The organism is Flavobacterium niveum, from assembly GCF_055231775.1.
Map to the genome: position 1 here is coordinate 340783 of NZ_JBUYSX010000007.1, position 44782 is coordinate 385564.

General features: G+C 45.8%; 45 protein-coding genes and 1 tRNA gene (1 of these 46 cut by a window edge). 34 read left to right on the forward strand and 12 right to left on the reverse strand.

The window, feature by feature from the left end:
• From ACZIX4_RS18135 to ACZIX4_RS18165, 7 genes are all read left to right on the forward strand, one after another.
• Window positions 1-1014: the 3' portion of an MBL fold metallo-hydrolase gene (locus ACZIX4_RS18135; RefSeq protein ID WP_463337060.1), read on the forward strand. Its footprint begins 396 nt before the window's first position; only the last 1014 of its 1410 coding nucleotides appear in the window; its start codon lies off the left edge, out of view; its stop codon occupies window positions 1012-1014.
• 44 nt (window positions 1015-1058) lie between these two features.
• Window positions 1059-2231 carry a redoxin domain-containing protein gene (locus ACZIX4_RS18140; RefSeq protein ID WP_463337061.1) on the forward strand — a complete coding sequence of 391 codons (1173 nt, stop codon included), beginning with the start codon at window positions 1059-1061 and terminating at the stop codon, window positions 2229-2231.
• Window positions 2232-2445: 214 nt separating this feature from the next.
• A tRNA-Tyr gene (locus ACZIX4_RS18145) sits at window positions 2446-2526 on the forward strand.
• Between the two features lie 58 nt (window positions 2527-2584).
• Window positions 2585-3586, forward strand: coding sequence for a phosphotransferase enzyme family protein (locus ACZIX4_RS18150; protein WP_463337062.1), 1002 nt, complete (start codon window positions 2585-2587; stop codon window positions 3584-3586).
• 62 nt (window positions 3587-3648) lie between these two features.
• Window positions 3649-4227, forward strand: coding sequence for a Crp/Fnr family transcriptional regulator (locus ACZIX4_RS18155; RefSeq protein ID WP_463337063.1), 579 nt, complete (start codon window positions 3649-3651; stop codon window positions 4225-4227).
• A 201-nt stretch (window positions 4228-4428) separates the two neighbouring features.
• Entirely contained in the window at window positions 4429-5286 is an 858-nt protein-coding gene (locus tag ACZIX4_RS18160) for an SDR family NAD(P)-dependent oxidoreductase (protein ID WP_463337064.1), read from the forward strand.
• Window positions 5287-5327: 41 nt separating this feature from the next.
• A complete protein-coding gene (locus tag ACZIX4_RS18165; RefSeq protein WP_463337065.1) occupies window positions 5328-6374 on the forward strand; it encodes a VOC family protein in 1047 nt (348 codons plus the stop codon).
• Window positions 6375-6678: 304 nt separating this feature from the next.
• On the opposite strand, the gene ACZIX4_RS18170 is transcribed toward ACZIX4_RS18165, so the two are convergent.
• Window positions 6679-7482: a polysaccharide deacetylase family protein gene (locus ACZIX4_RS18170; protein WP_463337066.1), complete on the reverse strand. Its 804-nt coding sequence runs from the start codon at window positions 7480-7482 to the stop codon at window positions 6679-6681.
• 16 nt (window positions 7483-7498) lie between these two features.
• Window positions 7499-9466 carry a sialate O-acetylesterase gene (locus tag ACZIX4_RS18175; protein ID WP_463337067.1) on the reverse strand — a complete coding sequence of 656 codons (1968 nt, stop codon included), beginning with the start codon at window positions 9464-9466 and terminating at the stop codon, window positions 7499-7501.
• Window positions 9467-9648: 182 nt separating this feature from the next.
• Between ACZIX4_RS18175 and trhA the strand changes: the two genes are divergently transcribed.
• Together trhA and ACZIX4_RS18185 are read left to right on the forward strand one after the other, a co-directional pair.
• The gene (gene trhA / locus ACZIX4_RS18180) at window positions 9649-10293 is read left to right on the forward strand and encodes a PAQR family membrane homeostasis protein TrhA (protein ID WP_463337068.1); all 645 of its coding nucleotides are present in this window, start codon (window positions 9649-9651) and stop codon (window positions 10291-10293) included.
• A gap of 189 nt (window positions 10294-10482) precedes the next feature.
• Window positions 10483-11217 (forward strand): alpha/beta hydrolase, encoded by a 735-nt coding sequence (locus ACZIX4_RS18185; protein ID WP_463337069.1) that lies wholly within the window; start codon window positions 10483-10485, stop codon window positions 11215-11217.
• Here the strand turns inward: ACZIX4_RS18185 and ACZIX4_RS18190 are convergent.
• The 4 genes from ACZIX4_RS18190 to ACZIX4_RS18205 all read right to left on the reverse strand — a co-directional run bounded on the left by ACZIX4_RS18190 (window position 11214) and on the right by ACZIX4_RS18205 (window position 14587).
• The gene (locus ACZIX4_RS18190) at window positions 11214-11627 is read right to left on the reverse strand and encodes a DUF6691 family protein (RefSeq protein ID WP_463337070.1); all 414 of its coding nucleotides are present in this window, start codon (window positions 11625-11627) and stop codon (window positions 11214-11216) included. The two genes, ACZIX4_RS18185 and ACZIX4_RS18190, sit on opposite strands and share 4 nt — an antisense overlap.
• Before the next feature lies 1 nt (window position 11628).
• A complete protein-coding gene (locus tag ACZIX4_RS18195; RefSeq protein ID WP_463337071.1) occupies window positions 11629-12192 on the reverse strand; it encodes a YeeE/YedE family protein in 564 nt (187 codons plus the stop codon).
• Window positions 12193-12546: 354 nt separating this feature from the next.
• Window positions 12547-13248: a response regulator transcription factor gene (locus ACZIX4_RS18200; protein WP_463337072.1), complete on the reverse strand. Its 702-nt coding sequence runs from the start codon at window positions 13246-13248 to the stop codon at window positions 12547-12549.
• Window positions 13241-14587: a sensor histidine kinase gene (locus tag ACZIX4_RS18205; RefSeq protein WP_463337073.1), complete on the reverse strand. Its 1347-nt coding sequence runs from the start codon at window positions 14585-14587 to the stop codon at window positions 13241-13243. The genes ACZIX4_RS18200 and ACZIX4_RS18205 overlap by 8 nt, the downstream gene beginning before the upstream one ends.
• A 131-nt stretch (window positions 14588-14718) precedes the next feature.
• On the opposite strand from ACZIX4_RS18205, the gene ACZIX4_RS18210 reads away from it, so the two are divergent.
• Both ACZIX4_RS18210 and ACZIX4_RS18215 read left to right on the forward strand, forming a co-directional pair.
• Window positions 14719-15144: a hypothetical protein gene (locus tag ACZIX4_RS18210; protein WP_463337074.1), complete on the forward strand. Its 426-nt coding sequence runs from the start codon at window positions 14719-14721 to the stop codon at window positions 15142-15144.
• 43 nt (window positions 15145-15187) lie between these two features.
• Window positions 15188-15601 (forward strand): hypothetical protein, encoded by a 414-nt coding sequence (locus ACZIX4_RS18215; protein ID WP_463337075.1) that lies wholly within the window; start codon window positions 15188-15190, stop codon window positions 15599-15601.
• An 83-nt stretch (window positions 15602-15684) separates the two neighbouring features.
• Here ACZIX4_RS18215 and ACZIX4_RS18220 read toward each other — a convergent pair whose 3' ends face one another.
• A complete protein-coding gene (locus ACZIX4_RS18220; RefSeq protein WP_463337076.1) occupies window positions 15685-18261 on the reverse strand; it encodes a TonB-dependent receptor in 2577 nt (858 codons plus the stop codon).
• 59 nt (window positions 18262-18320) lie between these two features.
• Window positions 18321-18698, reverse strand: a complete 378-nt coding sequence (gene arsC / locus ACZIX4_RS18225) for an arsenate reductase (glutaredoxin) (protein ID WP_463337108.1) — start codon at window positions 18696-18698, stop codon at window positions 18321-18323.
• 90 nt (window positions 18699-18788) lie between these two features.
• Here arsC and ACZIX4_RS18230 point away from each other — a divergent pair, with 90 nt between their 5' ends.
• The 3 genes from ACZIX4_RS18230 to ACZIX4_RS18240 all read left to right on the forward strand — a co-directional run bounded on the left by ACZIX4_RS18230 (window position 18789) and on the right by ACZIX4_RS18240 (window position 22731).
• Window positions 18789-19697: a lysostaphin resistance A-like protein gene (locus ACZIX4_RS18230; RefSeq protein ID WP_463337077.1), complete on the forward strand. Its 909-nt coding sequence runs from the start codon at window positions 18789-18791 to the stop codon at window positions 19695-19697.
• An 18-nt stretch (window positions 19698-19715) separates the two neighbouring features.
• On the forward strand, window positions 19716-20768 hold the full coding sequence (locus tag ACZIX4_RS18235) for an AMP-binding protein (protein WP_463337078.1): 1053 nt from the start codon (window positions 19716-19718) through the stop codon (window positions 20766-20768).
• Between the two features lie 115 nt (window positions 20769-20883).
• Complete coding sequence (locus tag ACZIX4_RS18240) at window positions 20884-22731, forward strand: glycoside hydrolase family 2 protein (RefSeq protein ID WP_463337079.1); 1848 nt, start codon at window positions 20884-20886, stop codon at window positions 22729-22731.
• Between the two features lie 301 nt (window positions 22732-23032).
• Here the strand turns inward: ACZIX4_RS18240 and ACZIX4_RS18245 are convergent, their stop codons facing one another.
• Complete coding sequence (locus ACZIX4_RS18245; protein WP_463337080.1) at window positions 23033-24649, reverse strand: M1 family metallopeptidase; 1617 nt, start codon at window positions 24647-24649, stop codon at window positions 23033-23035.
• Between the two features lie 97 nt (window positions 24650-24746).
• Between ACZIX4_RS18245 and ACZIX4_RS18250 the strand changes: the two genes are divergently transcribed.
• The 15 genes from ACZIX4_RS18250 to ACZIX4_RS18320 all read left to right on the forward strand — a co-directional run bounded on the left by ACZIX4_RS18250 (window position 24747) and on the right by ACZIX4_RS18320 (window position 38516).
• The gene (locus ACZIX4_RS18250) at window positions 24747-25892 is read left to right on the forward strand and encodes a glycosyltransferase family 2 protein (protein WP_463337081.1); all 1146 of its coding nucleotides are present in this window, start codon (window positions 24747-24749) and stop codon (window positions 25890-25892) included.
• Between the two features lie 86 nt (window positions 25893-25978).
• The gene (locus ACZIX4_RS18255) at window positions 25979-27319 is read left to right on the forward strand and encodes a dihydrolipoamide acetyltransferase family protein (RefSeq protein ID WP_463337082.1); all 1341 of its coding nucleotides are present in this window, start codon (window positions 25979-25981) and stop codon (window positions 27317-27319) included.
• A 77-nt stretch (window positions 27320-27396) separates the two neighbouring features.
• Window positions 27397-29871: a hypothetical protein gene (locus ACZIX4_RS18260; protein ID WP_463337083.1), complete on the forward strand. Its 2475-nt coding sequence runs from the start codon at window positions 27397-27399 to the stop codon at window positions 29869-29871.
• Window positions 29872-29955: 84 nt separating this feature from the next.
• Window positions 29956-30576: a M15 family metallopeptidase gene (locus ACZIX4_RS18265; RefSeq protein ID WP_463337084.1), complete on the forward strand. Its 621-nt coding sequence runs from the start codon at window positions 29956-29958 to the stop codon at window positions 30574-30576.
• Window positions 30577-30664: 88 nt separating this feature from the next.
• The gene (locus ACZIX4_RS18270) at window positions 30665-31441 is read left to right on the forward strand and encodes an exonuclease domain-containing protein (protein ID WP_463337085.1); all 777 of its coding nucleotides are present in this window, start codon (window positions 30665-30667) and stop codon (window positions 31439-31441) included.
• A gap of 22 nt (window positions 31442-31463) precedes the next feature.
• Window positions 31464-32075, forward strand: coding sequence for a fumarylacetoacetate hydrolase family protein (locus ACZIX4_RS18275; protein ID WP_463337086.1), 612 nt, complete (start codon window positions 31464-31466; stop codon window positions 32073-32075).
• A 14-nt stretch (window positions 32076-32089) separates the two neighbouring features.
• Window positions 32090-32434: an Hpt domain-containing protein gene (locus tag ACZIX4_RS18280; protein WP_463337087.1), complete on the forward strand. Its 345-nt coding sequence runs from the start codon at window positions 32090-32092 to the stop codon at window positions 32432-32434.
• Window positions 32435-32437: 3 nt separating this feature from the next.
• Window positions 32438-33685 (forward strand): CinA family nicotinamide mononucleotide deamidase-related protein, encoded by a 1248-nt coding sequence (locus tag ACZIX4_RS18285; RefSeq protein ID WP_463337088.1) that lies wholly within the window; start codon window positions 32438-32440, stop codon window positions 33683-33685.
• A gap of 79 nt (window positions 33686-33764) precedes the next feature.
• Window positions 33765-34001 carry a 50S ribosomal protein L28 gene (gene rpmB / locus ACZIX4_RS18290; protein ID WP_054409746.1) on the forward strand — a complete coding sequence of 79 codons (237 nt, stop codon included), beginning with the start codon at window positions 33765-33767 and terminating at the stop codon, window positions 33999-34001.
• A gap of 36 nt (window positions 34002-34037) precedes the next feature.
• Entirely contained in the window at window positions 34038-34220 is a 183-nt protein-coding gene (rpmG, locus tag ACZIX4_RS18295) for a 50S ribosomal protein L33 (RefSeq protein ID WP_463337089.1), read from the forward strand.
• A 13-nt stretch (window positions 34221-34233) separates the two neighbouring features.
• Entirely contained in the window at window positions 34234-34386 is a 153-nt protein-coding gene (locus tag ACZIX4_RS18300) for a DUF4295 domain-containing protein (RefSeq protein WP_074961599.1), read from the forward strand.
• Window positions 34387-34486: 100 nt separating this feature from the next.
• Window positions 34487-35440: a signal recognition particle-docking protein FtsY gene (gene ftsY / locus ACZIX4_RS18305; RefSeq protein ID WP_463337090.1), complete on the forward strand. Its 954-nt coding sequence runs from the start codon at window positions 34487-34489 to the stop codon at window positions 35438-35440.
• A gap of 142 nt (window positions 35441-35582) precedes the next feature.
• Window positions 35583-35927, forward strand: a complete 345-nt coding sequence (locus tag ACZIX4_RS18310) for a hypothetical protein (RefSeq protein ID WP_463337091.1) — start codon at window positions 35583-35585, stop codon at window positions 35925-35927.
• Window positions 35928-35929: 2 nt separating this feature from the next.
• Window positions 35930-37159: a porin family protein gene (locus ACZIX4_RS18315; RefSeq protein WP_463337092.1), complete on the forward strand. Its 1230-nt coding sequence runs from the start codon at window positions 35930-35932 to the stop codon at window positions 37157-37159.
• A 118-nt stretch (window positions 37160-37277) separates the two neighbouring features.
• On the forward strand, window positions 37278-38516 hold the full coding sequence (locus ACZIX4_RS18320) for a hypothetical protein (protein ID WP_463337093.1): 1239 nt from the start codon (window positions 37278-37280) through the stop codon (window positions 38514-38516).
• 129 nt (window positions 38517-38645) lie between these two features.
• Here ACZIX4_RS18320 and ACZIX4_RS18325 read toward each other — a convergent pair whose 3' ends face one another.
• A complete protein-coding gene (locus tag ACZIX4_RS18325) occupies window positions 38646-38798 on the reverse strand; it encodes a hypothetical protein (protein WP_463337094.1) in 153 nt (50 codons plus the stop codon).
• Between the two features lie 77 nt (window positions 38799-38875).
• Entirely contained in the window at window positions 38876-39937 is a 1062-nt protein-coding gene (locus ACZIX4_RS18330) for a serine hydrolase domain-containing protein (protein ID WP_463337095.1), read from the reverse strand.
• 331 nt (window positions 39938-40268) lie between these two features.
• Here ACZIX4_RS18330 and ACZIX4_RS18335 point away from each other — a divergent pair, with 331 nt between their 5' ends.
• A complete protein-coding gene (locus ACZIX4_RS18335; RefSeq protein ID WP_463337096.1) occupies window positions 40269-40688 on the forward strand; it encodes a lipocalin family protein in 420 nt (139 codons plus the stop codon).
• Window positions 40688-40984 carry a DciA family protein gene (locus ACZIX4_RS18340; protein WP_463337097.1) on the forward strand — a complete coding sequence of 99 codons (297 nt, stop codon included), beginning with the start codon at window positions 40688-40690 and terminating at the stop codon, window positions 40982-40984. The genes ACZIX4_RS18335 and ACZIX4_RS18340 overlap by 1 nt, the downstream gene beginning before the upstream one ends.
• A gap of 207 nt (window positions 40985-41191) precedes the next feature.
• Here the strand turns inward: ACZIX4_RS18340 and ACZIX4_RS18345 are convergent, their stop codons facing one another.
• Window positions 41192-41818, reverse strand: coding sequence for a porin family protein (locus ACZIX4_RS18345; protein ID WP_463337098.1), 627 nt, complete (start codon window positions 41816-41818; stop codon window positions 41192-41194).
• Window positions 41819-41911: 93 nt separating this feature from the next.
• Between ACZIX4_RS18345 and ACZIX4_RS18350 the strand changes: the two genes are divergently transcribed.
• The 3 genes from ACZIX4_RS18350 to ACZIX4_RS18360 are packed head-to-tail and all read left to right on the forward strand — an operon-like array spanning window position 41912 to window position 44772.
• Window positions 41912-42808 (forward strand): site-specific tyrosine recombinase, encoded by an 897-nt coding sequence (locus ACZIX4_RS18350; RefSeq protein ID WP_463337099.1) that lies wholly within the window; start codon window positions 41912-41914, stop codon window positions 42806-42808.
• A gap of 52 nt (window positions 42809-42860) precedes the next feature.
• Entirely contained in the window at window positions 42861-44381 is a 1521-nt protein-coding gene (locus tag ACZIX4_RS18355; RefSeq protein WP_463337100.1) for a sensor histidine kinase, read from the forward strand.
• Complete coding sequence (locus ACZIX4_RS18360) at window positions 44368-44772, forward strand: response regulator (protein WP_463337101.1); 405 nt, start codon at window positions 44368-44370, stop codon at window positions 44770-44772. The genes ACZIX4_RS18355 and ACZIX4_RS18360 overlap by 14 nt, the downstream gene beginning before the upstream one ends.
• The last annotated feature ends 10 nt before the right edge of the window (window positions 44773-44782 follow it).

Sequence of the window (44782 nt, forward strand, 5' to 3'; positions counted from 1 at the left end):
GATACGCTGTTTATAGGCGATGTGGGCAGGCCCGACCTGGCGCAGGCACTTACCAGCGAGCTTACGCAGGAAATACTGGCATCGCACCTGTACGATTCGCTGCGCGATAAGGTAATGGTATTGCCAAACGAAACCATAGTATACCCAAGCCACGGTGCGGGCAGTGCCTGCGGCAAAAACATGAGCAAGGAAACTACCGATACATTGGGTAACCAAAAGCAGGTGAACTACGCCCTTAGGGCAGATATGACCCGAGAGGAGTTCATCAGCGAACTGCTGGACGGGCTGGGAAGGCCACCGGCGTATTTCCCGCAAAATGTAATGATGAACATTAAGGGTTACGACAGCCTTGACAATATTATACAACAGGGTGCAAAGGCTCTTACACCTGCTGAATTTGAAGCCATAGCTACCGAAACCGGAGCCATAGTGCTGGACGTAAGGAGCGAGGCCGAATTTATAGAGGAGCACATACCGGGTTCTATATTTATAGGCCTGCACGGTGGCTTTGCCCCGTGGGTAGGTGCACTGATTATGGATGTAAACCAGCCATTAGTGCTTATAACCCCTGAAGGTAAGGAAGAAGAAGCCGTAACCCGCCTGGCCCGTGTAGGGTTCGACCATTCTTTGGGGTACCTGCAGGGTGGGGTAGTGGCATGGAAAGCAGCAGGCTACGAAACTGACAGCGTACGCTCGGTAAGCCCTGAGGCATTTGCCGATGCCTTTGAAACCGAAGCCTGTACAGTAGTAGATTCGCGCAGGCCGGGTGAATTTGAAGCAGGCCACGTACTGGATGCGCTGAACATTCCGCTTGATTTTGTAAACGAGCAACTTGCTGAAGTACCTAAGGATAAGGATTTTTACCTGCACTGTGCCGGTGGCTACCGTTCTATCATCATGGCCAGCATCCTAAAGGCACGAGGCTACCATAACATGATAAACGTGGAGAAAGGTTTTGGCGGTATCAAGAATACTTCGGTGAAAACCACCCTTAACCAGGAGGCATCACTTTAAATACATTTAAACAAACATATCTTAAACAGAAGACTTTTAATCAGATGAAAAAAATAGCTTTGCTACTGTCCCTTTCCCTGCTGGCCATATCGTGCAAGCAGCTTGGCGAAAAAGAATATGAAGTAACCGGTACAGTAGACCCGTCTTGGGAAGGTAAAATGGTAATACTTGAAAAGGCCCTGCCAAACGGTACCACACCTATAGATACCGTAATGGTGCACAATGCCGAATTTACATTTAAAGATACCATATCTGCTGCCGATGTATACTACCTGCGTTTCCAGCAGAAGCCTATGGAAACCCTTGATTTTGTACTGGAACCGGGCAGTATAGATATAGCTGTAGATAAAGATACTATACTTAACTCTAAGCTTTCGGGCACGTACAACAACGAGAAGTTTGAAGACCTGAAAAGGGTATTTAAAACGCACCGTATGAAGCTGCAAAGCTTTGAGAAAAAAAACCTTAGGCCGTACAAAATGGCTGAAGAAAGGAAAGATACAGTTACCACAAACAAGCTTATGAAACAGCGTAAAGAACTTCTTGAGAAGTTTGAAGCCGACATTACCAAGTTTGTAACCGAAAACCCTAAAGCATTAGCCAGCCTTAATGGTGTTACCATAGTACACCGTTTCCATTTTAAAGAAGACAAGGAAGTAAAAGCCATGTTTGACAAGCTGGACGCTTCTGTAAGGAACACCATGCAGGGCAAGCAGATTGAAGATTATTTTAAAAGGCTGGAAGAAGTGAGCCAGGCTGTACCGCAGCCTAAGCCAGAACCCGCCAAGTCTACTGTAAAGGTAGGCGACACTGCACCTCAGTTCTCTGCCAAAACACCCGAGGGAGGGCAGTTAGCACTAAAGCAGGCTATGGGTAAAAAGGCTACGATTATCGATTTTTGGGCATCTTGGTGTGGCCCTTGCCGTAAAGAAAGCCCTGCACTTGTAGCGCTGTATAAAAAATATCATGATGCGGGCCTTAACATTATAAGCGTATCGCTTGATGATAATGAAAGTGCCTGGAAAGAGGCTATAAAAAAAGACGGCCTTACATGGTCTCACATATCTAACCTTAAGCGTTGGCAAGACCCTATTGCGGCTATGTACGGCGTAGAGCAAATACCGGCCCCGTTCCTGCTGGATGCAAATGGTAAGGTAGTAGCCCGCGATCTTGTAGGCAATAACCTGGCTACAGAAGTAGGTAAACTGATGAAATAAACGCATTGCATATACTACACAACAGCCCCTTTTAGGGGCTGTTTGCATTTATAGCGGTACCGGCATTAAAAATTTTCAGTTATTACCCACTATACATCAGTCGATTAAAAATTAGTTAAGCTTTTACCGCATTTTTTGTTTGCTTACTAAAAAAACAACACTATATTTGCAACCGCAATGGCGAAAAAGTGAAACTGTTTCAGTAACACTTTATGGGGAGATACTCAAGCGGCCAACGAGGACGGACTGTAAATCCGTTGGGAAACCTTCGCAGGTTCGAATCCTGCTCTCCCCACAAACCGGAAGTTTTAAAACTTCCGGTTTTTTGTTTTTAATATATCCCAGACCTTATAATGACCCTTTTCCCGACCCAGTATTCCGTGCTTAAGGCCGAGGCAGTAGGCAGCTACATAGGCCATATGTACGGCCTGCCCGTAACCGCATGCAGGCTGCTTATACATAACGTAAGCGATACTTATATTGTAGAGACGACCGAAACCAGATACATCTTTAAAATATACCGCGACAGCCACCGCCCTGAAGCCGAAATACGCGGCGAGGCCGAGCTTCTTACCGCTTTTAAGGATAACGGTGTCAGTATATCGTACACCCTGCCGAATATTTACGGGGACATGCTTACGCCTTTTAACGCCGCCGAGGGCCAGCGCTTCGGGATGCTGTTTACCTATGCCGAGGGAAAACCGGTTTACGTGCTAAGCGATGCCCAACTAAAGTTATTGGGTGCCGAAATGGCAAAGCTCCATACCATTGCTGCCACTACCGAGCTTAAGTTTCCGCGCAGGGAGTATACTATAGATACGATGCTGCGCAAGCCTTTAGAAGTTATAGCGCCGGATTTTGAACAGCTGCCTGAAGAATACACTTACCTTAAAGAAACAACCGCGTATGTAATAGCTGAGTTGGAGAAACTGCCGCTGCACGATTTTCCCACAGGATATTGCCAATATGATTTCCTGCCGAAGAACTTCCATTTTTTGGGAGAAGATAAAATAACCTTCTTTGACTTCGATTTTGCAGGAAAAGGGCATCTTATAAACGATATTACCACTTTTTACGTCCATTACTTTTTTGATGTAATGACGGGAAAATGCACACGCGAGCATGCCGACCGCTGCTTTACCGTATTCCTGGAAGCCTACCGCACTGTAAGGCCTGTAAGCGATACCGAACTGGGCAGTATGAAGCTGTTTGGTTTTGGCTTCTTTATGTTTTATTTCCAGTTCCACCACGAGAATTTCGATGACTGGTCGAACTTCTTCTATACCGAACGCTTTATAAAGGAACGCATTTCCATCTTTAAAAAATGGATGGACTACGCACCGCTGCCTTTGTAAGGAAAACGCTTTGTTTTCATTTTTAAATGCAGTATTTTCGGCTTGTTTAGCATCAATCCCATATGTACGAAGTATTCCGCAAATACCTTGACGATAAAGCAACCCTTACCGAAGCCGAATCGGAGCGCATACGGTCATTTGCCATTATAAAAAAGCTGCGTAAAAAACAGTACCTGCTCCAGGAAGGCGACATCTGGAAATACGATGCCTTTGTTACAAAGGGCTGCCTGCGTACCTATAAGGTTGATGAAAAGGGCGGGGAACACGTACTGAGCTTCAGCATAGAAAACTGGTGGACAGGCGACCGCGAAAGCCTGCTGGCACAACAACCGTCTAAGTTTAACATCGATGCTGTGGAAGACTGCGAGCTGGTATTGTTCACACACGACAATTTTGAGCTGCTGTGCCGCGAAATACCTGCTTTCAATATGATGATACAAAACATATTGCAAAGGAGTTTTATTGCCGCGCAAAACCGCATAGCCGCAACGCTGACACTTACCGCTGAAGAAAAATACCTCAACTTTATCAGCAAATACCCCGGCTTTGCCGTACGCATCCCGCAGGGTATGATAGCCTCTTACCTGGGCATGACCCCAGAAACCCTGAGCCGTATCAGGAAACAAACAGCCAAGAAATAGTTTTTTTTCCATTTCGACCGCAGCGTAGCGGAGTGGAGAAATCCCTTTTTATTAGAGATTTCTTCTATCGTCGAAATGGAAAAGGATTCCAATTGATCTATATCAAGTTTTTACTTATTTCTAATCAATGTACAGGTTTGGCGCTTGCCGCAACTTTGTAATGTTCAAAAGCAACATTATAAACATTAAAAATTAGAAGTCATGTCAAAAACAATTTTCATTACAGGAACCAGCACAGGATTTGGTAAACTAACAGCCATCACATTAGCAGGCGCAGGCCATTCGGTTATTGCCGGTATGCGAAATACAACCGATAAAAACGCCGCCGCAGCACAGGAGCTTTCAGCCATAGACAACATAGAGGTAGTGGATATCGATATTACCGGCGATGCTTCGGTAGCCGCAGCCTTTGATAAGGTACTGACCAAATACGGAAAAATAGATGTACTGGTAAACAATGCAGCAGTAAGCGGTTTCGGTTTGCTGGAAGGGTATTCGATAGAACAAATGCAACGAATGTTTGAGGTAAACGTATACGGCGTACTGCGCACCTACCAGGCGGTGCTGCCTTCTATGAGGAAAGAAAAGAACGGCCTTATCATCAACATTACCACAGGTGCCAGCGGGCATACGCTTCCGTTCATGATTCCGTACATCTCGTCTAAGCTGGTGGTAGAAAGCATTACCGAAGGCCTACAGGATGAGCTTGCCGAATACGGTATAGAAAACGTAAGCATTCAGCCGGGTGTATATCCTACCGAAATGAACAACGGTTCTAAAGCGGGCATCCACGCCGATAAACCCGAAATCATTGAACAATATGGTACAGCAGCTACTGATAAGTTTAATGCCCTTGGAGCGGCATTGTTTGGTAAGATGGCCCAGTTCGATATGAACCCGCAAACCATAGCCAACGGTATACTGGAACTCGTGGAAATGAAAAAAGGCGACCGCCCACTGCGTTTCCCGCTTGATGCCATAGCTCAGGGTACCGACAAGGAATTTATACAGGCCCGTGCCGATATTAAGGCAAAATGGTTAGCCGCATACAGCAATTAATTTTTCAACAACTCATTTTTCAACACATAAATAATAACGTCATGAAAACAACTCATAAAACCCAAAAAGTACAGGCTTCGGCAGTAGCCCTGTTAAATTTAGTACTGTTCTTTTCCACTACCGAAAATGCCTCTGCCCAAAATAAAGCAGGCATTACAGGCATAGACCACGTAGGCATTAACGTGCCCGACCTTAAAGCAGCTGTAACCTTTTTTAACGATGCGCTTGGCTTTACACCCGTAACACAGCTCGGCCCCATTCCGCTTGATGCCGCCTGGAAAGAACTGAACCACATAAATCCTAACACCGGCGCAGTGACCATAAAAATGCTACATGCCGGTACCGGTGCCAGTATAGAGGTTTTTGAGTATGCCAACAGCAAAGGCAGCCACAAACAACCCAATGCCGATGACCTGGGCGCTTCGCACATTGCGTTTTATACGGCAGACATCAACAAATCGGTAAACTACCTGAAAAGCAAAGGTGTGAAAATACTGGGTGAGCCTTTCACCACGCCATCGGGTGATACTGCGGGCGAAACCTGGGTATATTTTGAAACGCCGTGGGGCAGTAAAATGGAACTGGTTTCGTACCCTGACGGCAAGGGGTATGAAAAGAACAACCCGAAAGTAGTATTATGGTCACCCAAGGAGGCTGCTGCGACAACTTCTGCCAAAGAATTACTATTGGGCTACCTCGCAAATATTAACGATACAGACAAAGTTATAGAGCTGTTTGCCGATGATGCCACCATAGAACTTCCTTACCTGAAAACACTGGGTATGCCGTGGCAATGGCATGGTAAGGATGTAATTTACAACTTCCTGAAAAACCTGCCGAAAACCTTCCCGGGGTTTAAATTTGACAATATCAGAATACACATTGATACACCGGACCAGGCTTTTGGCGAGTATGATGCGCATACCACTGTGGCCGCTACAGGCAAGCAATACGACCAGACTTACATGGGCAGGCTGGTAGCCGAAAACGGCAAGATAAAACTGCTGCGCGAAGCACTGGACATGGCGCAGGTAGCCAAAAGCATGACCCCGGACAGCGCTCCCGGTAAAAACAAGAAAACGGAGTAAGCATAGATTTATCCGTTGAATAAAGTAAGGCCAATCCATATCGGATTGGCCTTACTTTATTTGGTTAAAACCACAATATTCATCCCACCATCAGCGTTATTACACTATCACCTCCACTACAAAAATTGAGTTGGCTGTGCTTAAAAGGCAGGCCGGCGTTATAACCTCATTTTATTATATCCTAAAGGCAAACCGTAAACCGGTGGAGCGTTCCATTGTGTTTGTTTGCCCTTTCTTCTACCCCTAAGTAAAATCCCCCTACACGGTGTGCAGGGGGATTTTCGTTTTTGTGTATTTTGTAATGCTAACGCTTTGTCGGCTGCATTTTTTGTATGTATACCGCGAGGTCTACCATGGTGGTAACCCATAGGTCCTTTTCTTTCTTTTTAAGGTATTCCAATAGTTTACGGTGTTCTTCAAGGTCTACATTCAGCGGATGCTCACCACCCACTCCATGAAAGATAAACACTATAAACGAACCCGCTTTCTCGGCCTTTTCCACTTCGGCTATCATCTGGTCTGCGGTGGTGTTTATTTCGGCAAAGGCATTCACATCGCTAAGGTTTACCTCCTTAGCCTGAAGGTAGCCCTGGGCCACGCCACGCGCGCAGGCAAATTCGCCTTTCACCCTGTCATAAAACAGCGTATCGTTTATGGTAAGGTCGCCACACGGGTAGGCAAACGTGCGCAGGCTTTTTCCGTCAATTGCTTTAAGGATGGTATTGGTAGCGCGTATCTCACTAACCGCACGCGCCACGGTGTAACGGGCAAGGTCGGTTTCCGGGGTTATGAACCCACGGCCGGGCAGGCTGCCTATGCAGGGATGGTTCAGGGTGTGGTTACCAAGCTCATGCCCCTGTTGTGCGGCTTTACGCCAATCGTCAATACGGTTGGTTACCACACCTGCATTGCCTATCAGGTAAAACGTACCCTTAAACCCAAAGCTGTTCAGTTGGGGGATAACCTTGTCCAGGTGCACATTCAGCGCATCATCATAGGTAAGCACCACGGCACATTTTTTACCGTTCCAGTTGCGGGCGGTGGTTTGTGCCTGGCAAATGCCCGTAGCCATAAGCGCGTACAGGCATAGTATCTTTACTAATTTCATGGGTAATGATTCAGGGTTATTTCCTGCCGTCGGTTACGCCCGGCCAGCTATCGGTACGGAATGATGTAGCCGGTAATCCCGAATCGTTGGTAAGGTTGCCCTGTGGGTTATCAGCCCAGTTGTAGCGCACAGCTTCAGGATTGGCAACATTTGGTGATGAAACCACAATCCTGCCGTCTACCACTTTGGCATCAGCCCAGTAGAATTTCCTGTCGGCACCGGCTATGGCAAATCCTTTCAGCACACCGTCTTTTGCTTTGATACCTTCTTCATGGGCAAAGTCTAATACTATGGTATTCGCTTTCTTGATGAACGACTTATAAAGAGGGCCGGTAAAGGCAACTTTAACACCATAGTTTTTGGCAAGGGCTATCAACGCCAGTCGGCCACCCACGTCCTGCTTGTTTTTCGGGTGAATGTCTTCGGCAGCGCCTATATCGGTAATCACAGCCATGCCCGTATACGGCAGGGCAAGCGTTTTAAACTGCGCCTCACGAAGCTCTGCCCAATCGGCATCGGCAGGCTGGTCTTTAACTTGTTTATAGTTGGCCAGCTGCACAAAATAAAACGGCAGCGCAGGGTTGTTAAACTGTTTGCGCCAGTCTTTAATCAGGGTAGGGAATACCTTTTGGTACTGCTGCGCACGGGTGGCATTAGCCTCGCCCTGGTACCAGATAACACCTGCTATCTTGTATTTCTGTATCGGATGGATCATGGCATTGTACAACACCGCAGGCCTGTTTTGGTTCTCCGGCATAGACGGCTGCGGAGGAAGGTCGGCGCTGTTTACGCCCACTTTATACTTCCACGTACCCGAAAGTGGCACCGAAAGGTTGGTAAACTTTATGGCGATGTTTTCAGGTGCGTAAATACCACCGCCACCGGCACCGTCAAAACTGCGGATGGCAATTACGTTTTCCCCTTTACGGAATACCGAAGCCGGTATGGTATATTTCCTCTGGGTGTTGTAGCCGCGTGTGGCACCTACCTGTACGCCATTTATCCAGGTGATTTCATCGTCGTCTACGTACAGTTCCAGTACGCCGTCGCCGGGTGCACCGTTTGGCAGGTTAAAGGTTTTTCGGTACCATACGATGCCGTCAAAATCAGGCAGTACGGTATTCTCGTAATACGCAGGTACCGGCATGGTAGGCCACGCAGCATCGTTAAAAGCCGCTTCAGCCCAAACCATTTTACCGTCTTTCATGCTGCCTTCTTTAGCGGTAAGCTTTGCATTCCATTCGGCCATATCGGTATCATATTTTTTCTGAAGTGCATTTTTTACCTCAGGGTCTTCCATGGCTTCTATGGCCTGGTTAAAATCGTGTATTTCCTTAAGCGAACCGGCGCTTGTCCAAGCCTCGGCTATGGTACCGCCCCAGCTGCTGTGGATAAGGCCGATAGGTATGTGCTTTTCCTGGTACACCTTACGGGCAAAAAAGTAAGCGGTACTGCTGAATTCGCCTATGGTTTCAGGGCTGCATACCTGCCATCCGCCAAATTGCAGCTTGATGTCGTCCAGCGGTTTTTCGCTGAAAACATGTTCGGCCTGCAGTAGCCGTATTTCAGGGTATTTGGCATTGGCTATTTCTTCTTTGTAGTTGGCTACCTTGCCCCAGCCTTCCAGCGGCATTTCCATATTACTCTGGCCCGAACACAGCCATACTTCGCCGATAAGGATGTTTTTCAACTCAATTTTATCCTTGCCGTCTTTAATAAGTATAGTGTACGGCCCGCCGTATGCAGGGGTGGCAAGCTGTACTTCCCACTTACCGTTGGCAGTTTTGGCAGTGTAGGATTTTTTGTCCCACGATGTGGTTACGGTAACTTCTTTGGCAGTACTGGTTCCGAAAAAAGGCACTGCGGACTTTTGTTGGAGTACCATGTTACTGGTAAAGAAGCTTGGCAGGGTTACTTTGGCGTAGCTGGCAGGCAGGCCAAAAAGCAGGCATAAAGCCAGCATAAGTGTTTGTAAGGTTTTCATGTAATGAGCTTTGGTTTTTGCTATTGTGTGCGGCACTAATGTATGAACTAAATACGGCTTAGGCAAAATTTTTGCCCTATACTCCTAAAACCGTAAAAAACTGTAATGAGACTGCCCTAATTTTAACCATAATTGAAAATAGCCCGGCAGCATTATTGCGTAACTTTGTAAAAACTGATGCAATGAAACCTGTAGTTAAAAAGAACCGTAAAAGTGAAGAACTGTGGAATGCCCTTACCCATGGCACGGGTGCTATATTGTCTGTAGCAGCGCTGGTAGCCATGCTTGCATTCAGCATAATCAACGGCACTGCGGTGCATATAGCGGCTTCACTGGTTTTTGGCATCAGCCTTATACTGCTGTACACGGCGTCTACGGTATACCACTCAGTTTGGACACTAAAGTGGAAACGCATACTAAAACAGGCCGACCACCTGTGTATTTACCTGCTTATTGCGGGCACGTATACACCTGTAGCACTCATCGGGCTTAAAGGCGCCTGGGGATGGGCCATCTTTGGGCTGATATGGGCGTTTGCCTTAGCCGGTTTTATCTTTAAATTCACATCCCTGCGCTACAACCAAAAACTGTCTCTTACGCTGTACGCCCTTATGGGATGGCTGATTATTGTAGCCATAAAGCCCATGATAACCAACCTTTCTACGGGTATGTTGCTGTACATTTTGGGTGGCGGGCTGTGTTATACTTTTGGCATTTACTTTTATGCCAAAGAGCGCATCCCGTACAACCACGCTATATGGCATGTGTTTGTACTCGGCGGAAGCGCACTACATTTTACGGGTATCTTTTTGTATTTGATTCCGTGAGAAAGCTGTTGAGCCACTGAGCTACTTAGCTGCTGAGTTTTTTATGCTTATTGTAAAAATCTCTCGCAAAGGCGCCAAGCCGCAAAGATGTGTTCACACGAAAGCTCTTTGAGTGAGGCCAACATTTAATAATCCCTTACGACAATTCCACCTGTAAATTGTGTAGGTTTGTTGTAAACACACACTGCTATGGACAACACCAAACCTGCCACACAACATTTTTCTATACACGCACCCCAATTTGGTTCAGAAAGGAAAATATGGGTGCACCTGCCTGATGGTTACGACACGAATGACTTTCGTTACCCTGTGGTATACATGAACGACGGCCAGCACGTTTTTGCGCAGGCAGAAGAAAAACACAGTTGGATTGCCGGTGAACGCCTGAAACACGACCCGGTGGAAGCCATTATCATTGGTATAGAACACGGCAAAAACCGCATAGACGAAATGACCCCGTTTGCCAATGAAACCCACGGCGGCGGGCATGCCGATGTGTACCTTGACTTTATCATCAATACCCTGAAGCCTTATATCGACAGCCATTACAGGACATTGCCTGAAAGCCGGAATACCGGTATTTTCGGAAGTTCGATAGGTGGGTTGCTGTCGTTTTATGCTGCGCTGAAACATCCTGATGTGTTTGGCAATGCAGCGGTGTTTTCGCCTTCATTCTGGTTTGGGGAGGAAATCTACACCCAAACCGAAAGTATACCGGAAATAAACGGCCGCATTTACCTTATGGCAGGTGACCGCGAAAGCCACACTACCATACCTGACCTGGAGCGTATGGAGCAGTTAGTTATGGAGCGTATAAAAAACAAAAGCCGCCTGCACAAAAAGATAGTGCACAACGGCCAGCATAACGAAAAGCTGTGGCGCAAGGAAATGATTGAAGCCCTGCGTTGGCTTATAGCCGGTTAATGCGGCAGTTTGTTCTTAAGCACACCGTACAGCCAGGTACCCAGCAGCGCACCGATAAGCACGATACCGATACCCATAAAACCTGAGCCTATAAGTATAAATATGGGTCCCGGGCAGGTACCCACAAGACCCCAGCCCAAACCGAAGATAAGCCCGCCCACAAAGTAGTTGGTAAAGCCTTTATCTTTATCCGGCGGGGCTATAAGTTGGCCGTTTGTGTCTTTTACACTGTTGCGTTTAAACAGTTGCAGGCCGATAAGCCCGGTGCATACTGCCACGCCAATGATGCCGAACATGTGGAACGACTGGAAGTGGAACATTTCATATATGCGGTACCACGACACGGCTTCTGATTTTGTAAGCACTATGCCGAATACTATCCCTACGAGTATAAATCTCAATAATTTCATCTTATCCAAAAATTAAAGGCAACAAAAACCACGACATAACAAGCCCCCCGATAAAGAACCCCATAACAGCAATAAGGCTGGGCAATTGCAGGTTGCTAAGCCCGGTAATGGCATGCCCTGATGTGCAGCCACCGCCATAACGTGTACCAAAGCCTACCAGCACGCCGCCTATAAGCAGTATCAGTATCACCTTGGGCGACTTCAGCGCATCGGTACCGGCAAGGGCATCGGGCAGCAGTTTGCCGTTTGGTGCATCAATGTGCAGTTGTTGCAGTTCGGTTACGGTTTTAGGGTTAAGCTGTACACTTTTTGTGGCATCGGTAAGGTAGTGCGTGGCTATAAAACCGCCTATCATGGCACCTGCCACTACGGCAAGGTTCCAGCGCTGTGCTTTCCAGTCGAACCTGAAGAATTCTGATGTTTTGCCCGCGCCCAGTATGGAGCACATGGTGCGCAGGTTACTGCTCATACCGAAGGTTTTACCGAAGTACACCAGCAGCAGCATTACCACACCTATTAAAAAGCCCGACAAATACCAGGGCCAGGTTCCGAAAAAGCTATACATGATTGTAATATTTTAGTGCAAAAGTATGATTTTTTCTGATTGTGACGCGATAGAAAATGGAACACTGATCCCGATAGGCATCGGGACAGATTTTAAGGATTGTCACAGGTTTTTCAGGTTTGAGTGAGGTTGCTCCCTCTCCGTTGGAGTTATCGTGTTTACACATCTTTGCGACTTAGCGTCTTTGCGAGGAATTTTCTACCACAAGGGACACAAAGTTTTTCACAAAGTCCACAAAAGACCTAAATTATGCTTAACACGAACACCAGGGCTTTCCTTTGGAAAGCAAAAAAATGTCCACAAAGCGATTCGTGTCCACACGATAGCTGTCGGAGAGGGGTGGGGAGAGGCTCATTACTTCACGATAAACTTATAGCCAATGCCACGTATGTTTACTAACGATACGCTGTCTATCCCGGCGAAGTGCTTGCGTATGCGGGTAATAAACACATCCATGCTGCGGGCGTTAAAAAAAGTATCGTCGCCCCATAGTTCCATAAGTACCTGGTGGCGTTCCAGTATTTTGTTTTTGTGGGTTATAAGGCGGTGCAGCAGCTCGTTTTCCAGGTGGGTGAGTACTATCTTTTTGCCGTCGCGCTCCAGTTCCATGGTTTCGTAATTGTAGTGCAGGCCCGCAATTTCCACAATGCCGGGAGCTGTTGGTTCAGCATCGGTAGCAGTGGCTTTGTTGTGGCGTTTCAGGAGTTCCTTCATGCGTACCATGAGCTCCTCTATACTGAAGGGTTTCTTCAGGTAGTCGTTGCCCCCCAAGTCGTATCCCTTTAGCACATCCTCAGTAAGCGAACGCGCCGTAAGGAAAATAACCGGAACATTAGGGTCGGTTTTACGGAACTCCTTTACCAGCGTATAGCCGTCTATACCCGGTAGCATAATATCTACTACGCAAATATCAAACTGGTGGGGTACAAAACCTTCCAGCGCCTTGGCCCCATCATGGAACCACCGCACCGAAAAGCCGCTGCGCGTAAGCACATCGGTGGTTACCTTGCCCAGCATCAGCTCGTCTTCTACGTAGAGTACCTTAATATCATCCATGGTTTTTCGGTAGGGTTATTTCAAAAACAGATCCTTCTCCCAAAGTGCTTTCGGCCAACGTAATACCGCCGCCGTGCAGTTCCATAATGTCTTTTACATAGCTAAGGCCCAGTCCGTAGCCTTTTACATTATGCCTGTCGCCCTCGGGCACACGGAAATACGGCTTAAAAATTTCCTTACGGTACTCTGCCGGTATGCCTATGCCGTTGTCGGCTACGGTTATGTTTATGGCATTACCGTTATCAGCAGCATGTATAGCTATCTTTGCATCTTCCTTACTGTACTTTAAGGCATTGTCTATAAGGTTGCACAATACATTGGTCAGGTGTTCTTTATCGGCTAATATACTACCATCTTCGGTTAGTCCGGTAAAGGTTATCACGGCCTCTTTCTTATCAGCTAAGGGACCTACGGTTTTTTCCACTTCGGTAAGCAGGCTGTTTACAGAAATTGTTTGTTTATCCAGTATCAGTTTGCCTTCGGCAAGGCTGGCGCTGTTCAGCATGGTTTCGGTCATAAATTGCAGGCGTTTCAGCCCGGCTTGTATGATGCCTATGTACTCGCGCGACATGCTTTCATCCTGTATCATGTTGTATTTGTCCAGCGCCTCAGTAGCGGCAAATAGTGTTGCTATAGGGGTTTTTATCTCGTGGGTAATGTTATGGGTAAAGTTGTCCTTCATTTCCATGAGCCTGCGGCTTTTGCTTATGTTTTTTACCAATAACAATACCGAGGTAACGCACACGGCCAGGCAAAGCAACGACAGCAATATAAGCCCGCGCATGTTCCATACAAGGTAGATACTGAGGTTTTTAAAGGACAGCATGTAGCTTTCATTAGGGTTTATTTTAGAATCTATCTTTATATTGCGTGAGGCACCGGCAGCCTTTGCATTTTTTTCCAGTGTAAATTCCAGTCCCGGAAATTTCTCGTTTATTTCAGCAGTTACTACCGGCTCCAGCATTTGGTTTACAAGGGTAAGCAGGTTGTCCTTTTTCATAAGGCTGTCCAGTGCGTGCGACAGTTTTTCATCGCCCATATCGCCGCCGCCCACAACCTCTACGTGTACCTGCGACTGCGACGACAGCGTCATCATTTCGCGAAGGCTTTCGGGTGGGACCCTGGAATCTTTCGGAAGCTTATTGGTAAGCAGCAATGCATCGCGGCCCAGTATGTACTCCTTCATAATGTTTTCGGTTTCCTGTACGGTTACATCGCGGCGGTTTGTATACACATCCCACAGCCAGTAGGCCTGAAACACCGTAAAAAACAGTATGATAAGCCCGGCGTACAGCCACACCCAAAACCGGGCTGATTTCTTAAGGTTTTTCTTTTCCATGCCCAAATGTAGTTATTTTCCCAAAGCGTTTTTGCCGCTTAACACTAAATAACACTAGATAAAACTACATAACAATCGGTTGCTTTTTAGCGGTTTACATTTGTACTGTAATCTTAAAACAATATTTAGTCATGAAAACAAAATTCATATTACCGTTAGTGTTGCTGTTAGTTTCATTAACCGCTTCGGCACAAAAAATAAGTGAATATAAACCACAGGTAGACGCCGTACAGAAGATGTTTGCTACAAAAGATGTTTCGGTTATAGCCAGTGTAATAAACGACCCGTACTCTATTAATAAGATATTCCCGGGTACCGAAGCAAAATCGCTTCCGCAGATACTACAACAACTGCCTGATTTTGACGGTTACGAAATAATTTCTGAAACCAAAGAGAAAGATGGTGTAAGGCTTCAGGTAGATTTCTTTATAAAAGGCTACGGCACGTATGGCTACTCTACTAACTTCCTGATACTGGACAGCAATAAAAAGATAGCTGAGCTTAACGTACTTGAAGGTGCACAGGTAGAGACCAAACTGCCTACCGCACAGAATTAAAACAATGTATAATCCCCGATAATTAATTTAAATACTATTAGTCATGAAAACAAAATTCATATTACCGCTGGTATTACTGTTCGTATCATTAACAGTATCAGCACAAAAAGCAAGCGAGTATAAGCCACAGGTAGATGCCGTGCTGGCCATGCTGAATACACAAAATGCCGATGCTGTAAAAAATGTACTGGCAGAGGGCTATACTATAGGCCAGGTAGACCCGGGTACTGAGGACTTACTACTGCCGCAAATATTGTTGCAACTGCCAAAATTTGACAGCTACGAAATTAAAAGTGAAACCAAAGAAAACGGCAATACCCGTATTAAGGTGGACTTTATTATAAAGGGTGCCAACTTCAGGTACCCGGCTAATTTGCTTATTGCAGCAAAAAGCAACAAAATACAAGAACTAAATATCCTGGAACAGGCGCAGATAAGCGTACAAGAGGGAAACTAATTGTTTTTGTGATTGACCGATGGGGCGGGGGCTAACACCCGTTCCATAAAAAAAGGAGGCCTAAGCCTCCTTTTTCGTCGTAATTAACCTCCCATATATTCGCCGCCGCCGTCGTCCTGGCGTTGGCGTTGTTGTTCTTTCTGCCTGTCGCTTTTGGTCATGTTAAAGCGGTAGGTAAATGACAGGGTTACCTGCCTTACGCGCCACTGCATTTCGCTGTACGACTGCACCTGGCCCGCTATATACGTTTCATTCTTCATTTTACGCGAGTTAAAAATATCCTGTACGTTCAGGGCTATAGTAGCCTTGTCTTTCAGTATATCCTTGCTCAGTGCGGTATTAAGGCCTGCCTGTGCACGGCGTTTGCCCTGTGCACTTTTCTGCGGCGCCTCATACTGGCCGTTCAGCTGCCAGTCTATTTTGTACGGCAATGTTATTTTTGAGTTGATACGGCTGGTCCAGGTATAGGCTGTAAAATTGAAATCCTGGTAATCAGTAATGGTTTCACCTGTGTTACTGTCTTCATAGCTAAAGGTATAATCACCTTTGGTCTGGTTACGGAAGAAGTTAAAGTTACTGTTTATCCTCCACCATTTAAACGGTGTATAGTTTACGTTAAACTCAAAACCAAAACGGTATTCTTTGGCAAGATTCACCGGGGTGGTAAGTATTACAGGAGTCCTTACGTCCTGCCCGTCTACTACGGTAACAGAGCCGTCTGGGTTTATAATATCCTCACCGCCTACGGCCTGTGTTACATAATCACCTGATAGCTGCCTTACAAACTGGAAGCTGTCGTCAGTCACGTTCAGGTAGGCTGAGGTGCTCAGTGTTACCTTATCCCACTTTTTAAGGTAGGCAAGGTCTATGGCGTGGGTCTTGCTCGGGTTAAGGTCCGGGTTACCCCTGAAAATGTTGATGTTACTCTGTAACCCTGAGAACGGGTTAAGGAACCTGCCGCGCGGGCGGTTTATACGGCGGCTGTAGCTCAGCGTAAGGTTGCTGCCATTAGAAAACTCATACCCAAGGAACGCACTCGGAAAGAAGTTATTGTAGCGCTTGTTGTGGTAGTCGTCCAGGTTCAGCTGGTTTACATCGATGTTAGAGTCTTCCCAGCGAAGGCCCGCCATATACGAGAATTTACCAATCTTGTTGCCGTACTGCGTATACAGGGCGTTTACCTTTTCTTTATATTCCAGCAGGTTGCTGTAGTTTTCGTTGTTTACCCATTCGCCACCTTCCAGGTTTTCGGCTACGGCATCGGTAGTTATGGTAGTGAAGCTGCCACGGTAACCGGCCTCAAACTTACCGTTTTCGCCTACGGGCAAAACATAATCGGCCTGTACAAGCCCGCGTGTTTCATCCTGGTCGTTACGGGTACGCTGGTAGGTGTCGCCTGATGTATCTGCTGCATCCAGTATCATGTCTGATATGTTGGCATCCTCATCGTCTATATTTTTAGAAACCGAAGCATCTACTTTCAGTTCGTGCCCTTTATCATCGAATTTTTTAAGGAAGCTGGTAGCATAGTTTACGTTGCTTTCTTCATCGTCTTCGTCGTTGTAGCGGTAACGGGTGTTGTTAAAGCTGCCATCGGCAAAGTAGTTATCGTAGTACGTCTTGGCCGGGTTGTTACCCACGTTGCGGCGCACACTAACCGAGTTTGTCCATGTAAATGTACTGTCTATAAACCATTCCAGGCCAAGGCTGGCGTTAAAGCCCTTACGGATGCGCTCATTTTTGCGGCGTTCGTTGGTGTAGCTTGTGGTGTTGTTATCGTCGTCAAGGTAACGGCTGTTAGTAAACGAGTTGCCCGGATTGTTACGGTAGTTGTAGCCCAGGTTGCTGTACAGGTTAAAGTTATCGCCCCTGAAGTTAAGGTTGGTGCTTATACCGTGGTTAGCCGGGTCGCCCGTATTGGCCACCACCGAACCGTTAAAGCCGTTTGCCTTTCCTTTTTTCAGTACAATGTTTACAATACCGCCACCGCCTTCGGCATCATAGCGCGCCGACGGGTTGGTTATAACCTCTACCTTATCTACAGAATCTGCCGGAAGCAGGCGCAGCACCTCGGCTACGTTACTGCCTGCCAGGTTGCTCGGGCGGCCGTCTATAAGTATGGTTACACTTTGGTTGCCACGCAGTGCCACGTTACCCTCGGCATCCACTGAAAGCGAAGGTACGTTGTCCAGTACGTCGCTTACGGTACCGCCTTTTACCATCATGTCATTGCCCACGCTGTATACGCGTTTGTCCAGCTTAATTTCTACGGTGCTGCGTTCTGCGGTAATTTCCACATCCTTCAGTACAGTAGCATCGGGTGCCAGGGTTATCACGCCCAGGTTGGTATCGCCGGTTATCTGTTTGCCGTTTATTAGTTGCGGTTTAAACGAAATAAAATCGAATTTAATATTGTAGGTGCCTGGTTTCACTTCCAGGCTATATTGGCCGTTAGCATCGGTAAGGCCGCCTGCCACGGTTACGTTTGCGGGGGTTTGTATAATAACGTTAGTAAACTCCAGGGGCTGTTTGCTGTCCTGGTCTATAACCTTTCCGGTTACTTTTACCGTGCCGCCACCCTGCGAGGGGTTTTGTGCAAAGCCGGTAAATGCGGCAAGCAACAGCGCAAGTAGAAAGGTTGTTTGCAGATGTTTTTTCATGAAAGTAATTATATAGTAAGTAAAGTTTTGGTGATATGACGGTATGCGTGCCGTAAGGTTTAATCAGAAACTCTTAAAGCTTTGTTAAAATTCCTGCCCAATACCTCATAAATCCGTTCGGCGGGGCGGGCTATTACTGCCTTGCGGCCGTTTACCACTATGGGACGCTCTATGAGTATGGGGTTTTGTACCAATGCCTGCACCACCTCTTCATCGGTAAGGATTTTGCCATTGAACTGCTCTTTCCAAAGGGTTTCTTTGGTACGTACAAGGCCGATAGGCGCTATGCCCAGCTTTTTTATGAGTGCGGTAAGCTGCTTTTCGGTAAGCGGATGCGTAAGGTAGTTTACGGTTTTATAGGGAAGGTTAAGGTTTTCAATGAGTTGTAATCCCTCGCGCGACTTGCCGCAGCGTGGGTTATGGTATATGGTAAGCACTTTTGATTCTTTTTTGCAAAGGTATGCCAATATGATTATAAATTGTTGTATATTTAATGTAGTAATGCAAATACTAACAATTCTTTAATAATGTACATAGAGCAGGCTTACAACAGCACTTTTAAATTCAGCAAGTATGTGCCGTTTTCGGCGTTCTTTATTTTTATTATCCTGATTAATCTTGTGGCAGTGCTTATTTCGGATATAGACACAAATGCTGCCATGCAACAGGTGATAGAGCAGCAAGGCGAAATGCCTGTATTTATACAAACTGTCGGCTTTATGGGAATCCTCCTGCTGATGCTTTTGGGCTATGTAATGCTGGTACACCACCAAACCATACGCAGCCTTACCACATCGCGCAGGGAGGTAGACTGGAAACGGATTTTCACCTCGTTTTCTATATGGGGGGTGTTTAACGCCATAACCATATTTGCATCCTATTATGCCGACCCGGATAGCTTTGTACTGAACTTCCACCTGAAGCCGTTCCTTATACTCACTGCCGTATCTGTAGTGCTGCTGCCCATGCAAACCAGCTTTGAAGAATATTTTTTCAGGGGCTACCTTATGCAGGGCATAGGCATTGCTACCCGAAGCAGGTTGGCGGCTTTTGTAATTACGTCGCTGATGTTCGGGCTGATGCACATTGCCAACCCCGAAGTAGCTGAAATGGGCCCGCTGGTACTGCTGTATTACATCGGTACGGGCTTCTTTTTAGGGGCCATAACCCTTATGGACGAAGGCCTGGAACTGGCGCTGGGTTTCCATGCGGCCAATAACCTTGTGGCCTGCCTGCTCATAACAAGCGACTACAGTGCCATACAAACGCCTTCGGTATTTAAAGATGTTTCGGCACCCTCAGCAGGTATAGATGTGCTGCTGCCGGTGCTGGTATTATTCCCGATATTGCTGTTTATTTTCTCCAGGATATATAAATGGAACAACTGGAAGCAACGCCTTACTGGTAAAATCACGCTTCCGGCAGACGCTGTTTAACCCAAAAAACCAAACGCTATGCACCACTACGAAACAGGATTTGTACACCCCGATTTCAGGCTGAACGGTTTCCGCTTTACGGCAGAAGCCCTCCGCAAACTGGCTTACGACCTTATTAAGGAAGGGGAGGCCTACGAGCACCCCGTGGGTGATTTTTTGCTCGACTGGTTTGATGAAAAGGATTATGTGGCCATACGTACCTCAGGTACTACAGGGATTCCCAAGCTTATCCGCATAAAGAAAGAACACATGGTAAATTCAGCCTTGGCCACGGCTGATTTTTTTGGCGAACACGACCATACCAAGGCATTGCTGTGCCTGCCCGCGCAATACGTAGCAGGAAAAATGATGCTGGTCCGCGCCATAATAAACGGCTGGCAGCTGGATATGGCGCCGCCGGTTTCCAATCCGCTGGAAGGGAACGATAAGGTATACGATTTTGCCGCCATGGTACCCCTGCAGGCCGAGCAGTCGTTTGATAAACTCGGGCAGGTAAAAAAACTGATACTGGGCGGGGGCAGGGTAAGCCCGTCGCTTTCGGCAAGGCTGCAAACGCTGTCTACCGAAATTTGGGAAACCTACGCCATGACCGAAACCGTGACCCATATTGCGGCCAAACGTATAGGCGAAGTGGCCTTTACTACACTGCCGGGCGTAACCGTAAGCGCCGATGCACGCGGCTGCCTGGTTATTTATGCGCCTAACGTAGCAGATACCACGGTGGTAACAAATGACCTGGCTTCGGTGCTGGATGCCGGACATTTTATCTGGCTGGGCAGGGTAGATAATGTGATAAACAGCGGCGGTATAAAGCTGTACCCTGAGCAGATAGAGGAGAAGCTGTCGTCGTTTATTTCGCAGCGCTTCTTTGTATACGGCATCCCTGACGATGTACTGGGCGAAAGGCTGGTGCTGGTTATAGAGGGCGAACCCTATACCGTAACCGATGATGCCTACATAGCCCTTGATAAATATGAAAAACCAAAAGAGGTGCTGTTTATAACGCAGTTTACCGAAACCGGCACGGGCAAAATTCAGCGCAGTGAAACGGTAAAGGTTTTTGAAGTATAATTTCATTTGGTTCCCTGCTTTGGTTTTTATGCCGGGGCAGGGAATTTTATTTACAATAGGGTTTATTGCCTGAATGCTTTGTGTTTTTAAAACCATACAAAATCAACAAACATCGATGAAACATTATTTTTCACTTTTCTTTTGCCTGTGGGCCATCTGTAGCAGTGCCCAGGAAAACCTGATAATAAATACCGAAGGCAGGAAATCAGTTTCCCTGAACGGCACCTGGCATTACATAGCCGACCCTTATGAAACCGGGGGGTATGATTACCGGTTAAAAGAAAAGAAGGAAAATGACCCGGGGGCTTACTGGAATGTACCCGTTAGTGAAAATAAAAGCGACTGGGCCGAACACGGCTACAAAGACCCGTACAGCATACAGGTGCCGGGCGACTGGAATACGCAGGTTGAGGCCTTAACATATTATGAAGGCACGGTGTGGTACCATAAAGCGTTTGACCGGCCTGTAATGAAAAGCACTGAAGATGCATACCTTTATTTCGGGGCGGTAAATTATGAGGCGCAGGTGTACCTTAACGGCAAGAAACTGGGTGTACACAAAGGTGGTTTTACCCCTTTTAATTTTAAGGTACCTGCCGGTTTATTAAAACCCTCGGGTAATAACCTTGTGGTGAAGGTAAACAACAAACGCTTTGTAGATGAAGTCCCTACAACCAATACCGACTGGTGGAACTACGGCGGCATTACAAGGGATGTAAATTTGCTTATTGTACCCAAACAATTTATCGGGCAATACCAGGTACAGCTGGACGAAGGGATGGATATTGCCGCGGCGAAAAAAAGCAAACGCTACCGCATTAAAGGCTGGGTGAAGCTTAACGAACCGGTTGCTGATGGTAAGGTGGTTGTTGAAATCCCCGAACTGAAGGTGAGCAAGGAGTTTAAAGTAAAGGGAGATTCTGTGGCAATAGCCTTTGAAGCCCGGAACCTAAGTTTGTGGTCTACCAAAAACCCGAAGCTGTATAATGTACACCTTACCTATAACGGCCAGGTGCTTGCTGATAAAATAGGTTTCCGTACCATAAGAACAGACGGTGAGAAGCTGCTGCTTAACGGTACTGAACTCTTTTTAAGGGGGATATGCCTCCATGAGGAAGTTGTGGCTCGCCGTGCGCACAGCAGGCAGGATGCCGAAAAACTCTTTGGCTATGTAAAAGATCTCCATGCCAATATGGTGCGCCTTGCCCATTATCCTCACAATGAAAATATGGTGCGTGTGGCAGATTCGTTGGGCATACTTGTATGGGATGAAATCCCTGTGTACTGGACCATCGACTTTGGTAACCCTGAAGTACTTAAAAAAGCGCAGCAACAACTGAAGGAAATGATTACCAGGGACAGGAACAGGGCATCGGTATTCGTGTGGTCTGTGGGCAATGAAACTCCGGTAAGCGAAAATAGGAACCTTTTTATGAGTACCCTTGCCAAAGATGCCAAGGCACAGGACCCTTCAAGGCTTGTTTCGGCGGCATTGGAAGTAAGGTATAATGCAGGCGTTAATTACGTAGACGACCCGCTGGGGGAATATACCGATATTGTTTCGCTGAACGAATACCTGGGTTGGTACGGCTCTACGCCTGATGGCTGCAGGACGGCAAAATGGGACACTAAGTACAAGAAGCCGTTCTTTATCAGTGAAACAGGCGCCGAGGCAAAAACCGGTTTCCACGACAGTAAGGAAGCCCGTTTTAGCGAGGAGTACCAGGAATGGTATTATAAGGAGCAGATAGAAATGTTTAAAAACCGTTTCCCTAAAAACTACATTGGCGTAAGCCCGTGGATACTCATCGATTTCAGGTCGCCAAAGAGAAATAACCCCGATTACCAGAACGGCTTTAACCGCAAAGGGCTGATAGACGGCGAGGGCAATAGAAAGAAGGCTTTTTATGTACTACAGGAATATTACAAACAACAGGAGCAGAAAGACCTGATTGATAAATAAGGTATTCCTGCTTCCGTTTATGTTAAATGAAACTATTTCGAAAGTAGTAATTGCAATCGGGTGTTCCACTTGCTTCACCAGTTTGGGTATGGTTTCACTGGTGTTCGAAACCTTAACTTTGTCCGTTAGTAAACCCCGGAGGGGTGGCATATCTATAGCTATTGGATAGGCAAGAGTGGGCAGAGCTCCAGAGGAGCGGCATATTTTTATGATTGTATGCCGTTCCTCCGGAACTCCTAAAATGCGATTCTTCAATATTTTCTATAGATATGCCGATCCTCCGTAGCTAAAAGGTAAAATCCTACAGCTTCTCCGTTTTTACATAAAACTTTTTATCAGACACAGCTACATCGCTTAATGACGTTGCCTGTACCGTTTCCTTTTTCCAGTCGTTAGTGGCAGCAAGGCGAAGGGTTTTGCCTGCAATGGTAACTTCTACCGGCATGGCAAAGTTGGGTTCGTCCGTTACCCAGCGGTATTGCAGGGCATTGCCTTCGAGCTTCAGTTGCAGTACCGGGATTTTCGCATAGCGCAGGTACTGGTTAAAAATGGGAGTAAGCTCCAGCCCGGTTTGAGAGTTGAAGAAGCTTATTACCGTTTCGGTATCAATAACCTGTTTTTTGTATTTGGTACTGTAATCGTATATCAGTTTCCACCATTTGGCATCATCGTTAACCACATTACGCAGGGTGTTCAGCATCAGGGCGCCTTTAAAGTACATATCGCCGCTGCCTTCCTTGTTCACCCCGAAGATGCCTATGGCAGGCTTGCGGTTTTCTACGCTGCGGCGCTGGCCGTAAATGTATTTCATGGCCTGGTCATAGCCCTCGCGGCATTCCACATATACCGTTTCGCTGTAGGTGGTAAAGCCCTCGTGAATCCACATATCGGCGATATCCTTACTGGTAATGCTGTTGCCAAACCACTCGTGCCCGCTTTCGTGCACCACGATATAGTCAAATTTCATACCTACGCCCGTCCCGGATATATCCATGCCCATATAGCCCTTGCGGTAGTTGTTTCCATACGCCACGGCACTTTGGTGTTCCATGCCCAAATAGGGCGTTTCCACCAGTTTGTAACCGTCTTCATAGAAAGGGTAGGGGCCGAATTTTTCTTCAAAGCATTGCAGCATAGGTTTTACTTCATCAAACTGCTTTTTAGCCTTATCAACATTGCCACGCAGCACGTAGTAGTCCAGGCTCAGGCTGTTGTACTGGTCGTGTATGTGCTCGTAGTCGGCTATGTTTACGGTGATATCGTAGTTGTTTATGGGGTTTTTTACCTCCCAGTCCCAACGGGTGTAACCGTTTTTCAGGTCGGTGCTGCCTATAAATCGGCCATTGCTCACGTCCATAAGGCCATTTGGTACGGCCACTTTTATGCTGGCACCACGGTCGGGTTCGTCGGTCTGGTGGTCTTTTACAGGGTACCAAAGGCTGGCACCTGTTCCCTGCACGGCTACGCCAATCCACGGTTTGCCGTTGGTATCATTGGTAAACACAAAACCGCCGTCCCACGGGGCATTTTTAGCAATGACCGGATTCCCCGAATATGAAAAACGCAGCGTATACTCCTTATCTTTTTCCAAAGGTTTCGGGAAGGTAATAAACACCGCATCGTTATCGCGCTTGTAGGTGGGTTTAATCTTGCCCAGCGTTATTCCGTCTATCTTCATGTTTTCGAAAAGGTCTACCTGTATGCGGCTGGTAGCTTCGGTGGCCTTAAAGGTAATATCGTTGTACCCTTTAATAAACTTCTTTTCGGGGTCTACGGTAATATTAAGGTCGTAGCGCAGCACGTCGTAACTGGTACGTTCGGGACGCAGGCCACCCTGCAGGCTGTCGCGGCGGGTATAGTTTTGGGCGTAAGCCGATAAGCAGAAAAACGCAGCGGATAGTACGATAAATCTTTTCATAAAGGGTTGTTTATACTATTGGTGACTAAATGTAGTTATTTGTTTCATCATTTGGGTAAAATTTTTAATGATATAGTAACTTGCTTATCTTTGTGCAATGCGTTTATCGGTAATTATACTAAACTACAATGTGCGCCATTTTTTGCACCTGTGCCTGCAAAGCGTGCAACGTGCCACCCGCCATCTCAATGCGGAGATTATTGTGGTAGACAACAACTCACCCGACGACAGCTGTGCCATGGTGAAGCAGTACTTCCCCGATGTGGTGCTGATAGAAAACCCCGAAAACAGTGGTTTCCCCAAGGGTAATAATATAGGTGTGGCTGCTGCCAAAGGCGACTACGTATGCATACTGAACCCCGATACGGTGGTAGCCGAAGATACGTTTGATAAGCTGTTCCGGTTTGTTGGCGATACACTAAATACAGGTATTACAGGCATAAAGCTTGTGGACGGCCGGGGTAACTTTTTGCCGGAAAGCAAGCGCGGGCTACCTACACCCTGGGTAGCGTTTACCAAAATATCGGGGCTGTATAAGATGTTCCCGGGGGTGAAATCATTCAACAAATATTATAACAAGGCCGTTGTCCAAAACGGTATAGGTACTACCGATATACTGGTGGGCGCCTTTATGTTTATGGAGCGCAGCCTGTACCTGGAAGTGGGCGGCTTTGATGAGGACTGCTTTATGTACAGCGATGATTTCGACCTGTCGTATACTGTGACTAAAAAGGGACTGGGCAATTATTACTTTGGTAAGGTAACAGCTATCCACTTTAAGGGAGAAAGCACGGTAAAGGACGGTACGTACATGAGGCGTTTCCGTGAGGCGATGCAGTTTTTTTATAAAAAGCACTTCAGGTCATACCCGGTGTTCGACCTGTTTATGCGCTTAGGGGCGTTTGCTTTTATGTTCGTAAAAAAGAACCGCACGGGCAAGGTTGTGGTGCCGCAGTCGTATATTTTGGTGTCGGGTAACGGGCAGCTAACTACGGCTTTACAGGATGTTTTGCAAAAACCATTGGTAACCGTGCCCGATTTACATGCAGAAAGCGTATTTTTACAACACGCGGGTGCTGAGGTTATCTTTGATGCCGCTACTGTGCCTTACGGGCAAATGATAGCCTTTATGGAACAGCACGGCGGTGCATTTACCTATAAAATGAAGCCCGATGGCGCCGATTTTATCATAGGCAGTAACAGCAGCGACGACCGCGGCACGGTGATATCGATTAAATCGTGAGAAAAAATGTTTTCGAAATATTTTTTGGATTGATTTTTTATTAAATTCGCAAACATAAATTTGAAATACACCATTTGATTAACAATATGGCAAAATTTGAACTTAAGTTGCCCAAAATGGGAGAAAGTGTTGCCGAAGCAACCATAACGAATTGGCTTAAAAAAGTAGGCGACCCAATAGAGGCCGATGAGGCGATATTGGAAATTGCTACCGATAAGGTGGATTCTGAAGTGCCGTCTGAAGTTTCGGGGGTGCTTAGCGAGATACTTTTTAATGTAAACGATGTGGTGCAGGTAGGCCAGACGATAGCCTATATAGAAACCGAAGGCGGCGCTGTAGCTGTGGCCCCGGTTGCCGAAGCTGCCCCTGTCGAAAGCGCTGCACATGTGGAAGCTATCGAGAAATCGGTTGCTGCTGCGGTAGAAAGCGTATCTGCTCCCGTAGATTTTTCGGGTACTGATAAGTTCTACTCGCCATTGGTGAAAAATATTGCCAAAGAGGAGGGCGTAAGCCTTGCCGAACTGGAAAGCATAAACGGTACCGGCAAAGACGGCCGCGTTACCAAGAATGATATACTGGAGTATGTGGAGAAGAGGAAGAGCGGCCAGCTATCAGCTATCAGCGCTCAGCCATCGGCTACACCGGCTTCAACACCTGTTGCTCCAACAACCAACAACCAACAACCGGCAACTAAAGCTGTTCCGGTATCGGTAAACGGTGGCGATGAGATTGTGGAAATGGACCGTATGCGTAAGCTTATTTCGGGCTATATGGTGCAGAGCGTGCAAACGTCGGCGCACGTGCAGTCGTTCATTGAGGTAGATGTGACCAACATAGTAAAATGGCGCGATAAGGTGAAGTCGGCTTTCGAGAAACGCGAGGGCGAGAAGCTTACCTTTACCCCTATATTTATGGAGGCTGTAGCTAAAGCGCTGAAGGACTTCCCGATGATGAACATAAGCGTGGACGGCGAGTACATTATTAAAAAGAAAAACATTAACCTGGGTATGGCTGCGGCCCTGCCAAATGGTAACCTTATAGTACCGGTGATTAAAAATGCCGACCAGCTGAACCTTGTGGGTATGGCCAAGGCTGTAAATGACCTGGGTAACCGTGCCAAGGCCGGTAAACTAAAACCGGACGATACGCAAGGTGGTACTTATACGGTGACCAACGTAGGTACGTTTGGCAGTGTGTTTGGTACGCCGATAATTAACCAGCCGCAGGTGGGTATCCTTGCGCTTGGTGCTATACGTAAAGTGCCGGCAGTTATAGAAACCCCTGAGGGCGATTTTATAGGCATCCGCCAAAAGATGTTCCTGTCGCACAGCTACGACCACCGCGTGGTAGACGGTGCACTGGGTGGCTCTTTCGTAAAACGCGTAGCCGAATACCTGGAAGCATTTGACGTGAACAGGGATTATTAAGATTTTAAATTTTTATTTTATATGGGAGCCCCGCTATTGCGGGGCTTTTTATATATTTGGAGCTAAATCAACCACATATGAAACTCTTAAAATTACTCGCTGTATTTTTATTGGGATTAACCCTTTATGCCCAGGAGGGCGCTAACGACCCTGCGTTTAACCCCGCAGATACTTCTATAGGCACCAGTACAGACGGGCCTGTACAGGACTTTTTGGTATGCCCGGACGGGAAACTTATCATCTACGGAAGGTTTGAGAAGTACAATAATGTAGATTCGCACCATATTGTTCGTATTAATGCTGATAAAAGTATAGATACCTCATTTAATATTGGTTCGGCTTTAAATGGTGGTGTGTCGGCTGCTGCATTACAAAGTGATGGTAAAATAGTAATTGCCGGTTATTTTACAGAATACAATGGTACGTCTGTAGGTAATGTGATACGCCTGAATAGTGACGGTTCACTGGATACTTCTTTTACAAACGGAACTACGGATGATTATGTATATGAAATAAAAGCACAGGCCGACGGAAAGCTGTTGCTTTGTGGTAGTTTCACCACCTACAATGATGTTGTTGTAAAAAAGGTAATACGGCTAAATACTGACGGAACACTTGATACAACGTTTAACCTTGCTGCAACGTATAGTGTTGTACTGGATATTGCTGTGCAGGCAGACGGTAAAGTAATAGTGCCGGGCAACTACAGCGGAGGGGCATTAAGGCGGTTTAATACAGATGGCTCAGCCGATACCTCTTTTGCCATAGTCTTTACAAATTTTGAGATAAGGGCCGTTGCTATACAGCCGGATGGCAAAATCGTTATTGGCGGAAGCTTTGAAACACTGAATGGAGTGGATCATAAAGGCATTGCAAGGATAAATACCAATGGTACTAAAGATACAACATTTGCTGTGGGGACAGGCATGTATGCGATAGTGACCGATATAGCAATACAGCCCGATGGTAAAATTATTTTTGTAGGATCTTTTTCAAATTTAGGTGATTATTATGCACGGGGTGCTATACGATTTAACGAAGACGGAACGGTAGACACTACCTTTAATGCCCCACAGACGGATCCTGAAGGAAACATACTTGGCGTAGCGCTTACTGAGAGTAACATTTATTTGGGCGGTATGTTTGTAAATTATAACAACACACCGGCAAATTATGTTTTCCCTTTAAACTATGATGGTACCCCTGATTATACCGGATATGAATATCCTACCGGTGCAAACAACCCGGTTACTGCAATAACCGATGCAGGTAATGGCAATATGCTTATCGGAGGATGGTTTAGTCATTATAACGGGCAGCCTCACAAGAGCATTGCACTGATTGATGGTGATGGAGCATTGGTAGATGGATTTAATCCTGGAGAAGGGCCTAATAAAAGGATAAGCGAAATTTTACGCCAAAATGATGGTAAGTATATACTATATGGTGATTTTACTTCGTATAATGGTATAACCCGTAAGTATATAGCAAGAATTAATGCTGATGGTAGCCTGGATACATCGTATGATTTAACGGGGATGTTTTTAGTTGCTTATTCGTATGTTTGGGGTTGTAAACTACAGCCGGATGGAAAATTAATAGTGTACGGCTCGCTTCCTTTAACGTACGGAAACGCTGCCGCAAATGTTTATCTTGCCTGCCGCATTAATATAGACGGTACGCTGGATGAAAGTTTTCAATTACCTGTTACAGCTATTTATTCATCACCTTATTCTCCTTTGGGTAATTTAGAAATTTTACCTGATGGGAAAATGTTGTTAAGTGTAGGTGGAGGTACTGCTGATCCTAAAATAGTAAAAATAAACAGTGATGGTACTGTAGACAATAGCTTCCCTTTCATAGGAGGGGATTATTTTGCAAACACGAGAGGGCTATGGCCTGATAATAATGGGAAATACATTACATCTGAAATTATTTATAATGGTGAAAATGTGCCGAGTACAACTTTATACCGCAGGATGGATGCTAATGGTGTTTATGAAGCTGATTTTGAGTTGTCTGACGATGATTATGGGGCATTATCATTTATCCAGGGAGACGGCAAAATGTTTTTTATAAATAATAATGATAATGAGTTGGGATTTCTATTCAGGAGATATAATACTGATGGCACTTTAGATGAAGCTTTTGGTGAGCATACTATTTATGAGTGGTCGCCCTCTGTAAATGCAGTATATTATCAGGAAGATAAAGTAGTTATAGGTGGAAGGTTTAGCCGTTATGACGGTAACCACCGCAGTAATATAGCCCGTTTTAACAGCACCGGCGCAGCACTGAAAACAGCAACCCCTGAGGCTGTTGTAAAACCATCGCTCATTGCCCTGAAGAAAAATAATACGGTAGATGTGGAGTGCCCTACCACGACATTGTCTTCGGTTGCGGTGTACGACCTTTTGGGCAGGTTGGTGGCCCAGGCCGATAAACTACAGGATAACAAAGTATCATTAAAATACGCAGACGTTGCAGACAATGTGCTTATCATCCAGGCTAAGTTGCAGGACGGTAGTACCTTGGTGAAAAAGATAATGTAGGTAAGAAAAAGAATATTGAAAATCCCGCACCGGCGGGATTTTCTGTTTTTATATAATTCCCCTATATTTACACAAACCCGTTACATGAAAATATTCCACCACATACTCCTTTTTATCACCATAACCGCATTCGCCCAGCCTGCAAAAATAACCCACAAGCTCAGCGATGAGTGGGCTGAGGTACAGTTTGATTCGTTGGGACCGCTGAATAAAATGACCTATGCCGATACTGCCAACTTCATGCACGAAAAAGTATATCCCTGCGCGCGCTGCCTGTTGCGTCCTGAGGTTGCCGAAGCATTGGAACGCGCCAATGCACTGGCTGCCGAAAAGGGATACCGACTGGTGATGTACGACTGCTACCGTCCGTATCCCATACAATATAAGATGTATGAGTTGGTAAACAATCCGCTGTACGTGGCCAAGCCGGGTAAGGGCAGTAACCACAACAGGGGGCAGGCGGTAGATATTTCGCTGGCGGATGAAAACGGCGAACTGCTGGATATGGGCGGGGCTTTTGATGAGTTTTCGGAAATATCGCATTATGCTTATAAGGACATACCGAGGAAGGCGCGGAAAAACCGCAAACGCCTGCGTACCATAATGATTGAGGCTGGTTTTACGCCCTTTGAAAGCGAGTGGTGGCACTTTGATTATAAGCAGAAAACCTACGAAACATCGAACTATGTATGGGAATGTAATTAAATCTTTTACATTTTGCAGCAGCAGAAATCGGTTAAGACTATTCTTTTTATAATTTTGCTGCCCTATATTTGTTATAATATAAAGATGTATGGAACTGAAACTGCACCGCCCAATTTGTTTTTTCGACCTGGAAACCACAGGCACTGATATAACTAAAGACCGTATTGTAGAAATCTCAATATTAAAGGTTTTCCCTAACGGTAACAAAGAAAGCCGTACCTGGCTGGTAAACCCCGAAAGGCCTATACCACCCGCTACTACGGTGTTTCACGGTATTACCGACGATAAGGTGGCTAACGAGCCTACCTTTAAGCAGCTGTCAGCACAGGTATATAATATGATAAAGGATGCCGACCTTGCCGGGTACAATTCAGACCGTTTTGATATCCCGCTGCTGGCTGAGGAGCTTATCCGCGCCGGGGTGGACTTTGATATGAAAAACCGCGTTGCCGTAGACGTGCAGACCATTTTCCATAAAAAGGAGGAGCGCACCCTTAGTGCCGCCTACAAGTTTTACTGCGGGCAAACCCTGGAAAATGCACACACTGCTGCTGCCGATACCAATGCGACTTACGAAATACTGAAAGCCCAGCTGGACCGTTATGACGATTTGGAAAACGACATGCGCCTGCTGTCGGAATACACTACACGTAAAAAAGCGGTAGACTTTGCCGGCTTCATAGCGCTGGACGACCAGGGGCAGGAGGTATTTACCTTTGGTAAGTTTAAAAACGTAAGGGTAGAGCAGGTGCTGCAGCAGGAGCCGGGCTACTACGGCTGGTTCCAGAGTGCTGATTTCCCGTTGTATACTAAAAAAGTATTAACGGCCATCAAGCTTAGGAAATTAAACAATAAATTAGCATAACGCACCATCCAATTTTATAGTTATGAAGATTATCTGCATCGGGAGGAACTATGTAAACCACATTGCCGAGCTGCAAAACGAGCGCCCGGCCGAACCCGTGGTGTTCATGAAGCCCGATACCGCCGTGCTGCAAAAGCAATACCCCTTTATTATCCCTGATTTTTCGAAAGAGGTGCATTATGAGGTGGAGGTTATTGTAAAAATAAGCAAGATAGGTAAGTATATAGATGCTAAATTTGCCCATAAATATTACGACGAAATAAGTGTGGGTATCGATTTTACTGCCCGCGATGTGCAGGATGCGCTAAAGGCAAAAGGCCTGCCGTGGGAAAAAGCCAAAGCGTTTGACGGTTCGGCTGTGGTGGGCGATTTCGTGCCAAAAACGGAGTATGCATCGGTAGATGATGTTAACTTTGAGCTGCACAAAAACGGCGATATAGTTCAGAAAGGCAATACAAGCCACATGATTTGGAAAATAAACGAGCTGATAGCCGAGGTGAGTAAATATGTAACCCTGCGCACGGGCGATGTACTGTATACCGGTACCCCCGAGGGTGTGGGCAAAGTAGCCGAAGGCGATGTGCTGGAAGGCTTCCTGGAAGGGAAGAAGTTGTTTAAAATTCAGGTAAAGTAATAAGGAAACGGAATATGGCGCTTCATTACAATTTATCAAAAGTATATGCAATTTCTGATAACGATGAGGATTTTGCAAAGCAGATAGTTACCCTCTTTACAGAGGAGGTTCCCACGGAAATTAAGAACATCCGCGAGGGGCTGGAGGATAAAGACTATAAAAGGGTGTACCAGGCGGCACACAAAATAAAACCCACGCTGGACCTGCTGGGCATGGAACTGGCGTATGACGATGTGCTGGCCATAGAAAAATGGACCAAGGCCGAAGGCAGGCGCAAGGAAATAAAAGATGTGGTAAAGAGCCTGAGGCACCATGTGGAAAATACACTTAAGGAAGTAAAAAAGAATTATAACCTGTAGGATATGAAAGCTGCTGTAGTAACCGTAGGCGACGAAATACTCATAGGCCAGATTGTAGATACTAATTCGGCATATATAGCCAAGGCGCTGGATAAAATAGGTATAGCCGTGTTCGAAATGTTTTCGGTAAGCGATGAGCGCCGCCACATACTGGATACGCTGGCGTACCTGCAAAACCGTGTGCAGCTGGTTATAGTAACCGGAGGCCTCGGCCCTACAAAGGACGATATTACAAAGAATACTTTTTGCGAGTATTTTGACGACCACCTGGTGCGTAATGAGGAGGTGGAAGCCCATGTGGTAAAGCTGATAGAAAAGGCCATGAACCGCCCTGCAAGCCAGATGAACCGAGACCAGGCACTGGTGCCCAGCAAGGCTACCGTATTGCACAACGAAGTGGGTACAGCACCGGGCATGTGGATGAAAAGGGCCGATACGGTGTTTATATCGCTGCCGGGTGTGCCGTATGAAATGAAATACATCATGGAAAACGCGGTAGTGCCAAAGCTTATAGCGGAGTTTGAGCGACCGTATATTATCCATAAAACCATACTAACCTACGGGCAGGGCGAAAGCCTTGTAGCCGAACGTATAGAAAACTGGGAAAACAGCCTTCCGTCATTTATAAAACTGGCGTATTTGCCAAGCCCCGGTAAGGTAAGGTTAAGGCTGAGCGGCCAGGGTACTGATGAAGCACAACTGCGTAATGCCATAGAAAACGAAGCTGCCAAGCTTAAAAATATTATAGGCGACATTATTGTGGGTATGGACGAAGACGACCCGCTTGAGGTGGTTATAGGCCGCCTGATGCAGGAAAAAGGCGTTACTGTAGCCGCAGCCGAAAGTTGTACCGGGGGTAAGGTAGGTACCCTGTTTACCAGTGTGGCAGGCTCTTCTGCGTACTTTAAGGGTAGTGCCGTAACGTATGCTACAGAAAGTAAGATAAAAGTGCTGGGCGTAGAGCACCAGCTTATAGATATTTACAGCCCGGTAAGCGCTAAGGTAGCGGAGGTTATGGCCACGCGCGCAAAAAAAATATTCGGGACGGATTATGCCATTTCCACCACCGGAAATGCAGGCCCGTCTAAGGGCGATGCCGCTGCCGATGTGGGTACTGTGTTTATAGGCATTGCAACACCTAGTGGTGTTTACAGCCATAAGTTTGACTTCGGGCAACCGCGTGAAAAGGTGATAGCACGGGCAGCTGAAAAGGCGCTGGAATTGCTTTATAAGGAAATTTTAAAAAACTAATACATTACGTTTGCGTAATATTTTTATTTTTTGTTACTTTGCACCCTGATTTTGAATAACGATATAAAAGCAAGAAATAATGTCAAGAGTTTGTGCCCTTACCGGTAAAAAAGCGATGGTTGGAAATAACGTTTCCCACGCGATGAACAAGACTAAGCGTAAGTTTAGTGTAAACTTAGTTAAGAAGCGTTTTTATCTTCCTGAAGAAGACAGGTGGATCACTCTTAGGGTAGCTGCTTCTACAATCAAAACGATTAACAAAAACGGTATAGCCGCGGTTTTAAAAGAGGCCAAAGCTAACGGATTCATTAAATAATTAATCCGGTTACACCTCCTTAATATATATTACACGATGGCAAAGAAAGGTAACAGAATCCAGGTAATCCTAGAGTGTACAGAGCATAAAAACTCTGGTATGCCGGGTACTTCAAGGTATATTACTACCAAAAACAAAAAAAACACTCCAGACAGGCTTGAAATCAAGAAGTTTAACCCTGTATTGAAGAAAGTAACTGTTCATAAAGAAATAAAATAATCAGGACTGAGTCATGGCAAAGAAAACCGTAGCAACGTTACAGACAGCTTCAAAGAGGTTAACAAAAGCAATCAAAATGGTAAAATCACCTAAATCAGGTGCTTATACTTTCGTTGAGAGCGTTATGTCTCCAGAAGAAGTGGATGCATTTCTTAAGAAGAAATAATTATCCTTACAATATATAGAAAAGCTACTTTCACATAAAGAAAGTAGCTTTTTTGTTTTTATCTTTATCCCACAAAACTAAAGACGAAGTAACTGTATATATGAATTTCTTTAAAAAAATATTTTCTTCGGAAAAAAAGGAGACCCTGGACAAGGGCCTCGAAAAAACGAAGACCTCTTTTTTTTCTAAACTGTCTAAAGCCGTAGCCGGAAAAAGCAAGGTAGATGCCGAAGTGCTGGATAACCTTGAGGAAGTACTGGTAAGTTCTGACGTGGGCGTAGACACTACCCTTAAAATCATAGAGCGTATAGAAGAGCGTGTATCTCGCGATAAATACCTTGGTACGGAAGAGCTGAACGGACTACTGCGCGAGGAAATCGGTGCACTGCTTAGCGAAACCAATACCGGCGATGCAGCCGATTTTGAAATCCCTGCCAACAAAAAGCCGTATGTGCTTATGGTGGTGGGCGTAAACGGTGTGGGTAAAACCACTACCATAGGCAAGCTGGCCTACCAGTTTAAAAAAGCCGGACTTAATGTGGTGCTTGGTGCAGCCGATACCTTTCGTGCGGCGGCCATAGACCAGCTACAGGTATGGGCAGACAGGGTAGGGGTGCCTATAGTACGCCAGCAAATGGGTAGTGACCCTGCTTCGGTGGCGTTTGATACCATACAGAGTGCCGTAAAACAAAATGCCGATGTGGTAATTATAGATACCGCAGGCCGACTACATAACAAAGTGGGCCTTATGAACGAGCTTACCAAAGTAAAACGCGTGATGCAAAAGGTGGTGGATGATGCCCCGCACGATGTACTGCTGGTACTGGACGGCTCTACCGGGCAAAATGCCTTTGAACAGGCCAAACAGTTTACTGCTGCTACAGAGGTGACCTGCCTTGCCGTAACCAAGCTGGACGGTACTGCCAAAGGTGGTGTGGTTATAGGCATATCAGACCAGTTTAAAATACCGGTTAAATACATAGGCGTAGGCGAAGGCATAGAAGACCTACAGGTATTTAACAAGTTTGAATTTGTGGATTCTTTCTTTAAATAAGATTTTTTCCATATCGACCGGAGCGCAGCGTAGTGGAGACATCTCAGAATCAGTATCTCGATTTAAAGAGATTTATTTAACCATAGAGATTTCTCCATTCCACTGCGTTTCGCTCGGAATGGAACAGCAATAACCGCTGTTTATGCAACCAACCGAAAACCAAACAACCAACACAAACAATAACAGGAGACCACACTTCATTATCCTGTTCATAGCCGTATTAGGGCTGGTTCATTTCTGCATCCGTTACTTTGATGTTAAGAGTGACATGACCAACCCGCTTATCCCAAAATCGCTTTTGCATTATGTCCTTACTCCGTACTATTATGCGTCGGGTATGTATGTGGCTGCCATAGTATTGCAGGTTTTGGCACTGTATAAACCAAATTTTTCTCGCCTGGCGATTATTGCAGGCGCGATGCTGATTGTTTTGGCCACCTTACAGAGCGTTTTTATTACGAATTGTTTTAACCTAAACCAACCATAATTATGAAACAGTTTACGCTGTTCGTTGCGCTGCTTTTTGCAGTATTTACCCTTAATGCCCAAAATGTAAAAGGGTATTACACTACCGGTGGCGGTGCGCGGAGTGAGGGCTACTTTAAGCAGGTTAATTTTTACAACGAGAACAACCTGTACTTTACTTCGGCTGAAAACGGAACGGATTACACTAAAATTGACCCTGAAACCGTAAGCGAATACGGAGCGGGTGACGATGTGGTTTTCCGTAAGGTTACGGTAAAACTAGACGATTCCAGGCTTATGGGGAGTGACCACGGCACGGCCAAAATGCCGGAGTGGATTACCAAAACGATATTCCTGAACGTTATTATAGAAGGCGATGCCTCGCTTTATTCGTATACCAGCGATAAGGGCGTAAAGTATTTTTTTGATGTAAAAAGCAAAAATATAGCCCTTAACCAGTTGGTGTACAAGCAGTATATGGCTAATCAAAACGAAATAGGCGAAAACAACCAGTTCCGTCAGCAGCTGTATAACGATGTGAGTTGCCCGGGTGCAAAAGCATCTGAATTTTCATTGGTTAAATATAACAAAACCGAACTTGAAAAGATATTCCGTAAGTACAATACCTGTACGGGTGGCGAAAACAGCAGTAAAGAATATAGTGCTACGACCAGTAAAAAGTCTAAGTTTTCGTTTACCCTTCTTGCCGGTGCGGGCAACACTAAGACCGGGATAAGCAATATAGAACCTATACCGGCCAGTGTGAACAATATGTTGTTTACCGGCGGGGGCGAAGTAGCGCTTACACTGCCTTCGGGCATGTTTTCGTTCTTTTTTAAAGCAATGTACGAAAACGTATCGTCTGAAAATAAGGTGACCACTGTAAGCACCTCGCGTACCATTACCGATACCCATACCGTAAAAAGCGGTTTTGCCGACCTGTATGTGGGGCCAAGGTATAACTTTAATTTTGCCGGGGTACATACGCTGTTTGCCGATGTGGCGTATGCTGTGGCTATACCTTTCGGAGATTCGTCGCACAGGCACGAAACCACAACGGTAAATGGTACGGTATCATATACCCATACCTATCCGCTGAAAAGCGACTTCTTTTATACCGCCGGTATAGGTTACCAGTACAATAATAAATATGGGTTAGAGCTGCATACTGATTTTTCCCGTGAGTATGAGGGTGCCGACTTTACCACTATAAAGCTAAACAGGTTGTGGGTTAACCTACGCTATACGTTTTAGGCTTTATTAATTGTTGGTAATCAAAATTTTATATTTTTTTAAAAAATGCCTGACTTTATATGTACGTATTTTCTTTTTAAGAAAATGTGAATATATTGCGTCAACTTAATAACTAACCATGAAAAAATGCTTATTTGCTGCTGTACTGTTCTTTACAGTGGTGTGTGCCTTTGCCCAGGAAACGGTAAAAGGCTATTATGTAACTGCCAACGGCCAAAAAACGGAAGGGTATTTTAAATATACCGATTATACCGATGTTTCCTTACTGCGCTTTAGCGAGAATGAAAGCGGTGAGTACAGCAAACTTTCGCCGGAATTAATCAAAGAATACAGCGTAGCAGGGCGTACGTTTACAAGACTTTTTGTTGATATAGATGCCGATGGCGGCAGCAACAAGTCGGCGATGAGCAAAGAAGCCGATTTTGTAAAGAAAGAGGTATTCCTGGAACTGTTGCTGAAAAGCGAAGTATCGCTGTATGTAAATACCGATAATGGCAACGAAAAGTTTTTCTACAAGCAGGAAGGGGATGTAAGGTATGTGCAGCTGGTGTACCGCAGGTATAAGCTGCAAACCGGGCAGGAAATGCAGAATACAGAGTTCAGGAGGCAGCTGGCCCAAAACTTTTTGTGCAAAGGCGAAAGCCCGCAGGTATATGCTAAAACTGCTTACAGCCGCAAGGCACTTACCGAAGCCATAAAACACTACAACGACTGTACAGGCCATACATCTGAACTACCTAAAGTGGCAGAAGAAAAAGGCGATAACCATTTTGCACTTTCGGGATATGCGGGTGTACTGTTTGCAAGCAACGAGGTGTCTGCAATGGCATATGATTTTTCGGGTAAAGAAAGCGGCCCGGTGTACCGTGCCGGTGCCGAGGTTTCTTTTTATAACGAATTCAGGGGGTTGTCGTTCTTTGCAAGGGTTGGGGTAGAATATATAGACGCCGAGATTTCGGGCAGGTATATGCCTTCGCCGGGTTCAACGTACGTATTTAAAGATACCTATAAAGTATCGGGCATTTCGGCAGATTTAGCTGTGGGGCCGCGTTATTCGTTCAGTATTAACGATGTAAAACGTGTTTATATAGACGGTACCTTTGGCATATCACAGCCACTGGGCACTAAGGTAGAAATGAACCGCAGCGCTACCACTTCGGGCAGTTCGTCTCCCATGGGCTGGAGTACCGATGCGCAGGGTGTGGCAACTTTTACTGTAGGGGCGGGCTGTTACATCACTAAAGAAATCAGCGCCGAAGTACGTTACATAGCCAAACGCGATTACCTTGAAAACTATTTAGATACCTCATTTAACAATTCGGGGGTAAATATAAACGTGCTGTACCGATTCCTTTAAGAGTTTACAGTCGCAGTTTTCGGTTGAGTCAGTCATGGCGAGGAACGAAGCCATCCCATGCTCTGCTGCTTTGTGAGAAATTGTAACACGGAGATACACGGAGGAGTCACAGAGCTGCACAGAGGGCTATTACCCAAAGTCCCTCAAAGGAAGCCCAAAGTCTCCCGAAGTTTTTAGTGCGTTGTGCTGAAAGGCCACAAAGCATTCCTTCGGAATGGAGAAAAGGATGCTGGGTTTACCATTCCAGTTTTCAGGCTTTGTCATGGCGAGGAACGAAGCCATCTATTTCTTACCGTCTTGGCGGCTTTGCGAGGAATTAAATACCGAAAGGAAAACAACAAAAAATACCATAAACGGCGTTATTTAATAACGTCGTTTATTTTTTTCCAGAGGTTGTTGTCAAAACCCGATTTGGCAAAATTTTCGCCTTCGGCCGAATTGCCCATGCGGATAATCACCATATTGCGTGATGGGATTACATATATCTTCTGGTCGTTTTTGCCCAGTGCGGCATACATATCGGCAGGCGCATCGGGAATCAGCGGGCCTTTAAAATCCATTTGCGTAGCCGGAAGCCTGAAATTCTGCTTGCCGTTAAGCCACCACAGGTAACCATAGGATTTGTTCAGGTCCTGCGATGTGTTTACCGCCTGTTCAAAATACTTCTCGTTTACCACCTGCGTGCCATCCCAGTTGCCTTTATTCAGCGCCAGCAGGCCAAAACGCGCCATACTGCGGGCATTGCTCCAATACACGCTGAAAACATCGTGCTTGCCCAGTGTGGTCCAGGCGCCCGTCATGCCTATTTTTTCCTTCAGGCTTTGGTTAAAATATTCTTCCCAGGTCTGCTTTGTGGCAGCAGCTATTACATCCTGTAGCTTTACGTAGGCATTATGGTATGCCCAGCGTGTACCGGCATCGGCTTTGTAGGTAAGCTTATCGGGGGTAACCTCGTTATTGCCGTCGGCCAGGCCGCTGGTCATTGTAAGCAGGTGGTGGCAGGTAATCAGGTTTTCCTTTTCGGGTGGTGCGCTCGTCCAGCCCTTGCCCAGGTAATCGGTCACCTTTTTGTCTATGCTCACAAAACCTTCCTGCTGCGCTATGCCAAATACAGTAGCTGTAAGCGTTTTCCCGGCACTGGCCCAGTACCAGGGCTTACGCGGCCCCCCGTGGTTAAAGTATTTTTCGGTGGCTATACGGCCGTTTACCAATATTATAAAGGCTTTGGTATTTTTTTCTTCAAGGAAATCATACAGAGGTTGGGCTGCGGCTTCGTTCCAGCCGAGCGATTCCATGCTTACGGTTTCCCATTGGCCTGAGTTTACCGGCGGGAAATACATATCGCCTGCAGGCTTTTTGCGGATGCCAAAACCGGTAAGCATTACACTGGCTATGGCGCATAACAGGGCTATCTTTTTCATAAACAGTGGTTTTTACCAAAGATAATAAATTGCCCAATCTCCGGCTAATAGTTTTTTACCACGAGGTGCACTAAGTTTTTCACAATGGGCACAAAGTGAATTACTAAATTTTTTGATACAAATATACCAATCCCAATTATTGGGATTGAAGTTCACAAGGTTGTTGCGCAAAGCTTTGTGTTCTCCCGCCTACGGCGGATAGGCTTTGCCCCGTGCACCTTCGTGAGAAACCTTGTGAGTCTTGTGGTAAAATTTCCTGAATTTTTATAATGCATATTGTTCGTTTGTAGTACACATTTATACGTAAATTTGCCCCCTACATTTTACGGTTATGAAGAAACTGGTTTTTATTTTTTTACTGCTGGCCACAATGGCGGGCTGCAAAAAACGTTTTGAAGGTAACAGCTATGCCGCACTAAACGGCTACTGGGAAATAGAAAGGGTGGTATTGCCCGACGGTACTGAAAAGGACTATGGCGCTAACCCTACCATAGACTACTTTGAGGTGAAGGACACGGCTGGCTTCCGTAAAAAGGCCATGCCGCAGTTTGACGGTACGTACCGAGCCAATGACCTTAGCGAAAGCTTTACCATACAACGCCGTGGCGACAGTGTGGTACTGCACTATACCACGCCGTATGCGCAGTGGGACGAAACCCTGCTGAGTGCTAACGACGAGGAACTGGTGGTGCGAAACCAGCATAAAATAGAATACCATTATAAAAAACCGGAACCCTTTACCCTTAAATAATGGCAAAACGGCTTAAAGATTCTAATGCGGTGGGCGATGTGCTGAAGGCTTTTATACAGGAAAACCACCTGCAAAAGGGCATGGATGCCATAAACGTACGCGATGCCTGGGCTACACTTATGGGACCCGGGGTAAACAGCTATACCCGCGATGTAGTGCTGAAGGGTAGTGTGCTGTACGTAGAACTTACTTCGGCAGTGCTGCGTGAGGAGCTGAGCTATGGCCGCGAAAAGATTGTAAAGATGATTAACGAATCGCTGGGCAGGGATGTGGTTACCGAAGTGTATTTGAGGTAGATTTTTAGAAAGCCAAAAGTGAAGATTGGATTTAAAGAGTATAAATATCCAACATTCTATTCATAGCAATCAAACAATCTAACTTTCTAAGAAGTCTAAAAATCCAATAATCCAGTAAATCCAAAATAAAATAGAAAAGGGGTGCATGTTGCAACCCCTTTTTCGTTGTGTAACCAACCAAACTTAATCTTCAAATCCTGTATCGTATTAAAACTTATATCCTAAGCCTATCTGGAAAACAGCGTTTTTGGCATCCACATCTTCTATAATATCAGTAATACCCTGGTTGTAGCGCGCTGTGGCAAAAATGCCCACCGGGGTTTCGAAGCTTACGCCACCCGATACGCCAAATTCAAAATCCTTGGCTTCGTTAAGGTTCCAGTCGCCACCGTCGGCATTGGCATCGGCATCTATTTCTTCGTTTACCTTAAAGCTGAACTGAGGGCCGGCTTCCAGGCTCAGGCCTTCCAGTATGTAGAATTTGGCCAGCACGGGTACGTTAATATAGTCCAACTGGTATTCTACCTTGCCGTTGCCGCCAAATATTTCGCCGTCTACATCGCTTTCAAATCCCTGGCCTGAGTATAGTGCTTCCACCTGTAATGAAAACATATCGGGCGCTATAGGAAATTCGGCAAACAAACCGGCGTGGAAGCTGGTACGCGCCTCAGGGTCAAAATCATCGCCGCTAACCGAAGCAAGGTTTAAACCGCCCTTAACACCAAAGCTTATTGATGAACTTTTACCCGTACCCCCGGCATTATCCTGTGCATATGTGGCCGCTATACCGCCAAGCATAAGGGTGCTAACTGTTAAAATCTTAAATAGTTTCATGTTTAATTAGTTTTAGTTTTGTTTTCCAAAATTATATGTTTAAAATTGGGGCTTTTATCAACGATTTCTTAATTCACATAACTTTAACCGCACATGCAGCCGTGGAGCAGGTACATAAGGGAGTATAAAACCTACCTGAAAATAGAGCGTGGCCTATCGGAAAACTCGCTGGTAAACTATATCTTCGATATAGAAAGGCTGCTTAAATACCTGGAAAATAACGGTATTGATGTTTCGCCTGTAAACATAACCGAAGATACCCTGCAACAGTTTATTTACCACATAGCGGGCGAGCTGGCACCCCGCAGCCGGGCACGTTTAATATCGGGGCTTAAGAGTTTTTTTAACTTTATGCTGTTTGAAGACTACCGTAAAGACATGCCTATGGAGTTTATAGAAGTGCCAAAAACCGGCCGCAGGCTCCCTGATACCCTAAGCACTGCCGAAATAGATGCGCTTATTGCCGCCATAATGCTGGATAATGAGGGCGAACGCAACCGCGCCATGCTGGAAACCCTGTACGGGTGTGGCCTTCGGGTATCTGAACTTACAGGGCTGCAACTGTCTGATTTGTTTTTTAACGAAGGCTTTATACGGGTAACGGGTAAGGGCAGCAAGCAGCGTTTTGTGCCGCTTAGCCCTTATACGCAAAAGTACCTTTCTATTTATATAGATGAAGTAAGGGTGCTGCAAACACCGAAAGCAGGGCATGGCGATACAGTGTTCCTGAGCCGTAGGGGTACAGGCCTTACACGTGCTATGGTATTTACTATTATACGTAGGCTGGCCGATAAAATAGGCCTGCAAAAAACCATAAGCCCGCACACCTTCAGGCACTCGTTTGCCACCCATTTACTGGAAAACGGCGCCGACCTGCGCTCCATACAGCTTATGCTGGGGCACGAGTCCATAACCACTACAGAGGTGTATATGCACGTAGACCGCAGCTTCCTGAGTAGTGTAGTAAATGCTTTTCACCCGCGTAAATAAACATTCTGCCGATTTTTTACATTACTATTCCTTTTTGTTTTAAATTTATCACATGAAGCTTTACGGTTCTTCCGATTTAGATGCAGCCCAGCCGCTGAATGCCTTTTATAAAAGGCTTATGGACCAGGTACCCGATGTTATCTTTAACCTGCTATGGAAGGCTGATAACACGTACACCCTGTTGTTTTGCAACGAGTCGGTAAATAACATATACGAACTGACATCGGCAGAGCTGATGGATGATTTTGTTACTGCGCTGAACAGCCGCATTGTAGATACCTACCAGCGTAGTTTTTATGTAGCACTGCACCGCGCCCGAAAGCACAACAAAGCATGGGACTACGAGTACCAGGTGGCATTGCCGCTTAAAGGCTACCGATGGATAAAGGTACATGCCAACCCCGAAATGCTGGAAGATGGCAATGTGCTGTTTTATGGCCGTATGAGCGATGTAAGCCAGCAGAAAGAGCAGGAAATACGCCTGAAAGGCAGTGAGGCACGCATCCGTTTTGCCCTTGAAGCGGCCGCGGAAGGGATTTGGGACTATAATATGCAGTACAACGAGGTATATTTTTCGGCACAGACCATGAAAATTGTGGGCATGGAACCCAAAGAGGTGGTGTGGACACAGGAACAATGGCGCAGCCTTATACATAAAGAGGATATTAAAGGACATATAAAAGCCGTAACCGATTACATAAACGGTAAAACGCCGCGCTTTGAGCATATTTACCGCATAAAGCACACTACTGACGGTTACCGTTGGGTAATGAGCCGAGGCCAGATAGTGGAGTATACCAAAGACAGGCAGCCCTACCGCGCCGTAGGTACGCTTAAAGATATTACCGAGCTGAAGGAGAAGGAGATAAACCTGGGACGTACCATAACCATTATTGGCGAACAGAACAACCGCCTGAGCAACTTTGCCCACATAGTGTCGCACAACCTGCGCTCGCATGCCGGCAACCTTAAAATGCTGCTGGACCTGTTTAAAACTGCAGACGAAAGCGAAAAGGCGCAGATGATGGAACACCTGGAGGGCATATCTGACGGGCTTACCATAACCATAAGCCACCTGAAGGAGCTGGTGGAAATACAAACCGAGGTAAAAAGTGTAAAGGAACAGATAAACCTGAGGAGCACGCTGAAAAATATCCTTACCATTTTGCACAATGAGATAAGTAAGCACGGCGTTACCATAGAAATTAACATACCGCTCGATGTAACGGTAAATTACAACCCGGCATACCTGGAAAGTGTATTGCTTAATTTTACAACCAACGCAATTAAATACTCAAGCTCTGAACGCAAGCCTGTTATTTCGTATGATTACGCTATAGAACACCGTAAAAAGGTACTTTACATTAGCGACAACGGCCTTGGTATCGACCTTAAAAAACACAAGAATGCCCTTTTTGGTATGTACAAAACATTCCACAAACACCAGAATTCGCGTGGGATAGGGCTGTTTATTACCAAGAACCAGATTGAAGCCATGGGCGGAAAAATAGAAGTGACCAGTGAGGTAGATAAGGGTACCGTGTTTAAATTATATTTCAATGAGGAAAGTTAGCCGTATGTATGTAATAGACGACGACAAGATATACCACTTTTTGCTTAAAAACCTGTTTAAGCAAAATAACATAGAAGTAAGCCCGCTGTTTTTCAGTAACGGGCAGGAAGCTATAGATACCCTGAAGAACGATTTGATTTCGGGTACATTGCCTTCATTGATTTTGCTTGACGTGAACATGCCTATTATGGACGGCTGGCAGTTTTTAGAGGAATTTAAAGAGCTGCTGGGCAGTAGTATAGGGCAGTGTACCATATTTATGATAAGTTCATCTAACGACGAGCACGACCTTAACAAGGCACGCCAGTACAGCAACATAGTAAAAGACTACCTGCTGAAACCCATATGCAAGGAAGACCTTGACAAGATTTTTACTCCTGAAGAAGTATAATACGCAGGTA

What these genes read in the sequence shown, in the direction of transcription:
- ACZIX4_RS18220 (WP_463337076.1), bottom strand. Translation starts at nt 18,261, where the DNA reads ATGAAAAAACATCTGCAAACAACCTTTCTACTTGCGCTGTTGCTTGCC.
- ACZIX4_RS18235 (WP_463337078.1), top strand. Translation starts at nt 19,716, where the DNA reads ATGCACCACTACGAAACAGGATTTGTACACCCCGATTTCAGGCTGAAC.
- ACZIX4_RS18250 (WP_463337081.1), top strand. Translation starts at nt 24,747, where the DNA reads ATGCGTTTATCGGTAATTATACTAAACTACAATGTGCGCCATTTTTTG.
- ACZIX4_RS18315 (WP_463337092.1), top strand. Translation starts at nt 35,930, where the DNA reads ATGAAACAGTTTACGCTGTTCGTTGCGCTGCTTTTTGCAGTATTTACC.
- ACZIX4_RS18165 (WP_463337065.1), top strand. Translation starts at nt 5,328, where the DNA reads ATGAAAACAACTCATAAAACCCAAAAAGTACAGGCTTCGGCAGTAGCC.
- ACZIX4_RS18270 (WP_463337085.1), top strand. Translation starts at nt 30,665, where the DNA reads ATGGAACTGAAACTGCACCGCCCAATTTGTTTTTTCGACCTGGAAACC.
- rpmB (WP_054409746.1), top strand. Translation starts at nt 33,765, where the DNA reads ATGTCAAGAGTTTGTGCCCTTACCGGTAAAAAAGCGATGGTTGGAAAT.
- ACZIX4_RS18300 (WP_074961599.1), top strand. Translation starts at nt 34,234, where the DNA reads ATGGCAAAGAAAACCGTAGCAACGTTACAGACAGCTTCAAAGAGGTTA.
- ACZIX4_RS18185 (WP_463337069.1), top strand. Translation starts at nt 10,483, where the DNA reads ATGGACAACACCAAACCTGCCACACAACATTTTTCTATACACGCACCC.
- ACZIX4_RS18155 (WP_463337063.1), top strand. Translation starts at nt 3,649, where the DNA reads ATGTACGAAGTATTCCGCAAATACCTTGACGATAAAGCAACCCTTACC.
- ACZIX4_RS18330 (WP_463337095.1), bottom strand. Translation starts at nt 39,937, where the DNA reads ATGAAAAAGATAGCCCTGTTATGCGCCATAGCCAGTGTAATGCTTACC.
- ACZIX4_RS18285 (WP_463337088.1), top strand. Translation starts at nt 32,438, where the DNA reads ATGAAAGCTGCTGTAGTAACCGTAGGCGACGAAATACTCATAGGCCAG.
- ACZIX4_RS18170 (WP_463337066.1), bottom strand. Translation starts at nt 7,482, where the DNA reads ATGAAATTAGTAAAGATACTATGCCTGTACGCGCTTATGGCTACGGGC.
- ACZIX4_RS18215 (WP_463337075.1), top strand. Translation starts at nt 15,188, where the DNA reads ATGAAAACAAAATTCATATTACCGCTGGTATTACTGTTCGTATCATTA.
- ACZIX4_RS18150 (WP_463337062.1), top strand. Translation starts at nt 2,585, where the DNA reads ATGACCCTTTTCCCGACCCAGTATTCCGTGCTTAAGGCCGAGGCAGTA.
- ACZIX4_RS18340 (WP_463337097.1), top strand. Translation starts at nt 40,688, where the DNA reads ATGGCAAAACGGCTTAAAGATTCTAATGCGGTGGGCGATGTGCTGAAG.
- ACZIX4_RS18160 (WP_463337064.1), top strand. Translation starts at nt 4,429, where the DNA reads ATGTCAAAAACAATTTTCATTACAGGAACCAGCACAGGATTTGGTAAA.
- ACZIX4_RS18320 (WP_463337093.1), top strand. Translation starts at nt 37,278, where the DNA reads ATGAAAAAATGCTTATTTGCTGCTGTACTGTTCTTTACAGTGGTGTGT.
- ACZIX4_RS18310 (WP_463337091.1), top strand. Translation starts at nt 35,583, where the DNA reads ATGCAACCAACCGAAAACCAAACAACCAACACAAACAATAACAGGAGA.
- ACZIX4_RS18190 (WP_463337070.1), bottom strand. Translation starts at nt 11,627, where the DNA reads ATGAAATTATTGAGATTTATACTCGTAGGGATAGTATTCGGCATAGTG.
- ACZIX4_RS18200 (WP_463337072.1), bottom strand. Translation starts at nt 13,248, where the DNA reads ATGGATGATATTAAGGTACTCTACGTAGAAGACGAGCTGATGCTGGGC.
- ACZIX4_RS18265 (WP_463337084.1), top strand. Translation starts at nt 29,956, where the DNA reads ATGAAAATATTCCACCACATACTCCTTTTTATCACCATAACCGCATTC.
- ACZIX4_RS18210 (WP_463337074.1), top strand. Translation starts at nt 14,719, where the DNA reads ATGAAAACAAAATTCATATTACCGTTAGTGTTGCTGTTAGTTTCATTA.
- ACZIX4_RS18360 (WP_463337101.1), top strand. Translation starts at nt 44,368, where the DNA reads ATGAGGAAAGTTAGCCGTATGTATGTAATAGACGACGACAAGATATAC.
- ACZIX4_RS18345 (WP_463337098.1), bottom strand. Translation starts at nt 41,818, where the DNA reads ATGAAACTATTTAAGATTTTAACAGTTAGCACCCTTATGCTTGGCGGT.
- ACZIX4_RS18260 (WP_463337083.1), top strand. Translation starts at nt 27,397, where the DNA reads ATGAAACTCTTAAAATTACTCGCTGTATTTTTATTGGGATTAACCCTT.
- ACZIX4_RS18325 (WP_463337094.1), bottom strand. Translation starts at nt 38,798, where the DNA reads ATGGCTTCGTTCCTCGCCATGACAAAGCCTGAAAACTGGAATGGTAAA.
- ACZIX4_RS18195 (WP_463337071.1), bottom strand. Translation starts at nt 12,192, where the DNA reads ATGTATAGCTTTTTCGGAACCTGGCCCTGGTATTTGTCGGGCTTTTTA.
- ACZIX4_RS18175 (WP_463337067.1), bottom strand. Translation starts at nt 9,466, where the DNA reads ATGAAAACCTTACAAACACTTATGCTGGCTTTATGCCTGCTTTTTGGC.
- ACZIX4_RS18355 (WP_463337100.1), top strand. Translation starts at nt 42,861, where the DNA reads ATGAAGCTTTACGGTTCTTCCGATTTAGATGCAGCCCAGCCGCTGAAT.
- ACZIX4_RS18230 (WP_463337077.1), top strand. Translation starts at nt 18,789, where the DNA reads ATGTACATAGAGCAGGCTTACAACAGCACTTTTAAATTCAGCAAGTAT.
- ftsY (WP_463337090.1), top strand. Translation starts at nt 34,487, where the DNA reads ATGAATTTCTTTAAAAAAATATTTTCTTCGGAAAAAAAGGAGACCCTG.
- ACZIX4_RS18240 (WP_463337079.1), top strand. Translation starts at nt 20,884, where the DNA reads ATGAAACATTATTTTTCACTTTTCTTTTGCCTGTGGGCCATCTGTAGC.
- ACZIX4_RS18280 (WP_463337087.1), top strand. Translation starts at nt 32,090, where the DNA reads ATGGCGCTTCATTACAATTTATCAAAAGTATATGCAATTTCTGATAAC.
- ACZIX4_RS18245 (WP_463337080.1), bottom strand. Translation starts at nt 24,649, where the DNA reads ATGAAAAGATTTATCGTACTATCCGCTGCGTTTTTCTGCTTATCGGCT.
- ACZIX4_RS18205 (WP_463337073.1), bottom strand. Translation starts at nt 14,587, where the DNA reads ATGGAAAAGAAAAACCTTAAGAAATCAGCCCGGTTTTGGGTGTGGCTG.
- ACZIX4_RS18275 (WP_463337086.1), top strand. Translation starts at nt 31,464, where the DNA reads ATGAAGATTATCTGCATCGGGAGGAACTATGTAAACCACATTGCCGAG.
- trhA (WP_463337068.1), top strand. Translation starts at nt 9,649, where the DNA reads ATGAAACCTGTAGTTAAAAAGAACCGTAAAAGTGAAGAACTGTGGAAT.
- ACZIX4_RS18140 (WP_463337061.1), top strand. Translation starts at nt 1,059, where the DNA reads ATGAAAAAAATAGCTTTGCTACTGTCCCTTTCCCTGCTGGCCATATCG.
- ACZIX4_RS18335 (WP_463337096.1), top strand. Translation starts at nt 40,269, where the DNA reads ATGAAGAAACTGGTTTTTATTTTTTTACTGCTGGCCACAATGGCGGGC.
- ACZIX4_RS18255 (WP_463337082.1), top strand. Translation starts at nt 25,979, where the DNA reads ATGGCAAAATTTGAACTTAAGTTGCCCAAAATGGGAGAAAGTGTTGCC.
- rpmG (WP_463337089.1), top strand. Translation starts at nt 34,038, where the DNA reads ATGGCAAAGAAAGGTAACAGAATCCAGGTAATCCTAGAGTGTACAGAG.
- ACZIX4_RS18350 (WP_463337099.1), top strand. Translation starts at nt 41,912, where the DNA reads ATGCAGCCGTGGAGCAGGTACATAAGGGAGTATAAAACCTACCTGAAA.